This is a genomic window from Streptomyces sp. S3(2020) (assembly GCF_013044505.1).
Lineage (GTDB): Bacteria > Actinomycetota > Actinomycetes > Streptomycetales > Streptomycetaceae > Streptomyces.
Genome location: NZ_JABERD010000010.1, coordinates 55,663 through 102,758 on the forward strand (window position 1 = coordinate 55,663; position 47,096 = coordinate 102,758).

The following is a 47,096-nucleotide window of genomic DNA, read 5'->3' on the forward strand; positions in this document are numbered from 1 at the left end:
TCCTCCAGGTCCACCACCCCGGACGGCGGCCCGGCCGGGGTGAAGACGACGACCCCCGCCTGCATCCGGGCGCAGTCGAGCGCCGTGCCGTCGGCCCGCAGCTCGGCCGCGTCGAAGGTCACCTGGTCGGTGATCTGCGTGCCCCGCAGACTGACCGTCCCCTCGGCCGTGAACCCCTCGGACAGAGCCATGCTGCTCACCACCGCATGGTCGGCGAGAAGTGCCACACCCCCGGGGTTGAGCAGCCGCGTCCGCTCCATGTGCAGGCCACCGAGAAGCTGGGCGCCCACGAGGCGTACGCCGCCGTGGACGGTGGCGGAACGGCAGAACAGCCCGCCTTCCATGACGACCCCGCCGGCGAACAGGGCCCAGCCGTCGGGCTGCGAGAGCACCGCGTGGCTGAGTGCCAGCTCACCGGTCAGACGCGCGTTCAACAGCTTCACGGAGCCGCTGACCACCGTGTGGCGCAGCGCGACCCTGCCCTCCACCCTGGCCATGCTGAGGTCGATGCCCGGCAGCCTGCTGCCCTTGATCTCTATCGTCCGGGTGATGGCGCCGTACAGCCCGGCGCCCTGCTCGAACCAGCACCCCTCGAACCGCATGACATGCCCGATCTCGGCCCCGCCGAGCTCCAGGACACCGCTGATCCGCGCGCCCGCGATCCGCAGCGCGGGCACCGCTCCCGGCCGGGCCGGATTCGCGCCGAGGAGCAGAGCGGCCACCACACCGGCCCGCACGGTCCGCTCGTCGCCCCAGTCGCCCCCGCCGTCGGGATCGTCCTCCGCCTCACCCGTACGGAAGTCCACCAAGCGGCCCGTGGGATACGCGTCCCACAACTGCCGCTCCGCCGACGTGAGTTCCTCGTACGCATACACGCGGGAAGAGTAACGGGCAGAAGCCGTCGGTGATCGTGGGCCCGCCTCCTGTCAGGTGAGGTTGAGTCCGCCGTCGAGGACGATGACCTCGCCGGTGAGATAGGTGCTGGCGATGACCGAGGCCACCAGGCCGGCGACGTCGGAGGGCTGGGCGGGGCGGCCCATGGGCGCGCGGTCGCGCCACACCTCGTGGGCGTGCGTCCAGTCCTTGGTCATGGGGGTGTCGACCAGGCCCGGCGCGATCGCGTTGACGCGCACGTCGGGTGCGAGGGCGGCCGCGAGGAGCCGGGTGACGTGGTTGAGCGCGGCCTTGCTCGCCGCGTAGGGCACCGACGAGCCCTTGGGGCGCACCCCGGCATGGCTGGTGATGTTGACGACGCAGCCACCGGTGGGGGACCGGCGCAGCGCGGGGAGGGCGGCCGTGCAGAGCACCCAGGGGGCGATCAGGTTGACCTCCAGCAGCTGCCGCCAGTCCGCCGGTGTCGCGGCCGCGAGGTCGTGGTGGGGGATGGGCCGGCTGATGCCCGCGTTGTTGACCAGGACGTCCAGCCGGCCGTGGTGGCCGAGTGTCTCCTCCACCAGGGCACGTGCCTCGTCCTCGACCGCCAGGTCGGCCCGCAGATACGTGCCGTCGAGCTCCGCCGCCAGCGCCCTGCCCGCTTCCGCGCTGTGTCGCGAGTGCACGACGACCCGCATGCCGTCCGCCGCCAGCCTGCGGGCGACGGTCTCCCCGATCCCCGAGGTGGAGCCGGTGACCAGGGCGACGGGGCGATCCGTTTGTTCGATGCTGCTCATGCTTGCGGATCTTGCCACGGCCCTGTCGCCTCGGAGGTGGGTCCCTGGGCTGCATCCGATCAGTTTCGGAGAAGCAGCCGCGCCGGATGGTTCCTAACCTGGTGTCATGCCACCAGGGCCCGGTCGAGAGGAATCCGCCATGAAGAGCTCGCAGACGTCGGACAACAGCGGCGGCACGGCAGGCGAGAAGACGGCAGGCGAGAAGTACGACGGCTTCACGGACGAGGAGCGGGGCGCGATGAAGGAGCGCGCCCAGGAGCTGAAGGCGTCCGCGCGGCGGGGCCGTGGGACGGCCAAGGCGGACCCGGAGGCCGACGTACTGGCGAAGATCGCCGAGATGCCGGAGGCGGACCGTGTCCTGGCCGAGCGGCTGCACGCGATCGTCGGGGAGAGCGCGCCGGAACTCGCGCCCAAGCTCTGGTACGGCATGCCGGCGTATGCCAGGGGCGGCAAGGTCGTCTGCTTCTTCCAGGGCGCGCAGAAGTTCAAGACGCGGTACGCCACGCTCGGCTTCAGCGATCTGGCGAACCTCGACGACGGCCCCCTGTTCCCGACCGCCTACGCGCTGACGGACCTGACCGGCGACACCGGGGAGCGGATCGCCGCACTGATCAAGAAGGCCGTGAGCTGAGGCGCTGACGCGGTCGGAGCCGGCCGGCAGCGGGAATCAGGGTGGCCGCTCGTCACGTTGCCCCCACAGCCGCTCTCCCGCCCCAGCTTCGTCCAGGAGGCCCTCCCCCATGCCAGAGCCGGAGATCGACGCCGTCGTGTTCGACGTGCTCGGCACTCTCGTCGACGAACCCGCCGGTCTGCGCGCCGGTATCCGTGAACTCGCCCCGAACCTCGACGACTCCGGGACCGAGGAGCTCCTGGCGCTGTGGCAGCGGCACATCGAGACCGAGCAGCGTCGCATCCTCGACGGCGCCCGGCCCTACGCCCCCACCGACGTACTGGACCTGGAGGCCGCCCGCCTGGTCGCCGACGCCGCCGGAGTCGACGACCCCACGGCGGTGACGGCACTGTCCCTGTCGGGGCGCCGGCTCCCGCCGTGGCCCGACACCGTCGCGGGGCTCGCCCGGCTCGCCGAACGCTTCCCGCTGATCGGACTCTCCAACGCGAGCCGGACGGCGCTCCTGGGCATCAACGCGCACGCCGGACTGCGCTGGCATCAGGCACTGTCCGCCGAGGACGCCCGGACCTACAAGCCGGACCCGGCCGTCTACCGACTCGCCGTCACCGTCTCGGGCCGGCCGCCGGAGCGACTGCTGATGGTCGCCGCCCACGCCTGGGACCTGCGCGGAGCGCGGAGCCTCGGCCTGCGTACCGCCTATGTGGCCCGCCCGGTCGGCGACCCGCCCACTCCCGCGGACCGATTCGACCTGCACGCCACCGACTTGCTCGACCTCGCCGACCGGCTCCGGCCATGAAAAGGGGAATGCCCGGGGGGTTCAGCACCCCCGGGCATTCCCGGTCGTGGGACTACAGCCCGTCACCCACCATGGCGGCGACGATCTGCACTTGACGGTCGGCCGCCGTACGGAACATCAGGCCGGGTGCTCACTTTCTACGGTCGCCGATGGTGACCAGTCCGGTGATCTTCGAGCCGGTGACGTTGTCGTAGACGACATCACCACCGGACTTCTTCCAGATCCTGACGTGGAAGCTGTCCGGGGTGTCCGTGGCGGTGACCCGGAAGCCGTATCCGCCGGCCCCGTTGACCGTTCCGGAGCCCTGGTAGACGGCCTGGGAGCCGGTGACCACGAGCCAGTCGGAGCCGGTGGAACGGAACTTGAGCTTGGCCGGGGCGAAGTCCAGGGACAGCTGCCCGAGGGGAACGGAGAACTGCTTCGCGTAGAAGGCGGTGAAGACGAAGCCGGCCTTTCCGGTCAGCGTCGGCTTGGCGGGGAAGGCCCCGGCCGGCGAGGTGAAGACGCCGGTGCCGAACGCGGGTCCGGCGGCGCGGTTGTAGACGATCAGCTCGGGGAGCGTCCTGCTGTCCGAGGCGCCCTCGTCGTCGGTGACGGTGATCACCGGCTTGCGGATACCGGCCTTGCGGTAGGTGTGCTCCGCCCGGCAGCCGGACGCGGTGACCGTGCCGGCCGTCGGCTCGGTGCCGTCCTTCCAGTCGACCTTGCAGGTGTGGGTGTCACGGGTGCCCGGGTCGGTGAACTCGGCCGTGACAACCGCCCGCTTGCCCACCGACACCGGGGACTTCGGTCCCGTGGCGGAGGTGAGGGCCGGTGCCGCGTTGGCGACCTCGACGGTCGCCGTGTCGCTGCTGCGGCCGCCGGTCAGCGTCACCGTGAACGTGCCGTCGTCGGTGCAGGTGACCGTCGTGCTCGCGGCCCCGGCGTCGGCGAAGACGCAGGGCGCCCCCTCCTCGGCCGTCCACTTGGCGCTCCCCGCGCCGGAGAGCGTGCCGTCCAGCTTGATCGCCGTGCCCTCGGTGCCCTTGGTGTCGGGACCGGCGTGCACGATGGTGACCGGGTCGATGCCGGTCAGTGTCGGGACGACCTTCTTGATCAGACCGTCCGCGTCGAACTCCATCTTGTCGATGGTGGTTTCGCGGTGCATGCCGTCACCGCCGGGGATGGCGAAGCGGTGGTAGACGATGTACCAGTCGTCGGTGTTCGGGACGTGGACCACCGAGTGGTGGCCGGGGCCCTTGATACCGAGCGAGAGGTCCTTCTCCAGGATCACGCCCCGCTTGGTCCAGGGACCGGTGGGCGAGGGGCCGGTGGCGTAGGCGACCTGGTAGTTCTCGTCACGTGTGTCGTTCTCCGACCACATGAAGTAGTAGGTGCCCTTGCGCTTGATGACGAAGGAGCCCTCGTTGTAGTTGCTCGGCGTGATGTTGGTGACCTTCGAGGCGTCGAAGGAGACCATGTCGTCGTTGAGCGGGACCACGTAGGCGCGGCCGTTGCCCCAGTAGAGGTAGGACGTGCCGTCGTCGTCGGTGAAGACCGCCGGGTCGATCATCTGGCCCGTGTAGTCACCGGCCTTCAGCAGCGGCTTGCCCAGGGCGTCCTTGAAGGGGCCGGTCGGCGAGTCCGACACCGCCACACCGATGTTCGCGTCGGCGCAGAAGTAGAAGTAGTACTTGCCGTCCCGTTCCTCCATCGCCGGCGCCCAGGCGCGGCTGTCGGCCCAGCTGACGTCGGGACCGAGGTCCAGGATGACGCCGTGGTCGGTCCAGTGGACCAGGTCCTTGGAGGAGTACGCCTTGAACTGCGTACCGCTCCAGCCCTCGAAGCCGTCGGTGGTCGGGTAGATGTAGAAGGTGTCGCCGAACCTGACGATGTTCGGGTCCGCGTTCAGGCCCGGCAGCAGCGGGCTCTTCATCTCCACGGCCGACACCGTCCAGGTGCGCTTCTTCCCGTCCGAGCCCGTGACCTCGTACGTCACCGGCTCGGTGAAGTCGCGCAGGGTGCCGGAGGCGGGGCTGATGCTCGCGCCGTGGGCGAGGGTGAACTCCGGTGCCAGGGCGGTGACATCACTGCCCGGGGTGAGCGGCAGGACGATCTTGCTGCTCTTGTCGGTGATGATCGCGTCGGTCTTCAGCGCCGGGTGGGTCGCCCCCGCGATCCCGGTGGTGTTGCCGCTGAGCTCCAGGACCTCGGCGGGCGTCAGGGCCCGGTTGTAGATCCGGAAGTCGTCGACCTCGCCGCCGAAGTACGGGTCCGGGGAGTACAGCGACTTGCCGATGTAGCCGGAGTAGTCCTTCGCCGAGTCGTACAGCTCGGACGGCTTGACGGTGACACCGTTGACCCGGGCCGCCTCGGCGCCGTCGATGTAGAGGATCGCCGTCTCGGTCGCGCCGTCCAGCGTGACGGTGATGTGCTTCCACTCGCCGGCGGTGAGCTGGGAGCCGCCGATCATCTGCTTCTCACCGGACCAGGTCGCCTTGGTGATCGCGGAGAAGAGCTTCCCGCCGCCGTTGGAGGGCGTGGCGAACAGGTACTTGTTGCTGTCCGGGCCGAGGCCGAACAGCCACTGGAAGTTGTCGCCGCCCTTCCACTTCACGTACGTGGAGACGGTGACGCTGGTCGTGTCCTTGAGGACCCCGTTCGGGATCTTGACGTACGGCGAGCTGGAACTGCTGTTGCCGCCGGACATCTTGAACGAGCCGCCCTCGACACCGGTCCCGAAGTCCGGCGTACGGACGTAGGTGCCGTGGTAGCCGTGGCCGCTGGAGTCGCGGGCGATGCTGCCGCCGCTCTCGTCGAAGTCGTAGTGCAGGAGCAGGTCGGCCGGGACGTCCGGGCCTTCGGCGGAGACCGTGACCTCGGCGCTGACGTCGATCGCGGAGTCGCCCGCGAGGTCGCCCTTCACCGTGAAGGTACCGGCCTGCGCGTACTGCGACGCGTCCACGGCCTCCCAGGTGACGGCGACGGGCCGCTTCACGCCGTCCGCGGACTCGGCGATGACGGTGGCGGGCAGGACCGGGGCCTGGCCGATGCGCGTCTCGACCTTGACGTCCTCGGCGCTCGTGATGATCTGGTCCGGCTGGTACGTCTTGAGGAGCCGGTCGTACTCGGCCTGGGTGACCGGGAGCACCGTGCCGTGCCGGGGCTTGGACGGCAGGTCGTAGTCGGTGGCGGGGGTCCAGACTCCGGAGGCCAGGTCCGTCGTCTCGAAGGGGATGTAGCCGCGTCCGCCGAACTCGTCGAGGAACGCGTACCACTTCTCCTCGGTGTTCGACTTGAACACCAACGGGCCCTCGGCCGCGCTCATCTCGCCCTTGCCGATGCCCTCGGCGACGGCGGTCCAGGAGAGGTTGCGGAGCGTGTCGCTCTTCTCCTCGAAGATGAACTTGCTGTTGGGCGTGGAGGAGGAGTTGTTCCGCTCGTCCTTGGAGAGGCGGAAGTACTCGCCGTCGTGCTGGATGACCGTGGAGTCGATGACCGAGTAGCCGCGGTCGACCCAGACCTTGGGCTCGCTGAAGGTGTAGAAGTCACGGGTCGTCGCGTACATCATGCGGTTGTACGTGTCGCCGGAGTGGTCGGCGGTGGTGTACAGCTTCGACGCCCAGAAGACCACGTACTCGCCGAGCTTCTCGTCGTAGTACGCCTCGGGGGCCCAGGTGTTGCCGGCCGAGTCCGGGGAGACCTTTACCAGGCGCTGGTTGGTCCAGTTCACCAGGTCGGTGGACTCCCAGACCATGATGGACTTGCTGCCGGTGCGCTGGGAGGCGTCCCAGTCGCCGTTGCCGTAGATCCTGAGGTCGGTGGCGATCTGGTAGAACTTGTCGCCCTCGGGGGAGCGGATGATGAACGGGTCGCGCAGGCCCTTCTCGCCGAGCGTGGAGGTCAGGACGGGCTTGCCGTCGTTCAACTCCCGCCAGTTCAGCGGGTCGTTGCCCTTGCTGAGCGCGGCGTAGAGCTGCTCGCCGTCCGAGGTGCCCTCGCCGGTGAAGTAGCTGAACATGTAGCCCTTGAGGGCTTCCTTCTCGGGCAGTTCCGGCACCTTCGCCGTGAAGGCGCGGGTCGCCTTCGCGTCGCCCTTGGTGACGGTGGCGGTCAGCTCGGCGGTCGTGGCGCCGTCGCCGTGCGCGGGACGGTGGACCACGCCCTCGGCGGAGACGACGTCCGTGTTCGCGGAGGACCAGGAGACCTCGGTGCCGAAGGTGCCGGTGGCCGGGAGTGTGAGGTTGCCGCGGGCGTCGTCGACGTTGTGCACGGTCAGCGCCTCGGCGGCCAGCTCGACGGCGGTCGCGTCGTCGACGGCGGGCAGGACCGTGACCTCGAAGGTCTTGGTGGCGCTCACCGAACCCTTCTTCAGGGTCGCCGTGAGCGTGGCGTGGCCGTCCGGCTCACCGGCGGCGGGGCGGGTCACCGCGCCGGAGTCGGAGACGACGCCGGTGTTGTCGCTCTCCCAGGTGATGGTGGAGCCGCCGGCCGTGCCCGTTTTGGGCAGGGTCAGATCGGCGGTCACCGCGCTGGTGTCGCCCAGGGTCAGGGCGGCCTGGTCGGCCGCGACACCCTCCTCGGCGATGGGGAGCGAGAGCTGCTCGACCTCGGAGCCGGCGAGTGCGCGGTCGTAGACCCGGAAGTCACGGATCTTGCCCTTGAAGAGCTTGTCGCTGGTGTAGACCGACTTGCCTATGTAGTTGGCGGTCGTGGTGCCCGAGCCGATCGACCCCGGGGTGATGCTGACCGAGGTGTTGCGGCCGACCTCCGTGCCGTCCTCGTACAGCACGGCGGTGTTGCCGGTCTGGGTGTAGGTGAGCTGCTTCCACACCGCGCGGGTCAGGTTGTGCGAGTCGCTGGGCCGGGTGTTCTGCTCGGTCGACCAGTTGCCGGAAGCGATGGCGGTGCGCAGCGAGTTGCCGGTGGCGAAGAGATAGCCGTTGCCGGCGCCGCTGGTGGTGTTGCCGAAGCCGTAGATGAAGTACGGGGTGGTCTGCGACTCGTCCATCAGCACGTCCATGGAGACGCTGATCGAGTCCATGCCCTTCATGACGTCGTTCGGCACCTTGATGTAGGTGTCCGAACCGTTGAAGGCGAGGCCCTGGCCGGTGCCCGTCCAGCCGGCGGTGCCGTTGACCGTGCCGTCCCGGCCGTTGCCGGAGGCGTCGGTGACGGTGGTGCCGGAGGAGGCGTCGAGCTTGTACCAGAGGGCCAGTCCGTCGGTGACATCCGCGGTGTCCGCCGCCTGCGCGGGGACGAGGGGTGCGGTGAGGCCCAGGAACAGCGAGGCGACGGTCAGGCCGGCGAATCGGCCCGCCCGGCGTCTCGCGCGGGTGCGCGGACGTGCGAAGTGCGTCATGTGGGGTTTCCCTGCTGAGGCATGGCTGACGGGGGAGGGAAAAGGCATGGCGGAGCGAGCCGTTGACGGGAGTGACCTCGGCCGTGGACACCCTGGCGTTTCGGCTGTGTGACGTCGTGTTGCGAGAGTGTCAAACGGGGTGTGGTGCAGCGTCAAGAGGTTTCGAACAATGTCCGACAGGTCGAACAGTGCTGTCATGGGTCCATCGGCCGGAGTGCGGCGCCCTGTTGGGGAGGCGGCGTCGCACTCCGGACCTGCCGACTTCCTACCGGGGAACGTCCTCGTGCTCGCCATGCCCCATCAGACGGCGACGCTCCTCACGATGCAGGTAGCGGCTCATCGCATCCGTCCCCGACTGGTCCGGCGCCCCGTGGACCCCCTGGCCGTCATGGGAGAAGGACTCCACGATGCCCCCGCCGGGAACCGCGAAGTGCGGTGCGCTCTCCAGGGGATGGGGGAAGTCGACGGGCGCCCCGGCGGGCACCTCGGGCGCCGCCGTGTAGGTGATCGTGTGCGGCAGCATGATCAGCGACGTCGTGCCCGTCTGCTGCCGGGAAGGCCGCAGCTGGACGCGGATACCGTGCCGGTCGGCGAGCCGGCCCACCACGAACAGGCCCATCTGCCGGGAGATGTTGGCGTCGACGGTCGGCGGATGGGCGAGCTTGTGGTTGATCGCGGCGAAGTCCTCGGCCGTCAGACCGATGCCGCTGTCATGGATCTCCACCATGACCCGCCCGTCGGGAAGCCGGCCCGCGGTGACGTACACCTTCGTCTGCGGTGAGGAGAACGTGGTGGCGTTCTCCAGGAGTTCGGCCAGCAGATGCACGAGGTCGCTGACGGCACGGCCGTGGATCTCGGCCTCGGGGATCCCACTGAGCTCGACACGCTCGTACTGCTCCACCTCCGAGGAGGCGGCGCGCACCACGTCGATCAGGGCGAGCTGGGGCACCCCGTGGTGGTTGGACTCCTCGCCCGCGAGCACCAGGAGGTTCTCGCCGTTGCGGCGCATACGGGTCGCCAGGTGGTCCAGGCGGAAGAGGTCCTCCAGCTGGTCCGGATCGGCCTCGTTGTTCTCCAGGTCGGTGATCAGGGCCAGTTGACCCTCGATGAGTGACTGGCTGCGGCGCGACAGGTTGGTGAAGATGGCGTTGATGTTGCCGCGCAGCACCGCCTGCTCGGCGGCCAGCCGGACCGCCTCACGGTGCACCTGGTCGAAGGCGCGGGCGACCTCGCCGATCTCGTCGGTCGAGGTGATCGGGATCGGCGCGACCTGGGTGTCGACACGGCCGGGAGTGGCGCGGTTGAGCTGCGAGAGCAGGGCCGGCAGCCGCTGCTCGGCGATCTGGAACGCCGAGCCGCGCAGGACATTCATCCGGCTGCTCATCGAGCGGGCGACCCCGGCGGCGATCAGGAACGCGGCCAGCACGGCGCCGAGAACCACGGCCGACAGGACGATGGCGTCCCGGCGCGCACTGTCGGCGATGTCCTCGGCATTGGCGAGCGCGGTGTCGCTGAGATAGACCTCGACCTGGCGGTACGCGTCGAAGGAGAGCGTGGACGCGGCGAAGAAGGAGTCGGTGGTGATGCCCTGTTCCGCGAGATCCGCCGCCGACTTCCCCGACGCGATCTCACTGATCATCGTCGTCATGGCCGGCGGGACGACGTAGTCCTCCCCGGCCGCCTTGGCCTGCGCGGCGGCCCGGGTGACCTGCTGCTCGCCCTTGGTCTTCGCGGCCGCCAGCGCCTTCTTCAGCCGTGCCGTGTCCTGGCTCGTGGCGGCGCCGTCGAACTCCACCAGCGCGACCTGCTGGAGATAGGCGTAGGAGCGGAACGAGGCGAGCTGCGTGGCGAGTTCACCCTCCTGGAGCTTGCCGCGGTCCTCGGCCAGGATGTGGGTGCCGATGGCCCGGGTCAGGGACTCGGCCGCCTGGGTGAGCGAAATGGCGTACAGGGCGCGGCCGAAGCTGGCCTGGTTGCTGCTGCCGAAGCCGAGTTCGTTGGAGAGTTCCATCAGCGGGTGCTGGATCAGGTGGTACTTCTCCTCGGTCTGCACCCCGGGCAGCGCGGACGTGAACGCCGCCTTGCGGATGCCGGCGAGCTGCTCGCCACCGCTCTGGACCACCTCGACCCTCCTGAGCAGACGCTCGGTCTGGGGCATCCGCTCCACCGTCCTGTCGAAGGCGGCCCTGTCCTGATCGGTGATCTTGCGGGCCTTGGCGACGACGTCGGAGTCGGTGTCGCCCGCCAGCAACGGGACGACCGACAGATCGCGCTCGTTGATCGCGTCGCTGGCGTACTTGTTCGCCGCCTGCACCAACTCCGCGACCCGGACCGCGTCGTCGGCGTTCTGCCAGGTGTCCACGGCACGTGTCACCCGGAATCCGCCGAGTACGAGCGTGACCAGGACCGGGATCAGGAGGATGGCCCGCAGCCGCCGCGCCACCCGCCAGTTGCGGGTGAAGGAGATGCCCGTGCCGCGCCCCGTCGCCTTCGGCCGCTCGGGCGGTCGAGGCGGTGGAGTCGGCTCGGACGTCGGGGCCGGGGGGTGCGCCAGGCGAGGCGTACCCGACGCGGGGGCTCCCGCAGCTGCCTTGCCGGGCGCTGCTCGCCTTGCTTTCCTCACTGGACTACCGACCTCTCGACGGCGGGTGACCCGCGATCGCGCCCGGCTGAACGTGTCGGCCCATTCCTGGCTGTATGCGTGCGGGACCCGATCACGGCTCCTTTGAGACGTTACGGATCCGAAGTGCTCCGTGTTCAGACTGACGGACAACCAGGCGGCGCACACCGATTAGGTTGAGGGCATGACAGACCTTCACCACCCGCGCCTGTCCGGTCTCGGCCGGAACCCGGCAGCCCCCGAGGACGTCCTGGTCCGGCTCGCGGCCCACAAGGCCGGCCGGCACGGGATGTCGAGGCGGCGGGGGCCGGTGACGGATGCGGTGGTCGAGGCACTGCTGGAGCATGACAACGGAGACGTCATCACCACCCTCCGCGCGGAGCAGATCTCCCCAGCCATGCGCGGCAGGATAGCCACGCATCCGAACCCCGCGATCCGCGACGCCCGCGCGGACTTCATCCACCGTCTCGTGGAGTACGCGGCGCCGGTCGTCCCCGTAGACCTGGAAGAGGTCTACGGTCAGCCCCTGGCCTCGCTGGCCGAGGCGCCCGATCCCAAGCTGCGCGCCGCGGTCGCGGAATCCTGGTACCGTCGGCCGGCCTCCGTGCAGGCGGCGTTCCTCGCGGACCCGGATCCAGGCGTGCGTGCCGCGGCCACGCGACAGAGGCAACCGGGCGTGCCGGCCGAGTGGTGGGACCGGTGCCTCGCCGACCCGGCCGTGCGAGCCAACGTGGCGCGGTACATACCGCTCACCTGGGACCAGTTCGCCCGACTCATGGAAACCGGCGACGAGGACATCCAGCGGGCCGTGGCCGGCAATCCCCACCTCACCGCCGCCATGGTGGCCCGACTCCTGGACCTCGACGACCCGTTGGTGCGGGTCGCGGTGGCACAGAGCCGCCATGTCGACGACGCCACGCGTGACCGGCTGTACGCGCTCGTGGAAGCCCAGCGCGTGGACGGCGACATCGACGCGGAAGTGGCGATGACCTGGAACTTCACCGAACCGGCCTGGATGTATGACGCGCCCCTGGACGAGCGTCTGAGCTATCTGGACGGCCCGCACGCGATATTCCGGCGCGTACTCGCCCGCAGCCGCGATCTGCCCGAGGAGGCATGGCGTCGGCTGGACGACGACCCGGACCTGGCGGTCCGCCGCGCCGCCGCCCGTCGGCCGGACACACCACCGGAAGTCCTGGAACGACTGGTACGCGCCCACGGCGACGTGCACCACCATCGACCGCTGCTCGTCGAGCACCCCAACTTCCCCCGCCACACACTGCGCACGTTCGTCGACGAACCGGCCTCGAACGTACGCTCCCTTGCCCTCAAGGATCCGGACCTTCCGCTGCCGGCTCTCCAACAGCTCGCCGCAGACCCGGAACCCTTCCTGCGTCGCGGAGTCGCCCGCCACCCCAACATCACGGACGCCCTGCTGGAACGACTGCTGGCGGACCCCGACCCGAACGTGGCCGACGACGCCGCGGCCAACCCGGTACTGCGGCCCACCGTCATGGACCGCATTCTCACGGAGGCAGACCTGTGACCCCGGACGACGCCACGGCGGTGCAGTGCTCGATGTTCCAGGCCACGACCGGCCCACTGGTCTCCATGGCCCTGCTCTCCCTGGACCTCGACGAGGTGGCTCACCGACTGAGCCTGACGATCGAGGAGTCATGGGACGCACACGGTGCCGTGCGCGCCGCGTTCTTCGTCCTCGACGGAACGGACTTCGTCGTCACCCATCACGAAGGCGACCCGCCGGGAACGTACGTCTGGGTCAGGAGGTCGGGCCCCGTCGACCCGGCCGCCCGCACGGCCGTTCTCCTGGGGGCGCTCGGCGTGGGCACGGAGGTGGTGTCGTACTCCACCTGGGGCATCGGCACGGACCTCGCCGAGATCCCGCCTGCCTGGCGCCGGTTCCGACACCGCCCGGTCGACTCGCACCAGCGGTTCTGGGAGAGCTTCAGGGATCGGACGGGGATGTACGTCGGCCGCGTCACCTACGACGGGGTGGTGGCGTACCTCAACGGCTACGACCATGCCAGTGGCGGGGTGCTGCTGAACGGTCTTCGTGCATGGCTCGCGGCCACGTACGGGGTGGGCGAGAACCTCACCTGGATGGCACAGGTCGTCCTCGTCGTGTTCCCCGAGGGCCGGCCGGACTCGCCATGGACGGATGACCAGCACACCCGTGCCGCCGAAGGCCTCGTCGCCCTGCTGGAGGAGTTCTTCCAGCACCTCCAGGCCCCCGCACCGTTTGCGGCCCGCGCGCGGCACGATCACCATGAGGAGCAGGTGCCCCATGGATCCCGTGACCTCGCGCAGATGGCTGCGCGTCCTCGCCTTCGCCGCGGCAGCGCTGTGCACGATGGTCGTCACCATGACGGCCACGGCACGTGACACGGTCGTCTCCGCGGCGTTCTACCAGTCCGTCCTGGACGAGGAGTCGGCGTACGACCGGCTCTACGACCAGGTCCTGGTCGACCCGAAGGTGTCCGCCGTGACCCGGGACCTCCTCGCCGGGCTGCCGGTCCCGGAAGCCGTGCTCACCTCCAACGTCAAGCTGGTCCTGCCTCCGGAGACGGTCCGGGAACTCACCCACGAGCAGATCGACGCCGTGGTCGGCTACCTCAACGGCGACCGCGACAGCCTCGTCCTGAACGTCGACCTGCGCCCGGTACTGACCAACATCAACGACCTGGCGCAGATCTACTTCGGGGACCTGGTCGCCTCGGTGCAGAACCGCGCCGAACCGGACTTCGACGCCTTCTCGACCGACCTGTCCGCCGCGCTGAGGGACGTCGTCGCCGGACGCGCCCCCGCCACACTGCCCGCGCTGCCGCTCTCCGAGGAACAGGCGGCCACGGCGGCCGAGCGTGTCCTGAGCACCCTGCCCGAGCAGGACCGGGCGGCGCTGCGCGACGACATCGAAGTAGCCCTCGCGGACGGGGACATCGCCACCGTCCTCGCCACGGTGGCACCCGTCGCGGTGTCGGAACGCACCACCGACGCGACCGCCCGACTGCGGACGCTCGCCGGTGGCAACGGCTGGAACCTGGAGAAGACGCTGGAGGCGTCCGGCAACGACCTGACGGCCCTCCACCGGGCACGCGCCTACACGGCGCTCGGACTCGGGATCGTGGAAATCGTCGCCGCCGCCCTGCTGGTCGCCGCCCTGGTGGTGCTGTGGCTGACCACGTCCGCCGCGCCGGGCCGCAGGCCGATGCTGCTGGGCTGGGCCCTGGCCGCCGGCGGTCTCCTCACCGCGCTCGTCGCCGTTCTCGTACGGGTGGTGAGCGGTGGCCGGGTGATCAGCCCACCGGGGAGCTGGCCGCCCAGCCTGACCCGCCTGGTCGACGACCTCCAGCGCACGGCCGTCGACGACATGGTGGCCGCGGCCCTCTACACGGCCCTGGTCCCCCTGATCGCCGGAGCACTGCTCGCCGGATTCGGCTGGGCCCTCCAGGTACGGCCCAGCCTGCGGACCGCGGCACCGTACGCGCGCGTGGTGGCGGTCGGCACGTGCGCGGTGACCCTGGCCGGTGTCGTACTGGTGCCGCTCGTCGCGAGCCCCTCGGCGGCCCGCCGGTGCCAGGGCAGCGTGCGGCTGTGCGACCGGCCCTACGACGAGGTGGCCTACCTGACCTCGCACAACGCCATGTCGACCACCGTCGACCGGTTCATCGGGCCGCTCCAGGACCCGGCCATCACCACACAGCTCGACGACGGCGTGCGCGCCCTACAGCTCGACACCTACCGCTGGGAGAAGCCCGACGAGATCACCGCACGGCTCACCGAGTCCGACTTCAGCGCCGATCAGCGGACACTGATCGCCGGGGCCGTCAACAAGGTCAACCCGCCCCGCGAGGGGCTGTGGCTGTGCCATGCCGTGTGCCGTGCGGGGGCGATCCAACTGGTGCCGGAGCTGCGGGAGATCGGGGACTGGATGCGCGACCATCCGACCGACGTCCTGACCCTGATCGTCCAGGACGCGATCACCGCCGAGGACACCGCGAAGGCCTTCACGCAAGCCGGACTGTCCGACCTGGTGTACACACCGGACCCGGACCCCGCGGAGCCCTGGCCCACGCTGGGCGACATGATCGACAGCGGCCGTAGGCTCGTCGTCTTCGCCGAACAGGCGGACGGCCCGGAGGCCTGGTACCGCAACTTCTACCGCTACGGCATGGAGACACCGTTCGCGTTCCGCAGCCCCGACGAGATGAGCTGCGTGCCCCACCGGGGCGGCACGGGCAAGCGTCTGTTCCTCCTCAACCACTTCATCACCGCCGACGGCGGCAGCCGACTGGACGCCGGCGAGGTCAACACCCGCGAATACGTCCTGGACCGTGTCGACCGCTGCGAACGGGAGCGGGGCAGGCCCGTGAACTTCATCGCGATCGACTACACGACGATCGGCGACGCCGGCGCCGCGGTGGACGCCCTGAACGCCCGCCGTGGCTGACAGTTGAGGTGGATCCGCCGGGCGGGCGGAGGCGGAATACATCCGCCGGTTCCGCTCTTGACCATGCCGTGGGAGAGGAGCGGTGCCCGTGAGTGAGTGGGACCTGGCCGAGACGTTCCGCAGCACGTCGGGGGAGGTGCGCTGGGGCAGCCTCGGGCCACCCGGCCGGGACCCGGTGGTGCTGCTGCACGGCACGCCCTTCTCGTCGTACGTCTGGCGCTCCGTGGCCCGCGCGCTGGCCCGCGACCGGCAGGTGTTCGTGTGGGACATGCCCGGCTACGGCGCGTCGGAGAAGTCCAGCGGTCAGGACGTCTCCCTGGCCGCCCAGGGCCGGGTCTTCACCGAGCTCCTCGCGCACTGGAGCCTCGACGAACCCCTCGTGGTCGCCCACGACTTCGGCGGTGCCGTCAGTCTGCGCGCGCATCTGCTGCACGGGGCCCGCTACCGTGCGCTCGCTCTGGTCGATCCGGTCGCACTGGCCCCGTGGGGTTCGCCGTTCTTCCGACTCGTCGGCGAACACGCGGCGGTCTTCGAACAACTGCCGCCCGCACTGCACCGGGCCCTGGTACGTGAATACGTCGGCTCGGCCAGCAGCCCCGGCCTGCACCCGGCCGTTCTCGACCGACTGGTCCAGTCCTGGCTCGGCGACCCCGGCCAGGCGGCCTTCTACCGGCAGATCGCCCAGGCGACCCAGCGCCACACCGACGAGATCCAGGACCGGTACGCCGACATCACGATCCCCACCCTGATCTGCTGGGGCCAGGACGACACCTGGATCCCCCCGGAGAAGGGACGCGAGCTCGCCGCCCGCATCCCCGGCGCACATCTGGAGCCGATCGCGGGAGCGGGCCACCTGGTCCAGGAAGACACACCTGCCGAACTCACCGCGGCTCTCGCGGCCTTCCTCCGACAATCCGGCGGACACCACCCTGCGGTCGCGCGACGCCGACGATGAACTCCCCCTGCCGCTCGACGTCGGCAGAACACTCCGACGTGCCTTGTCGGCCAGGCGAGTTCGGCCGCGACCACCGACTCGCGCAGATCCTCACGCAGGTGTCGAGGACGGCGCCCACAGGCCCGTGCCGTCGGTTCAGGCGGTGGAGGCGGGCACCGGGAAGAGCATGCAGCTGCTGGTGGCGTGAGCCAACAGGCGATCCTGGGCGTCGATCAGCCTGGCCTCGGCGAGCGCGGTCTGGCGGCCTCGGCTGACGACCGTTCCGACGGCCCGGACCCGGCCCGTGTCGGAGGTGATCCGCTTCAGGAACTTCACGGTCAGATCGAGCGAGGTGTACCCCATGCCGGGCGGGAGCGTGGACTGCACGGCGCACCCTGCCGCCGAGTCGAGCAGGGTGGCGTAGACGCCGCCGTGCACGCTGCCGATCGGGTTGTAGTGCTCCTCGCCCGGGGTGATCGAGAACTGGGCCCTGCCCTCGTCCACCTCGTCGAGGGTGAAGTCGAGGGTCGCCGCGATGGGAGGCGCGGGCAGGTGGCCGGCCTGCACCGCACGCAGGAACTCCAGACCTGAGGCGCGTCCCACGGCGGCGGCGGTGATCGAGGGGTCGTCCCATTCGTAGGTGCGTACGCGTCCCATGTTCCGGCGTCCTCCCAGCTGACTTCGTTGATTGAAGCTAGCCCGGCCCGTCCCTGACTGTCAAAGGTGAAGCCAGCGCCTAGCATGGGGGCATGGAGTGGCTTGAGGTCAGCACGGAGAACTGTCCTGTGCAGCGCACACTCGACCTGGTCGGAGAGAAGTGGACGCTGCTGATCGTGCGGGACGTCGCTTGCGGCGTGCGCCGGTTCGACGACTTCCGGCGGCACATCGGCCTGTCGGAGGCGGTTCTGAGCGACCGGCTGCGGAAGCTGACCGCGGCCGGCGTCCTGACCACCGTCGCCTACCAGGAGCCGGGCAGCCGCTCCCGCAACGAGTACCGGCTGACCCGCAAGGGCTGGGACCTGTGGCCCGTACTCGTCGCCCTTCGCCAGTGGGGTGACGAGTACGCCGGGGAACCCGACGGACCGGTCATGGACATGCGCCACGCCGAGTGCGGGGCACCGGTCCGGGCCGTCGTCGCGTGCGGCGAGGAGCATGTCGCCCTGACCCCCAAAGAGGTCTCCGCCCGGCCGGGCCCCGGGGCGCGCCGCCGGGCGTGACCCCTCGGCCGGTGCCGCAGTTGGCCGGTGCGGAGTCAAGACCCTTCGTCCGGCGGTCGGCCTCTCATCCGCGTTCGCGCAGGTACGCCTCCAGCTCGGCCGCCCCGGCCAGCATCGCCCGTCCGCGGGCGGACAGCCGGGCGTGCCAGTCCCGCAGGGTGGCCTCCAGGGGCTCCGGCCCGCCAGCCGCCCGTACCTGGGCGATCAGCGGGGCGATCCGCTCCAGCGGATAACCGCCGCGCCGGAGTTGATGGGCCAGCCGCACGTCCCGTACGTCGGCCTCGTCGTAGACGCGGTACCCGGTCCGCGGATCGCGGCGCGGATGTACCAGCCCGGCGCGCTCCCAGGTGCGCAGCGTCGCGGGCCGGATGCCGAGCCGGCCCGCCAGCGGCCCGATGAACCCCCCTGCGGACCGGGCCGCTTCGGAGGGCTCGGGCAGGGGCTCCAGGTCGCGCAGGGCGCGCTCCACGGCCTGGAGGGTGCGCCGGTCGTCGAGAAGCTGGGCGTGGCTCTCGTCGATCAGCCGCAGCGCCTCCTGGGTCGCGTCCTGGTTCACGGCCCGCATGACCGACGCCGCCGTCCGGTGGCCGTGACCGGGCACCAGGGCGAGGAACGCCCGCAGCGCCCGCGCGTGCAGCGGGGTGTAGGTGCGGTAGCCGTGCGGAGTGCGACCGGCGGGCGGAAGGATGCCCGCCTCCTCGTAGTTCCTGACCGCCTGCGTGGACAGACCGTGCCCACGGGCCAGATCGACCGGCCTGAGTCGCTCACTGGTTTGAAGGTTTTTCCCCATGCTCCTGCTGATATCGCGAGAAAGTCTCAACCGAAAGTTCAACGATAGCGTTTAAGGCATGGCTACTGACTTCAAAGGCGCCGTTCACGCCGTCGATGCCGCCGCCGTCATGGGGCTGCTCCCGGCCCGGCCGCGGCTGCTCGCCCTGGGGGAGCCCACCCACGGCGAGGACGTCCTGCTCGACCTGCGCAACGACCTCTTCCGGCAACTCGTCGAAGAGGAGGGCTACCGGACGATCACGATCGAGAGCGACTGCCTGAAGGGCCTGGTCGTGGACGCGTACGTCACCACGGGCGCGGGCACCCTCGACGAGGCCATGGAGCACGGATTCAGCCACGGCTTCGGCGCCTCCGCGGCCAACCGCGAACTCGTGCGCTGGATGCGCGCCCACAACGAGGGCCGCCCCGTGTCCGAACGGCTGCGCTTCGCCGGATTCGACGGCCCCCTGGAGATCACCGGCGCCGAAAGCCCCCGGCAGGCCCTCACCGCACTCCACGGCTGTCTGTCGGCCGGGGTCGACGCGGACCAGCTCCCGTGCACCGCGGAGACACTCGACCGTCTGCTCGGCACCGACGACCGGTGGACCGACCCCGCCGTGATGATGGACCCCACCCGGTCCGTGGGGCAGTCGGCCGAGGCCGGTCGGCTGCGACTGCTCGCCGACGACCTCGTCGCCCTGCTCGACGCCCACACCCCGCACCTGATCGAGGCGACCTCGCGATACGACTGGGACCGCGCGCGCCTGTACGGACGTACCGCCGTCGGCCTGCTGCGCTACCACTTCTGGATGGCCGACACCTCACCGGGCCGGATGACCCGGCTGCTGGGCCTGCGGGATTCGATGATGGCCGACAACCTGCTCGCCCTCGCCGAACGCACCCCGGTGCTGGTCTTCGCCCACAACGCCCATCTCCAGCGGGAGAAGAGCTCGATGCGCATGTGGGACCACCCGCTGCTGGAGTGGTGGAGTGCCGGTGCGATCGTGAGCGCCCGCCTGGGCGAGGAGTACGCCTTCCTGGCTACGGCCCTCGGCACGATCCGGCACCACGGCGTGGACACCCCGCCCCCGGACACCGTCGAAGGACTCCTGTACGCGCTCCCGGAGGACCGCTGTGTCATCGACCCCGCCCGGCTGGCCGCCACCCTCGCCGACGCATGGCCCGCTCCCCGGGTGTCCCCCTACTACGGCTACGCCTCCCTCGACCCGGCGCACCTGGCCGTGACCGACGGGATCGTCTTCATCAAGGACGTTCCCCGGACCTAGCGCCCGCGTCACGCCCCCGATGCCCTGCCGGGCCTCGATGTCACTCCGTGCGCGCGCGAAGGCGCCGCAGCATGCGGGGGTCGGTGAAGCCGACCGAGCGGGCTGCCGCGTCGACGGTGGCGCCGTGGCTGATGAGGTGCTGGGCGCGTTCGAGACGGAGGGTCTGCTGGTAGCGGAGGGGGGTGAGGCCGGTGGCACGGGTGAAGAGGCGGGTGAGGGTGCGTTCGCTGACGCCGACGGCCGTGGCCAGGGCGGGCAGGGGCAGTGGCCGGTCGAAGCGGGTGTCGATGAGGTCCTGGGCGTGGTGCACGGTGTCGTCGAGATGCGAGCGGTGCCGGAACATCGCGCTGGACTGCGGCTCGTGCCCGTTGCGGCGGGCGTAGACGACCATGTCCCGGGCCACCTGCGCGGCGAGGGCGGGGCCGTGCCGGCCGGCGACCAGATGCAGGGCCAGGTCGATGCCGCTGGCGATGCCGGCCGAGGTGATCACACGGTCGTCGGAGGTGAACAGGACGTCGCGGACGACGAGCGCGCCGGGGTGGCGCGCGGCCAGCTCGTCCTGCACGTCGTGATGGGTGGTGCAGCGCCGGCCCTTGAGCAGCCCGGCCCGCCCGAGCGCCTCCGCGCCGGCGCAGACGCTGGCCACCGTTCCGCCCGCGGCGTGGTGGTCGCGGAGGACCTGGAGGGTGGCGGCGCCGATGGCGGGCGAGGCGGCGAGGGTGGCGGCACGCCAGCCGGGCACCACGATCAGGTCCTGGGGTCCGAGTTCGGGCCAGTCGAGGCCGGTCACCACGGGCAGTCCCTGGGCGGTGGGGACCTCGGGCCGCTCGGCGACGTAGGTGAGGGTGTACGGGTGCCCGAAGTCGGCGGCCGTGGAGAAGACCTGCGCGGGACCGGCCAGGTCCAGCAGATGGACTCCGGGCACCAGGAAGAAGACGACGTGGCTCACGATTCGGTCATCATGCCGGAAGACCGGCCGCGGCTTCCAGCTCGTCGACCGTGGCGATGGTGGCGAAGCGTCCGGCGAGCGCGTACTCGGTACGGCGGACGACCTCCTCGGCGGGCAGGGTGCGGGGGTCGGCGAGCAGTGCGGCGACGCTCTGGTCCTCGGGGGCGTCGCGGTGCGCGATGGGGTTGGTGGCGGTCGCGTCGACGACGAAGGTGACCTGGTATCCGAGGTCGCTCCCGACGCGGGCGGTGGTCTCCACGCACTGCTCGGTGCGGATGCCGCAGACGGTGAGCTCGCGGATGCCGCGCTCGGTGAGGAGCAGTTGCAGGTTGGTGGTGGTGAAGGCGTTGTGCGAGGTCTTGTGGATCAGGGGTTCGTCGTCCGTCGGCGGCTCGACCTCCGCCAGCAGCCGCACCTGGCCCAGGGCCGGGTCGAAGACACCGCCGGTGCCGGGCTCGGAGTGCAGTACCCACACCACCTGGTCGCCGGCCTGCCGGGCGAGCCGGACCAGACGGTTCACCTTGTCGGCGATCTTCGGGTCGGAAATGGTCTCCCACAGCGGCCGGGCGCGGAAGGACTCCTGGACGTCGATGACGATCAGTGCTCGGGTCATGTGCCAAGACTGGCCCGCGCGGGTGCGCCGAGGACAGGCCGCATCGGGTCCGGCAGCGGACCGATCCGGTCAGGGGTGACGCCTTCGGTCCTCCGACGGGACGGGCACGGCCGCGCTCTCCTCCTCCCTCACGCGCCCGGCGAGTTTCGCGATGCGCGCCTTCTTCGTGGTGATGGCGCGGGTGAGCAGACGCAGGTGCGTGGCGGATTCGGGCACGGTGGCCTCCAGTTCCGCGAGCCGGCGCTGCTCCCTGGCGAGCCGGGTCCTGAGGCGTGCGGCCGGGTCCGGGGGTGGGGGCGGGGTCGGCGCGTTGAAGACGACGTTGTGCCGGGGGTGTTCCGCGCGGACGGCCTGGCGCTCGGCTGCCTCCGGGTCGTCGGGATAGTCGATCCGCACGGCGATGACGAGCGATCTCCAGGGCTGTTCGCGCAGATGCGTGCGTATCCGGGTGAGCGGGCAGATCGTGATCCCGACGTAGAGCAGGCCCTCGGGGCCGTACAGCCGATACAGCGCGGTGCGCCCCGCGGTGTGCAGACTGCCTTCCTCGTCGAACAGGCCGCGCAGGAACTGCGCGTCGACATCGGCCATGACGTGCCCCCGACTTCACTCGCCTGTCTCCACGGTGGCACGCGGGTCTGACAACGAGACGCTCCCGCGGCCGGAGCCCCCGATACATCGGATGAGTGAGGTTCGTATCGGAGCAGCTCGGGCGTACCTCGGGACCCATCTCCCTCTGTCTGTTTCAGTTATGGCCGGATTCCATCACTGTAAGGGTTCTTGACAGTTGCATGACGCATGCCTACGTTCCCCGATACACCCGATGTATCGATGATCCCTTCAGATCAGGAGGACGACGATGACCTCGCAGTCGGGGAAGACCTCACCCATGCCCCGCCGAGCCGTATTAGGCACCGCGCTGGGGGGCGCGGCAGCAGCGGCCCTGCCCGGGACGGCCCACGCCGAATCGCCCGAACGGCTCGCACCGACAGGGCGGTCCGGCGGCGAAGGCCGCCCCTGGAGACTCCGCGACACCATGACCACCGACCGTGCCTGGGAAGACTTCCTGCGCGGTCAGGACCTGCTCTGGAGCAGGCTGCCCACCCTCTGGTACGAGGGCCCGTTCCTCGGTGACGGCCTGCTCGGCACCATGGTCTACCAGGAGCCCGGCGCCCAGCAGATCCGCTTCACCGTCCAGCACGCCCGCGTCCAGGACCACCGGCCCGAGTTCGGCAGCGGCTGGGGCACCGCCCGCCTCCCCGTCGGCCACCTCACCCTCGAACCCGTCGGCACCATCACCGCCGTCGACTGGCGACTGAGCCTGTGGAACGCCGAACTCACCGGCACGCTCACCACCACCGCGGGCACCCTCACCCTCTCCGCCCTCATCCACGACGAGGTCCTCGCCGTCCGCGTGACGGCCGACGGCGACGAAGCCCCCACCTGGACCTTCCACCCCGAGGAAGCCATCAGCCCCCGGAAGATCCAGGAGGCGCCGCCCGCCGGCTACACCCCCAACCCGCCCTGGACCCTCCGCACCACCACCGACGGCACCGAACAGACGCTCCAGCCCCTCACCGGCGGCGGGCAGACCGCGACCTCCTACCGTCGTACCGGAGACGACCTCCTGCTCAGCGTCGGCCACAGCTTCCCCTCCGCCACTGCGGCCGAGGCCGACTCGCTGCGCAACCTCCGACGCGCCCCGTCGTACGACGTCCTCAGACGACGGCACATCCGGTGGTGGCACGCGTTCTACCGGAAGAGCTTCATCTCGTTCCCCGATCAGCGGATCCAGAGCTTCCACTGGATCCAGCTGTACAAGGTCGCCTGCGCCAGCCGTGCGGGCGGCCCCGTCATGGCCACCTCCGGTCCCTGGCTGGAGCCGACACCATGGCCCGCGGTCTGGTGGAACCTCAACGTCCAGCTGGAGTACTGGCTCATCCACGGCTCCAACCACCTGGAACTCGACGCACTCGCCACCACCCTGCGCCAGAACCAGGAACAGCTGATCGCCAACGTGCCCGCCGCCTACCGCTCCGACAGCTCCGGCGTCGGCCGCAGCTCCGACATGTTCGCCAACCGCACCGTGGGCAGGCCCGGCACCGGCGCCGAGACCGGCGATCTGACCTGGGCGCTGCACAACGTCTGGCTGTCGTACCGGCACACCATGGACACGTCGCTGCTGCGCGACACGATCTACCCGGTACTGCGCCGGGCCATCAACTACTACCTGCACTTCCTCACCCCGGGCAGCGACGGCAGACTCCACCTGCCGAGCACGCTCTCGCCCGAATACCCGGTGGTGCCGCCACAGGACACCAACTACGACCTGGCGCTGGTCCGCTGGGGCTGCCGGACACTCATCGACTCCGCCGAACTGCTCGGCATCGACGACGAGTCGGCCCCGCGCTGGCACGAGACGCTGGCCCGGCTCACGCCGTACCCGGTCGACGGCAACGGCTTCATGATCGGCGCCGACACCCCGTACGCCCAGTCCCACCGCCACTACTCGCACCTGCTGATGGTGTACCCGCTGTACCTCGTCAACTGGGACCAGCCCGAACACCGGGACCTCATCACACGGTCCGTGGTCCACTGGCACGCGCTGGCCGGAGCCCACCGCGGCTACAGCTACACCGGTGCCGCGTCGATCTACGCGATGACCGGCGACGGCGACACCGCGCTCGGCTACCTGCGGAAGTTCTTCGACACCGGCACCCGCTTCCCCTGCCGGCCCAACACCCACTACACCGAGGCCGGTCCGGTGATCGAGACACCGCTGTCCGCCTCGCAGTCCCTGCACGACATGTTCTGCCAGAGCTGGGGCGGCGTCATCCGCGTCTTCCCGGCCGTCCCGTCCGCCTGGGCGGACCTCACCCTGCACGACTTCCGCACCCAAGGCGCCTTTCTGGTCAGCGCGGTCCGCAAGGCCGGGACCACTCGGTTCATCCGGGTCAAGAGCCTGGCGGGCGAGCCGCTCAAGCTCCGCCACGGCATCGGCGGAACCCTCACCGTGCTCCTCGACGACGGCACCCCGGCGCACACCGAGGACCTGGGCGACGGCACCCTCGCCATCGACCTGCCCGAGGGCCGCGAGGTGCTCGTCCACCCCGGCCGCCGCCCCGACCTGGTCATCGCGCCCGTCGCCATCAGCGAACCGGGCCCGGCTTGGGGCCTGCCGTAGCCGGTCGACACGGCGTTCACCCGATCTCACCTCGTCAACAGGGAGGATTCCCATGGCGGTTCCGATCAGGACCGCGGCTGCCGCACTGTGCGCCGGGCTGGTGGCCACCCTTCTCACGACGGTCCCCGCGCGGGCCGGACAGAGCGAGCACACCTGGACCGTGTCCGGCCCCGGGCGGGCCGAGACACACGCACCTCACGCGCGGATATCCCTGGACGACTCGAACGGCACGGTCAGCCTCTCCGTGACCCGCGACGGCCGTACGGTCGTCGAGCCGTCGCCCGTCGGTATCGTCACCGAACAGGCCGACCTCTCCCAGGACCTGCGCTTCCTGCACCGCAAGGACCGCCTCGTGGACGAGCGGTACCGGACCAGGTCCGGGAAGCGACTGGACCGCCGGGCCCTCATGAACGAAACGCGACTGTCGTTCGCCACGGCCTCGGGTGCCCGGCTCGACCTCGTCGTCCGCGCCTCCGCCGACGGCGTCGCCTACCGGTACGTCCTGCCCGCCGGCCTCGGTGACGTCCTCACCGAGACCTCCGCGTTCCGCCTTCCGCCGGACGCGACCGCGTGGCTCAGCACCTACCGGGTCGACAACGAAGGCCAGTTCGCCCAGTACACCGCGGCGACGGCCCCCACCGCCGACTACTCGCCCCAGGCCCTGTTCGCCACGGACGGCGGCTACACCCTCCTCGCCGAGTCCGACCTCACCGGCACCTACTCGGGCGCCCGCCTCGCCCACGACCGAGGCACCGGAACCTACCGGATCAAGCTCGCCGACGACCGCGTACAGACCACCGGCGCCCTCGCCACCCCCTGGCGCGCCATGGTCACCGGCGACCTCGCCACCGTCACCCGCTCCACCTTCACCGACGACCTGGCGCCGGCTTCCAAGGTCACCGACACCAGCTGGATTCGACCCGGCACCGTCCTGTGGACCTGGCTCGCCGGCGGCCGCACCGCCGGCCAGAGCCTCACCGCGCAGAAGGCCTACGTCGACTACGCCGCCGAACGCGGCTGGCCCTACGAGGCGGTGGACGCGGGCTGGTACTTCAAGTCCGACGAGTGGGACACCACCGACCCGAACTGGCAGACCGACAGCTGGCTCCCCGAACTCGTCGAGTACGCGCGGGCCAAGGGCGTCGGCATCATCGTCTGGATCCACCAACGCGACCTCGACACCCCCGAGGAACGCGCCCAGTGGCTGCCCACACTCGAACGCTGGGGCGTCAAGGGAGTCAAGATCGACTTCATGAACTCCGAGGCCCAGTCCATGCTCCAGTGGTACGACGCCATCCTCAGGGAGACGGCCGCCCACCACCTCATGGTCGACTTCCACGGCTCCACCGTCCCCAAGGGCATGCAACGCACCTGGCCCCAGGTCATGACCCTGGAGGGCGTCGCAGACGAGGAGAAGCGCACCAACACCGCCGCCCACCTCACCACCCTGCCCTTCACCCGCAACGTCATCGGCTCCATGGACTTCACCCCCGGCGCCTTCCAGCGCGTCGGCCTGCGCCCCAACTCCGACGCGGCCGAGACCGGACTCGCCGTCGTCTACGAGTCGGGCCTCCAGATGTACGCCGGCACACCGCAGTCGTACGACGACCGGCCCCTCGCCCGCGCCTTCTACGACCAGCTCCCCGCCGCCTGGGACGACACCCGGCTGCTCGCCGGCCACCCCGGCCAGGAGGCCGTTCTCGCCCGCCGTGACGGAGACCGCTGGTTCCTGGGCGGGGTGTACGCCGGTGCCGCCCGCACCGCCGAGGTGCCGCTCACGATCGGCGCCGGACGATGGCTGGTCGAGACGGTCCGCGACGGCGCCGGCGGACTCGTCGAGGACCGCCAGATCCTGCGCGGCGGCGACACGCTCGCCATCGACGTCACCGACAACGGCGGCTTCGCCGGCATCGCCTGCCGATGGCGTCCGGGAATCTCCACCTGCCACCGCTGAGCGCTCCGCTGGATGAGCGGTGATGTGCCGTCGTTCGGCTGTGGCGCCGTCGTGGCTGGTCGCGCCCGCGCGGCGGTAGCCGCACATCGATACCGCCCCGCGCCCCTTCGGGGCGCGGCCGAACCGGAGCGGACTTCGCCCGACCCGCTTGGCACCCCCAACTCCCGTCCGGAAGGACAGACATGAGCGTTTCCCGACGCAGCGTGCTGACGACAGCGGCCGGAGCCGCAGCGTCGTTCGCCACCTCGACACCACCGGCGACCGCGGCCGACAGCCGGTTACCGGCACCGACCCTGCGCGCACTGCGCTCGGCGGCCGACCACGCGGTCGAGAGACTCCGCACCGTCGCACCGAACGTGACCGCGTTCCCGGTCGGAACCAGATTCGAGAAGTGGGTCTACTCCCAGAACGGCGACTGGGTGGGCGGCTTCTGGCCCGGAACCCTGTGGATGGCATGGCTCTACAGCAAGGACGACGACTTCCGCGCCTGGGCACTGGCGTCCGCCCGGAAGCTGGCTCCTCGCCAGTACGACACCGGCACCCACGACCTCGGTTTCCTCTTCTACCCGTCCTGGGTCACCGCCTGGCGGCTGACCGGCGACGACACCTGGCGCAACGGCGCCTTGCAGGCGGCGGATTCACTGATCCAGCGGTACAACCCGCGCGGCCGTTTCATCCGCGCCTGGGGCGCGCTGACCGATCAGAGGAACGCGGGCCGGGTCATCATCGACACGATGATGAACCTGGACCTGCTGGCGTTCGCGAGCCGGCAGACCGGCGACCGGAAGTACCTGGACACGGCCGTGGACCACGCGAGGACCACGCGACGGTTCTTCCCGCGCGCGGACGGATCGACCCCGCACGTCTACGACTTCGACCCCGACACCGGCACCCCGATCGGCCCGGACACCGTGCAGGGATACAGCCCCACGTCCTGCTGGTCACGCGGACAGGCCTGGGGCATCTACGGATTCACCACGATGTACCGCCGGACCGCAGACCCCGACTTCCTCTCCACCGCCCGCGCACTCGCCGACTTCGCGCTGGCCGCGCTGACCCCGGACCACATCCCTGTCTGGGACTACCGGGCACCCCAGCAACCCCACGACATCAAGGACGCCTCGGCCGGCGCGATCATGGCCTGCGGCCTCCTCGACCTGTCCACGACCACCGGAACACCGTCCTACCGCGACGCGGCGCTCCGCCTGCTCACCGCCCTCTCGCGGACCTGCCTGACGACGAAGTCGGCACGCGCCGACGCGACCGTGGCCCGCTGCACCCGCAACAGGCCCGCCGAGGACGGCATCGAGATCTCCCTTCCCTACGCCGACTACTACCTCCTGGAGGGCATCCTGCGCGTGCTCCAGCCGCAGGACGTCGACCGGGCCATCGACCTGTCCACGCTCTGAGCGCGGCGCTAGGTTGGCGGGAGCACGGGGGAGACCTTCGCCGACGTCTGACAGAAGGGGGTCGGAGTGATGCCGAAACCGAACAAGCGCCTGCGCGCGTGGCTGTTCGTGCTCATGCTGCTCGTCGGAGGACTGGCGGCTCTGGCACCGGTGAGCAACGGTCCGTGAGCCCCGTCCGGCAAGCGCGATCGTCGACAGCGCACTGCCGGTATCCTCCCGGGCGTGATCGACGAGGGAACAGCGGGCATGGCCGAGGGCGCCCCGACGACAGCTCGGCTGAGGGCTGTGCTGAACCGTGCCGGGCACGTCGTGATCGTCGAGGGACCACCTGACGCGGTCGACCGCGCCGACCTCGCACGGACCGTGGTCAGCGGCACCGAGATCGCCGACCTGGCCCGGCTGCTGGCCATCGTGGACGGCGGCACGGGCGACCGGTGCCGGTGCACGGGCTGGCCGACGATCTTGGTGTACGACGTGCACGGTGAGCGGATCGCCCGTTGGGTGCTGCACCACCAGTCCGGTCTACGCGGGCTCGGCGACTGCGACGCCGACCTGCGGGACGGACCTGCGCTCACCGAATGGCTCGCGGAGCGAGGCCTGACCCACTCGCGGGAGGTCCAGTCGGAACTGGCCGCACAGGAGGCCGAAGCCGACCGGCGCCGAACGCGCTGGGTCCGGGCCGCGCCCGCCGGGCTGTCCGACGCCGCCGTGGACGTCGCACACCCGCCGGGGCGGGACCACATGGCCTGGTCGCGGCAACTGAAAGAGGCCAAGGAACGGCTCGCCACGCTCAGCCGGCAGCGCTACCCCGACGCGATCGAGCGGATCCGCGTCCTCCTGGCCTGGGCCGGCATTCCCTCCAGGGAGTCCACCGGCGGCCTCCAGTGGTACGACATGGCGGTGCAGGAGCAGCTCCTGGGCGAGGATCCCGCGTTCGTCCTCGCCGCGGCGGCCACGCGGCCGTCCAGCCCGGTGCGGCTCGACGGGGCGGCCGAACTCTTCGGCTCGACCCAGTGGACCGGGGCCCACGGGAGAGGCCTGCCCAAACCGCTGCGGTCGATGCTGATCGAGCACATCCAGGAAGCCGGCACCGACGCCATGAGGTTCCGGATGAGTCACGGCTACTACGGGGCCCGACGAACCGTGTGACGTCGCGTCCGTCGTGCCGGACCTCGCGGGGCGGGTGTGCCAGGGAGCGGCGGAACCCGTCGCGTCATCCCTCCTCGCGCCGCAGCCGCCGCAGGGCTTCCTGTACGGCCGGGTCGCCATCGGCATCGCTCCGTGACAGCCAGCGGGCGACGGCGTCGCGGTCGGAGGCAGGCGTCTCCGACGGCGCGGTACTCGTGGCCGTGACGCCCGCGGACGGGGAGGACGCCGCCCCGGCCGTCCGCCGCAGCCAGCCCTCGGCCTCCGCCACACGGCCGGTCTGTTTGAGCAGGGTCGCCAGGTTGAGCATGCCCGTGGGGTCGCCCGTCTCCGCGGACCTGCGGAACCACTGCTCCGCCTGCTGGACCTCCCCCCGCCCGTAGTGGCAGACGCCCACGCTCGTCATGGCCGGGCCGCTGCCGGCCGCGGCGGCCTTGCGCCAGCACTCCTCGGCCTCGACCATCCGTTCCCGCTGCCGCATCACGTTGCCGAGGTTGTTCCAGCCGTCGCCGACCTCGCCCAGTTCGATGGCCCGGCGACAGCATCGCTCGGCCTCGTCGAGCCTGCCGAGCTGCCGCAGGCTCACGCCCAGGTTCAGCCAGGCGTCGGTGTACCCGGCCTCGGCGGCCAGCCGGTAGTAGCGCTCGGCGCCTCGATGGTCGCCGCGGCTCGCGTACCAGTGGCCCAGCGCGTACTGCGCCTCCGCGCTCCCCGCGTCCGAGGCGGCCTTGAAGTGCGGTTCCGCCCGCTGCATGTCGTGGCGGTCGCGGTGGACCTCAGCCCGGTACAGCAGCGCTGTGGGATCCCCGCTCCGGGCGGCGGCGGCGAACCACTCCTCCGCCCCGGCCAGGTCCCCGGCCTGCGCGGCGAGGGCCCCCACCGCCAGCTGGTGCTCCGGTGCCATGTCGTCGTCCGGGCTGAGGACCTCCTTGAGCACGGGCCAGTTCTCGGGAGACAGCCTCAACCCGTCCTGCGTGTCTCCGAGACCGGCTTTCGCGGTCTCGGCCGCGGCGGTGAACCAGGCCTCGGCCTCGATGGCGACGGGCGCGACGACGCACAGCATCCGTGGATCGCCGTTCCGGTGCTCGCCCAGGTTCTGCCGGACCTCCTCCCACTCGGCGGGGGAGAGGCCGCCGCCGCGCTCCGCGGCATCGCCCTTCGCGGCGTCGGTGGTGGGAGTTCCGGCCGGGCGGGGCGGCCGGTCGAACGGGACGGTGCTGCGGGCCCACACCTGTAACAGCGAGATCCTGGCGTCCATCGGACCCTGGGTGGTCTCGGTCGTACGCAGCCAGCGGACGGCCTGGACAGCGTCCTGGCGGTCCCAGTGGAGCGTGGCCAGAGCGGCCGGCGCCAGCGGATCCCCGGCATCCGCCGCCTTCTCCAGCCAGTGCACCGCCTCGTCGGTCCGGCCCAGGTGACCCAGGCCGAAGCCGTAGACGGCCATGGCCCGCGGGCTGCCCGCCTCCGCGCCCTCGCGGGCGAGCTCCTCGGAGATCGCGTGGTCGTGCTCGTAGGCCATCCGGACCGCCCGGTCCAGCGATCTGGCCCCGCCGTTCCTCTTCCACATCCTCATCCGCTGCCCCTCCCCGTATCTGCGTTCACATGCCTACATGGACATGGGCGGCCCAGAACCACGGGCTGTCCCGGTACAGGTCGCGTACGGCGCGTACGGCGGTGTGGAGGGCCTGCGCCGAGCGTTCCGCCACCGGCCGGGGCGCCCCCAGAGCCGAGTACGTCCTCTCGGCCAGCTCCAGGGCGACCGCGTCGTCGGTCTCCCACAACGTGCCCACGACATGGCGGTATCCCGCGAGTTGGAGCGCGCTGGCCAGATGGAGCGCCTCGTCGGCGAGGGCGGCTCCGGTGCCCGCGGTGCCGCACGCGGACAGATAGGCCAGCTCCGCGCCGGGCAGGTCGAGCCGGGAGATGTCGGCCACCGTCAGATGCCGGTCGGCCGGATCGTGGACCACCAGACGGCTGCGGGACGGGCTGTCCGGTTCCGTCACGCCGTGCCCGCAGAAGTGCAGCCAGCCATGGTGCCCCAGTTCCTCCAGCACCCGGCCGCGGGTGGCGTCCGCGCCGTCCAGGACCCGCGCGCCGGCCAGGGTGCGCGCCAGCAGGGACGCCTCCTCGGCCGCCCGCTCCAGACTCTCGGCTCCCGGTACCTCGGCGACGGAGACGATCAGAAAGCCGTCGGGCGCGGCACGGCGGGGCAGCGGACGGATGCGACCGTCGCCCTCCCGCGACCGGCGGCGGGCGTGCTCCGCCCGGCCGCGCGTGTGCGCAAGGGCTCGTACGGTCGGGGTGTACGACGAGACGGCCCGGTCCAGGACCGTACGCGGCACCGCCCGGCCGGCCTCGCGGTGATGGCCCGCCGCGTGCAGCGGCAGGAGGGTGAGCGGTCCCGTGGGTACCCACCACAGCCGTCGTGGCGAGGAACGCGCGGACACGCCGTCGAGTCCGAGCGCGTCGAGGACCGGGCCCGCCACGGTGTCCCAGAGCCGGCGCAGGACCAGGTCGAGGACGTCCTGACGGTCGGGATCGGCCAGGAGGTCCCGCTCCGGGTCCGTGAATCCCCGCAGCGCGGTGAGGAACGCCTCGACGTCCTGCCGGACACCGTCGAGGGTCAGCCCCGGCAGCGGCACCACGCGCAGCCCGTCCCGGGTGAGGAGCAGGGCGTCGCAGCGGAAGCGGCTCACGTTGACCACCACGACCGGGCCGTCGGCGGCCTGCGCCAACAGGTCCGACACCGGGGGAGGTTGAAGGAAGTACCGGAACCCCGGCCGGGTGGTGCGGATCTCGGTGAGCAGGTCGTGCCACTCCCCGGCCAGGACGTGCCGGGTGTCCGCGGCGGTGGCGCCGTCCGTCACGCGGTCCGCGTCGGCGGGAGCAGGGGTGTCGAGCGCGGCGCGCAGCGTGAGCAGCCGTTCGGCCGTGTGCGGGTCCTGCCGGGCCAGTTCGGACATGTCGTCACGGCCCTGGAGTCCGCGCCCCAGCAACACGCCACGGCCCAACTCCAGCAGGGCCAGCGCACGTTCCGGGTCACCGGCGGCCACATGGCAGGCCGCGGCGTCGCAGGCCAGCCCGGAGAGCGCGGTCAGGGTGTGCTCGGCGTCGGTGTCGGTGAGGTTCCGCGGGGTGAGGACGGGCAGAAGCGCCACGGCGTCCTCGTAGGCCTGTGCGGCCTGGCGTACGTCGTCGGCGACCATGGCCAGGTTGGCCCAGTGCGTCAGGGCCCACAGCCGGACGCGAGGCGTCGCCGCCGGGTGGGTGGCCGCGGCGCGGTGGCACCGAAGGGCGTCGTCGAGCCCCCGGGTGGGCACACCGCCGAGCGTCGTACCGGTCCGTAAGAGGCCCGCGACCAGCAACCTGCCGCGCAGATACAGCAGTTGGGCCTGGTCGGAGTGAGCGTCCGGCACTGCGGCGAGGGCCTCGTCGAGCAGTGCCCCCGCGCGGGCGGCGACCGCCGGGGAGCCGCCCCGGACACAGATCTGCGTCAGGGCGTCGGCGAGGCTGCCGAGCAGGCGGGGCCGCGCGGGGTCCCCGGACGGCAACCCGGCCAGCGCCTGTTCATAGGCCGCGATCCGCTCCTCCCCGGTCGTGGCGTTGCCGAGGCCGAGGCGGATCATGCCGAACCCGGGATGGCCGGGCACGGAAGCCGCGGCCGCCTCCCGCCCCAGCCGCTGAGCCTCCTGGAGGTCTCCCGGCTCGCCCAGCCGCTCGTGGCGCAGGCGCAGCGCGATACCGAGATTGTGCAGGCAACCGGCCCAATTGGGGTCCTCCTCGGTCCCGTCGGGACCGGACAGGGCCGCTCGACGATCGTCGTCGGCCGCCGCCAGGGCCACTCGGCCGAACCGCACCGACTCCTCCAGGTCGCCCAGCGCGTTGGTCCGCTCGTACCGCAGCCGCAGCGCCACACCGAGGGTCGTGGCGAGCGCGCCGCGCTCGGGATGCCCGCTGCCGTGGGACACTTCGGCCTCACGAAGCACCTGGATCGCCTCGTCGAGCCGCGCCGGGTCGCCATGGGCCTCGTAACGCAGGCGCAGGATGCTGCCCAGCCGCCGCAGGGCCGAGGCGCGCTGCGGCAGCAGGGCCCGGGGGGTCGCGCTCACCGTCGCACGGGTCGCCTCCTCCGCCTGCGCCAGCAACTCCACGTCACCGTGCGAATCCACGGCCGCCTGCTCCAACAGGGCCCCGCGGCGGTCCAGTTCGGCCAGCCGAGCCACGATGTCCCCGGCGGGCTCGTCCGGACCGTCGTCCAGGGCCTCCTCGTCGTCCCCCGGACCCGCCAGACCCTGGAGGGCGTCCGCGACGGCGAGCGCCTCGGCGGCCGCCTCACCGGTGAGCAGCATGGAGCGGGCCCGGTACAGCCCGGCCACGGCCCCGACCGCCTGAGGATCGCGGGCGGGGTCGGCGACACAGGACATCAACTCCCGTGCCTGACGGGTCGCTTCGGGCGCAAGCACCGCGTCCCGGTCCATCGTGGCGGCGAACAGGCTCAACCGCGCCAGCAGCGCCCGGGTGAGTTCGTCACGCAACTGCAGCGCCATTGCCCCCGCTTCCCCTCGGCCGAGCGCGTGCAAGTACGGTACGGCCACACGCGGGGGAACGAAAGCGCTGTCGATCGAGGACGGGCCGGGTGGATGCGGGGGACTCAACGGTGATCAGCGAGCGGCAGGCCCAGCAGATCGCCTGGATCTGCGACCACGCCGACGACATGCGTGCCTTGGCGGACCGCAAAGGCGTCCGTGAGGAACTGGAGGGAATCCTGGGCGAGTTGGGGGAACCCGCCGCCGACGTGCCGACGCTGCTGAGCCGGACCGCCGAGCTGCTGCGTCGGTGCGGTGTCCCAGGCGCCCTGCGAGCGCCCATGCCTACGCTCGCGGACGCACAAGGGGGCCACCCGCTGGAGGAGTTCTACCTCTGCCCACGCCAGGAGCACCACCGCTGCACCCGCCTGGTCCACGCCTTCGGCATCCCCGACGGCACCGATGCGCCCGCGTGCGGTATTGCCGGACTGCCGTTGCGGCTACGGAGGTTCTGACCCGTGGAGGCCTTTCTCACCACCCTGGGCGGGAAGCTGGCGGACACCTGGGCGTCGGTGCTCGTCCTGCCCGGTCTGCTCTACGTGTCCGTGGCAGCCGCCGGTTCCGTCCTGGGACACCGGGACGCCTTCGACGTCGGCCTCCTGACGGACCGTCTGGACGACATGGCCACCAGCCCCGCCGCGCACTCCAACGGAACGATCGTGGTCGCCGCCGCCTTCGTCCTGGCCGCCGCGGCGGGCGCCGGCATGCTGGCCTCGTTCCTCGGCGGGGGCGTCGAACGGCTGTGGCTGGGGGAGTGGCCCGCACCCCTGGACCGCGCCGCGGGTCCGCTCACGCGTCGGCGCTCGCGCCGCTGGACCGAGGCCCAGGACCGCTATCACCGCGCTGTACGCAGTCGCGCCGCAGCAGCGGACGTCCCCGACGGACTCGGTGGATTCGACGGACTCGACCCCGACCGGACCCCGCCCGCGGACACGGACACGGTCGCCCTGAACGAGGCCCGTAACCGCATCGCCCTCGCCCCGCCCCGGCGCCCCACGTGGATGGGGGACCGGCTCACAGCCGTCGACCACCGGGTGTTCGACGCCTACCGGATCGATCTGTCCTCCGCGTGGCCGCGCCTGTGGCTGCTGCTGCCCCAGACACCCCGCACGGACCTGACGACGGCCCGGGACGCCTTCAGCTCCGCCGCGCGTCGCGCCGGCTGGGCTCTGCTGTACCTCGCCGTGGCCCCATGGTGGTGGCCCGCGGCGCTGGTCGCGGCGGTGACCTGGGCGAGCGCCTGGCGCGGCGGCCGGGAAGCGGCGCACACGTTCGCCGAACTCGTCGAATCGGCGGTCGACCTCCACGCACGCAGGCTCGCCACCGCGCTCGGCGTCAGCAACGGGACCAGCACACGGCTGACGCACGACGCCGGCCGGGAGATCACCCGCCTGCTCCGCAAGAAGACGTGAGCTCCCGCCCGTCACCGTCTGTCACATGAGCGGGCCCTGCCCGTCCATCGGTCCTGTTCGACGCACGGTGCCGAGCCGCTCGCCCTGTCCGTGCCGCTGACCTGCGCCATGTCACTGCCATCGAGGCGCCGCGCGGTGACCGGGCCCGGGGCCCACCAGAGGCACCACGGAGTCGCCTACGGACTTCCAAGGGCGCGAGGGGGTGTCCCGGGGAGCGACGTTGGGTGTGGGCAGCCCTTCGGACTGCCGACCCTCGACGCGGAGGAGCCGGTCGTGTACACACATCTGGTCGGGGCCGAACGCGGTCGGGAAGCGGTGGGTACAGCGGTCCGCCCGGCGACGGGGGAACTGGACGGGGCGATGTCGGTCTTCATCGAGGCCAGGCCCGGGCTGCTCAGGATCGCCCGGCAGATCCTCGGTGACCCGAGCGACGCCGAAGACGTCATCCAGGAGACCTGGCTGCGCTGGCTGGGGACGGACCGTGCCGTGGTCGGGAGCCCGTGGGCGCTGCTCAGGACCACGACCGTGCGGCTGGCCATCAACGTGGTGCAGTCCGCTTGGAGGCGCCGCGAGTCGTGCGGCAGCCCCTGGCTCCCGGACCTGGCCGACGGCCACGCGAGCCCGGAAGCGGTGGCCGAGCAGCACGACGCCGTGGAGCGGGCGGTCCTGCTGCTGATGGAGACCCTCACGCCCACGCAGCGTGCCGCCTACATCCTGCGCGAGGGGTTCGGTCACCCGTACGCCCAGATCTCCGGACTGCTGGGCCTCAGCGTCGCCAACGCCAGGCAGCAGGTGTCACGCGCCCAGCATCGCCTGGCCGCCGACCGCAGGCGGCAGCCGGTGGACCCGGTCGCGCACCGCAGGCTCGTCCAGGCGTTCCTCGCGGCGGCCCGCTCCGGTGAACTCGGGCTTCTGGAGGGGATTCTCGCCACGGACGCCGGTCGGCTCCCCACACGCCGCTGACACGGCGGTTCACTCCGTGGACGACAGGTGGCCCCCGTCGCCGACGGGGGCCACCTGCGGCAGCTACTTCTGCTGCGCCAGCCAGTCGGCGAAGCGGGTCTCGGCGATGGTCGCGTCAGGGCCCGGCAGCAGTGTGTCCTCCTGCAACTCGGCACCCCAGTACGTCGCCTTCGCGTCCGTGACGATCTTGCGCGGGTCGTCGTGGGCGGCGAGTCCCATGCGGATGAACTCCTCGAGCTCGAACGCCTCGGGACCGGCCACCTCGACCACTCCGCCGACCGGGGCTCCGACCGCGGTACGGCCGACGGCCGCGGCCACGTCGTCGGAGACGATCGGCTGGATCTTCGCGGCGGGCAGCCGCACGGTGTCGCCCTCGGTGACTCCGTCGGCGAGCCCCTTCGCGAACTCGAAGAACTGGGTGGCGTGGACGATGGAGTAGGCGATGCCGGACGCCTTGATCAGCTCTTCCTGGACCAGCTTCGCGCGGAAGTACCCGCTGCCCTGAAGCCGCTCGGTCCCGACCACGGACAGTGCCACGTGGTGTGCCACACCGGCCTCGGCCTCCGCCTTGAGGACGTTGGTCGTGGAGGTGCGGAAGAAGTCCATGACGGCCTGGTCCTCGAAGGAGGGCGAGTTGGACACGTCCACGACGACCGACGCACCCTTGAGGACCTCGGCCAGCCCCTCGCCCGTCAGCGTGTTGACACCGGTGTTGGGCGCCGCCGCGACGGCCTCGTGGCCGTGCTCGTCGAGCTTGGCGACCAGCTTCGAGCCGATGAGCCCGGTGCCACCGATCACTACGACCTTCATAACGGATTCCTCTCGTGGGTTCACGACGTCACATTCGGTCTGCGTCACAAGAGACCGGGCGGCACCGCCGTGTGTGACAGCTGGCTCGAAAGAATCGCGGAGATTCTCACTCGGCGAGCTTTCCCTCGGTCGAGACCTCTTCCATCAGCGAGGAGATCTCGTCCGGGATCGCCGGAATGCTCTCGTGGGTGACACCGGTCGTCGGCGACCACACGAGATTGACCCGCAGCGCGGGATCCTGGTCGGGATGGTCGCTGCGGTTGTGACAGCCGCGCGTCTCACGACGTTCCAGCGCCGATTCGAGGGTGGCCCGGGCGGCCAGGGCGGCGGACCGCAGATCGAAGGCGTGCGCGAGGTCCTGGAAACCGGCGATGTCGGGGTGCACACCGACGTCCTGCATCCGCTTCTCGATCACCGAGAGCTCCGCGAGCCCCGCGCGCAGGCCCTCCTCGTCACGGACGACACCGGCATGCTCGGTCATGGTGTTGCGGATGGCCCGCTGGAGCGCGCGGACGTTCTCCGGGCCGTCCGCCACGAGAAGGCCGTCGACCTCGGCACGCGCTTCGGCGACGGCCGACGGCGACCGCCGCTGTTCGGTGAGGCCCCGCGAGTAGGCGGCGGCCGCCCGGCCGGTGATCCGGCCGAAGACCAGCAGCTCGATGAGACTGTTCCCGCCGAGACGATTGGCACCGTGCAGCCCGCTCGACGCCTCACCGATGGCGTACAGGCCCCGCACGTCGGTGCTGTGGTCCTGCGGACGCACCCACACCCCGCCCATCGAGTAGTGCGCGGTGGGCGCGATCTCGATCGGTTCCCGGGTGATGTCCAGCATCTGGAGGTCGAGCAGCGTCTGGTAGACACGGGGCAGCCGCGTCATGATCGTCTGCCGTGGCAGGTGGGAGACATCGAGCCACACACCCCCCTTGGGGGTCCCTCGCCCCTCCTTGATCTCGGTGTACGAGGCCAGGGCCACGCGGTCGCGGGTGGACAGCTCCATGCGGTCGGCGTCGTAGCGGGCCATGAACCGTTCCCCGAGCGCGTTGCGCAGCACCCCGCCCTCACCCCGGGCGGCCTCGCTGACCAGCGTGCCGGCCGCGTTCTCCGGCTCGATGATCCCGGACGGATGGAACTGCACCAGCTCGGCGTCGCGCAGCCGGGCCCCGGCCTCCACGGCCAGCCGGAAGGAGTCACCCGTGTTCTCGTCGCGCCGCGAGGAGGTACGCCGCCAGATACGCGTGTGACCGCCCGCGGCCAGGATGACGGCGTCCGCGTGGATCAGGTAACGCCGTCCGCTCGTGAGATCGAAGCCGTAGGCGCCGAAGACCGCGCCGTCGTGCACCAGCAGCCGGGTGATGTAGACACCGTCGAGCACCGGTATCCGCAGCTGCTCCGCACGCCTGATCAGCGTGCGCTGGATCTCCAGCCCGGTGTAGTCACCGGCGAAGGCGGTGCGCCGGAACTTGTGCGCGCCGAAGAACCGCTGGGAGATCCGGCCGTCCTCCTCCCTGGCGAACGCCATGCCGTAGCGCTCCAGATCGTCGATGCCCCGGGCGGCGCCCCGAGTGACGATCTCGACCGTGCGCGGGTCGGCCAGCAGATAGCTCTCCTTGAGCGTGTCGGCGGCGTGCTGCTGCCAGCTGTCCTCGGGGTCCATGGTGGACAGGGCGGCGTTGATCCCTCCGGCGGCGAGCGCGGTGTGGGCGTCCTCCTTGGCGCGCTTGCCGACCGCGAGGACGTCGACACCGGCTTCGGCCAGTTCGATCGCCGCTCGCAGCCCGGCTCCGCCGGTGCCGATCACCAGCACCATGGTGGACAGATGTTGTTCGGTGAGAGCCACGGTCTTCTCCGATCGCCAAGGTCGTCACTCACTACGACCGGACGATCGGCGTTTCTGTGACACCGTTCCGGCGTCAGCGCAGGACGTGGTCCAGGGGCACGTCCGGGTCGGACAGCAGCGCGTCGTCGACGTCGGCCCCCGACCTGATGAGATCCCGGACCGGATCGATCACGTCCCACACGTTGACGCTCATCCCCGCCAGCACTCGGCTCCCCGCCGTCCAGAACGCGATGAACCGCCGCTTCTCCGGCTCACCGCGGAAGACGACACGGTCGTGACCACCGGGTTCGACGTACCCCGTGTACTCCATTCCGAGGTCGTACTGGTCCGTGTAGAAGTACGGCAGCCGGTCGTGGACGGCGTCCTCGCCGAGCATGCCGAGCGCCGCCACACGCGGCTGGTTGAGCGCGTTGGCCCAGTGCTCGACGCGCAGGTGCCGACCGAGCAGCGGGTGGTAGGCGTTGGCGACGTCACCCGCGGCGTAGACGTCCGCGACGGAGGTGTGCAGGTGTGCGTCGGTGACGATGCCGTCGCGCACGTCCAGGCCCGCCGCCTGGGCGAGTTCGACGTTGGGGGTGGCGCCCACCCCGACGACGACCGCGTCCGCCTCCAGGTGTCTGCCGTCGCCCAGACGGACTCCGCTCACCCGGCCGTCGGTGCCGGTGAGGGCCTCGACCCGCGCGTCGGGCAGCAGCCGTACGCCGTGCTCGACGTGGAGGGCGGCGAACACCTCCGCCGCCTCCCGGCCCAGGACCTTCAGCAGGGGCAGCTCGGAGCGCAGGAGCACCGTCACGTCGGCCCCGGCCGTGCGAGCGGCCGCGGCGGTCTCCAGACCGATCCACCCGCCACCGATCACCACGACCTTCGCCCCCGCGGTGAAGGCGGACCTGAGCCGTTCGCTGTCGCCCACCCGGCGCAGGTACAGCACGTTGTCGAGATCCGCCCCCGGGACCGACAGCCGGCGCGGCGACGAACCGGTGGCCAGCAGGAGCTTGGCGTAGGAGACCTGCCGGCCGTCGTCCAGCTCCACCTGCCGCGCCCGTACGTCGACCGCACGCGCTCTCGTCCCCAGCAGCAGCTCGACCTCGTGCTCGCGGTACCAGTCGTCCGGGTGCACGAAGATCGCATCGCGCTCCTCCTTGCCCAGCAGGTATCCCTTGGACAGCGGCGGCCGGATGTAGGGCTTCTCCCGCTCGTCGCCGATGATGACGAGCGGGCCGTCGTGGCCCCGCTCCCGCAGTGCCTCCGCCGCCTTGCCCGCGGCGAGACCGCCACCGATGATCACGAATGCGTTCACAGCGTTCCTCGTCTCGGAAGTCGCATGCTGCGAGCCGTGTCGGAAGGCACACCCTTCAGACCGCGCAGCCCCTCATCCTGTGACGACACCGGCCACGGCCCACGGAGAACACGCGGGATGTCGCCGGGCTGCCTCAGGCGTCCAGGGAGGCCACGTAGCGTGCGAGCTTCTCCGGGTTCATGACCCACATGACGCGTTCGATGCCGCGCGTCGAGGTCTCGACGGACAACAGCGCGACCGCGTTGCCGCCGGACGAGACGAGGATGGCCGGGCTGCCGTTCGCCTCGACCCGGCGCAGCTCCGTGCGAGGCCAGAACCGTGGCGCGAAGGCGGCGAGATACCGGGAGACATGGAGCCGTCCGACGACCGGGATCCGGGACGCTCCCCGCACCCCGCCACCGTCGGTGTAACTGACGACGTCCTCGGTGAGTACGTCCTCGAGGACCTTCAGATCGCCGTCCTGTGCCGCGGAGAGGAACACCTCCAGCAGCCGCTGGTGGGCGGCGGGACTCACCGGCTCCCGGCGTTCCGCCCGCAGCCGCTTGCGGGACCGGCTGACCAGCTGGCGGGTGTTGGCCTCACTCGTCTCCAGCATGTCCGCGATCTGCGGATAGGGGTATGCGAAGGCCTCCCGCAGTACGTACGCGGCCCGCTCCACCGGGTTGAGTTTCTCCAGCAGGAGCAGCACCGCCAGATCGAGCGCCTCCGCCCGCTCCGCGCCCAACTGGGGATCCGCACTGGTGTCGACCGGCTCCGGCAACCACGGTCCGATGTGCGACTCGCGGCGCTTGCGCGCGGACTGGGCGAGGTTGATCGCGAGACGGGAGGTGATCGTGGCCAGGAAGGCGCGGGAATCGAGGACGTCCGTACGGTCGGTGTTCTGCCAGCGCAGCCAGGCGTCCTGGACGATGTCCTCGGCCTCCGTGACACTCCCGAGCATCCGATAGGCGATCCCGAAGAGCCGCGGACGCACCGCCATGAAATCCCGGGTCGCCTCGTCGAGAGCGTCTGCGTCACCGGCGCGCATGGATGTCCTCCAGAAGTGGATCACCCATGCTACAAGCCGCACCATCGCGCCGGGCGGGCCGACGTGGCGGGCGGTTTCACGGTGAGCCGGGCAACGGAAGGGTGACGCCCGCCTGAGCCGATGTGGGCTCGCCGTCGGCCCACAGCGCGCGGATCTCCTTGCGGGAGGCGATCCCCAGCTTCGAGAACACCTTGCGCAGGTGCCACTCGACCGTGTGGCGGCTGATGAACAGCTGGGCGCCGATCTCGGGGTTCGTGAGGCCCTCGCCGACGAGGCGGGCGATCTGTGCTTCCTGGGGTGTCAGGGCCGTCGGTGCGGCGACGGCGGGGTTGCGGACCTTCGCCCCCGTGGCGTGCAGTTCGCCGCGTGCCCGTTCGGCGAACGCCTCGGCACCGATCCGGCTGAACGTCTCGTGCGCGGCGCTCAGTTGGGCCCGCGCGTCGACGCGGCGGTTCTCGCGGCGCAGCCACTCGCCGTAGAGAAGCTGCGCGCGGGCCAGCTCCACGCGGACGCGGGTGCGGGCGAGCCGGTCGATCGCCTCGCGGTAGAGCCGCTCCGCGGTGTCGCCGTCGCTCACGAGCGCTCGTGAGCGTGCTTCGACGCCCAGGGCCCAGTCCGTACCGCTGGCCCGAGTCGCTTCGGACAGTTGCGCGAGCGCGTCGGTCGCCGGCTCGGGTGAGCCGCTGCGTACGGCTGCCTCGATCAACTCGACCAGGCCCCACCGGGGCGAGGCGAACTCCAGCTGGTCGGCGGCGGCCTTCTGCGCCGCGGCCAGCGCGTCGGCGTAGCGGCCGAGACCGTTGCAGAGCACCGCGTGGTACCAGTGGGTGACGGTGACCGCGGCCCCCTGCCCACGGGGTCCGGCCTCGCTCAGCGTGGTGTCGATCAGCGCGCGGGCCTCGCGTTCGTGTCCGCGCCAGACGGCGAGTCCGAGCGGCTGGACGCGCGCCGGGTTGCTCCCGGTCGCCTCGCACACCGTCCGGACCTCCTCCACCAGCGACGCGGCGGCCACCAGCTCGCCGGCGATGAGGTGCATGTGCGCGCGGGAGTCGAGCGCACGGGGGAGCTCGCTGAGCGCCCCGGCCTCGCGGGTGATCGTCACATGACGGGCCGCGACCAGGTGCCACCGCTCGTCGTCCCACAGTTCGGAGGCCAGGACGGTACCCAGCCAGAGCCAGCGCAGCGCGTCCTGGGCCGGGAGCGCCTCGTCACAGCACGCTTCCAGGGCCCGCCGCATCAGCGGCACCGAAGCCGCGTACCCGTCGGTGAGGCGCGCGGCGACGGCGTCCAGCAGCAGGTCGGGGACGCGCGCCGGCCGCACCGCCGGCGCGCCGACAGCCGCCTCACCGACCTCCTTCAGCCCCGGGCCGCGCGCCAGCCGGCCGGCGAAGATCGCCGCCGCGACGGCGTCCAGGTAGGTCTCGCGGGCGAGCGCGACGTCGAGCCGCTCGAACCGGCGGGCGGCGGCGAGCAGCAGCGGAGGAGCCTCACCGCCCCGGTTCCGGGCGAACGCGATCCCGGCGTGCAGCACATCGACCCGTGCCCGCCCGAGCTCGTCCAGCGGGCCGACCTCCGCCGTGGCGAGGAGATCGGCCGCCGACTCGAAGGCCCCGGCGTGGAGCTTGGCCTGTGCGGCGTCCACGGCTCGCCGCGCACGCCGCACGGGATCTTGTGTCAACCCGGTCGCGCGCTGGAGGAACGCGGCCGCCGCCGCGATACCGCCACGGGCCTGCGCCCGACCCGCGGAACGCTCCAGTTCGGCGGCCACCGTCTCGTCGGGTCCGAAGGCCGCGTCGGCCAGGTGCCAGGCCCGACGGTCCGGATCGAGCCGCGCGTCGGTCGCCTCGGCCAGCGCCTGGTGCACCTGCCGGCGCTCGTGGGGGCCCGCCGAGCGATAGGCCGCCGAGCGCACCAGCGGATGCCGGAACCGCACCCGCGCGCCCAGGGTGATCAGCTCCGCCGCGTCGGTGTGCGACGCGGCGGCGTCCACGTCGATGCCCAGCCGCTCGGCGGCCCGCCTCAGCAGGGTCACGTCACCGATGGGCTCGGCGGCCGCGGCGAACAGGAGGCGTCGGGTCTCGGTGGGGAGGGACTGGATACGGCGGAGGTAGCCCTGCTCGATCTGGCTCGACAGGGGCCAGGCGTCCGGATGCCCGAACCCGCCGGCCAGGTCCGCCGCGGTCACCTCTCGGGGCAGTTCGATCAGCGCCAGCGGGTTCCCGCGTGACTCGGCGACTATGCGGTCGCGCACCTGCTGGTCGAGCGGTCCCGTGACGACCGAGTCCAGGAGCGTTCGGGAGTCGTGCTCGGTCAGTCCCGTGACGGGCAGCCCGGGAAGGCTGCCGAACGCCTCGCCGGTGCTGGGCTCACGGACGGCGAAGACAAGCAGGACCGATTCCGCGAGGAGTCGGCGGGCGACGAACTCCAGGGTCAGGGCCGACGCGTGATCCAGCCACTGGGCGTCGTCGATCAGACAGATCAGCGGCCGGCTCCCACCGGCGTCCGCGAGGAGGCTCAACGTGGCCAGACCCACGAGGAACCGGTCCGGCGCGGCGCCGGCACGCAGACCGAACGCCGTGCCCAGCGCGTCGCGTTGGGGCTCGGGCAGCTGATCGAGGCCCGCGAGCAGCGGAGCGCAGAGCTGGTGCAGACCGGCGTAGGAGAGCTCCATCTCGGACTGGACACCGCCGACCCGGACGGTGCGGCAACCGGTGGCACGATCGCGGAGGTACGTCAGCAGTTCGGTCTTCCCGATCCCTGCCTCACCCCGCAGCACCAGGACCCCGCTGCGCCCGGCCCTGGTCCCCGCCAGGAGACCGTCGAGGACCTGACACTCGCTCTGTCTCCCGAGGAGCCCGGCCCTTGAACCGCTCCTCGCCATGGCAGCTCCCGTGTCAGGACACCTCGACCGACATGGTAGTACGCCTGCGGATCTTCGCGCCTGCCGTCGCGGAAGCGCCGCCGACCGGCGAACGGTCGAGGGTTTCCTTGAGTACGCGTACTCATGCCGACCCGTGCCGGACCGGCGACGATGGGCCGTGTCGACGTGCGGATCAGGAGGCGGGGGATGGGCAGACTGCTGGGGGCGGTCACAGCCGTGGTGGTGGCGGCCGCGGCACTGGTCCTGGCTCACGTGGCGGGAGCGCCGCCCGCGCTGGTGTTCGCGGTCGGGGCGGGCGTACTGAGCCTCGTATGGCTGCTGCTCCTGCTGACACTGCCGTGGAACCTGTACTTCCGCGCACATACCGTGCTGGCCGAGATCGCGGTCAGCCGCGAGAAGGGCATCACGGTCCCCGCCGCCCGGGACACGGAGGCCGCGCGTATCGCCCGCACCATGCTCCGGGCGGCGGTCGCGGGACACGTCCTGACGGCCGGGGTCGTCTTCGCGGTCACCTGGGCGACGGGCGGGCTCACGGGCTACTGGTTCGCGGCGTTCTTCCTGCTGAGCACCTTCTTCCGCCCCGCCGGGGCGTACTTCGGCCAGCTCCGGCGGCGGCTGGGCACACTCCTGAAGGACGTCACGTACCCGCGCGACGACGTCGTGGAGCTACAGGCCCGGCTCAACCGAGCCGAGGCCGGGACACGCGTACTGGAGGAGAAGGCGGAGGAACAGTACCGGGCCCTGTCCGAACTGCGCCGCACCATGGACGCGTTGGCCATGAGCAGCCACGAGCGGACCGAGGGGACGGACCGCAGGATCGCCGCGCTGGGCAGGGAGTTCGAGTCCACGGTGAACCGTCTGACCGACAACCAGGAGATCATCGCGGGCGTGAAGGCCTTCCTGCGCCTGCTGCGCACCACCGACCCGACCGGGTGAGGGACGGGCTGCCGCCCTTTGCGCGGGCGTGAATATGTAGTCGACAACCGGGTCCCATAACCTCGTACAGAGGACGTGGGATGCCGTGGGTGTCGACCTTGGGGAGGCGTTGGTGTTCGGTAAGGGCGCGGGGCTGTTCGCGGGAGCGGTGATCGTGGCGTGCATGGCGCTCGTCGGCTCCGGTGCGCTGGGCGGTGCCCTCTCCGGCAGGTCGGAGCCCGCCGGAGCGGTCAAGCAGGTCGTGCCGAACCGGGTCATGACGTGGAACCTGTGCAACCCGTGCGAGGAGAGCAACGCCGACCGGGCGGCGGAGATCGCCGCGTACGCGCCGCAGGTCGTCGCCGTGCAGGAGGCGTGCGCGCCCGACGTGGAGAAGATCCGCGACTACCTGGAGAGCCTCTTCGGGCTGGTCTACCACGTCGAGTACGGATCGGTCCTCCAGAACTGGGGCCGCTGCGGGGGAGCACCGTGGAACCCCGGAGGCTACGGCCAGGCCCTTCTGTCGGCGGCACCGATGACCGACCGCGTCAACGTCGAATACCCCGACGGCGGATCCGAGGACCGCGGCTACATGGCCGTCACCACCACGGTGGACGGCCGGTCCGTCCGGGTCTTCAACACCCACCTCGCCGAACGACGGCAGGAGGACGTCCGGGTGAAGCAGGCCGGCGTACTCGCCAAGGAGATCGCCCGGCACGACCGCGCCATCGTCCTCGGCGACTTCAACGCCGTGCCGGACGCTCCCGAACTGGCCCCGATATGGGCGCTGGCCAAGGACACCGACCCGCAGTGCCGACCCTCCTCAGCCGGCGTCTGCAAGCCGACCACCGAGTGGCAGAGCAAGTTCGACTACGTCTTTCTGCGAGGCATCACCCCGCTCCGGCACAGCGTGGAACCCAGCGAGTACTCCGACCACTACGTGCTGCACACCGACCTGGACCTGCCATGACTGGACCTGCCATAAGACGTCCGGCTCAGCCGTTGTACGGGGCGGTGACGTCCAGGACCCAGGTGACGCCGAAACGGTCGGTGAGCATGCCGTACAGCGGCGCCCACGGAGCCGGTTCCAGCGGGCGCGCGATGGTCGAGCCCTCGGCGAGCCTGCCCCACAGAGCGCTGATCTCGTCGCCGTCGGCACCGCGCACGGAGACGAAGAACGGGTTGTCGCCCTGGTTCCAGGGCAGCTGCGAGGGCACGTCGTAGGCCATGACGTGGAAGCCGTTGTCGCCGACGACCTCGCCCCACATCACCCAGTCCGCCTCGCTCTCGTTCCGCACGGCGCCCGCGTCCTTGTAGGTCACCGCTACGGTGCGTCCGCCGAAGACGGACCGGTAGAAGTCCAGCGCCTCCCGCGCGGTGCCCCGGAAGTTCAGGTGCGTGGTGGTGGTGACGGACATGATCTGCTCCTTGCCTCAAGGTGACGAAGACGTATGTCACCCTGGCGGAGGTAGCGGACAGGTTGTGTCCTGTACCGCGGGCAGGATGGATCCCATGCACAAGACATCCTCCCGACTGCTCGCGCTGCTCTCCCTGCTCCAGACGCACCGTGACTGGTCCGGTGAGGATCTCGCCGGGCGTCTCGACATCACCTCGCGCACCGTGCGCCGTGACATCGACCGGCTCCGCGAACTCGGATACCGGATCACGACCGTCAAAGGACCGGCCGGTGGGTACCGCCTGGACGCCGGTACCCACATGCCGCCCATGCTGTTCGACGACGGCCAGGCCGTCGCCCTGGCCGTCGCGCTGCGGACCGCGGCGGCCGACACCACCGTCGGCGAGGACGCGACCCGGGCGCTGGCCACGCTCCGCCAGGTCATGCCACCCCGGCTGCGCCACCGCATCGACCTGCTGCGCGTCACGGCCGTCCCACCACCCTCGGCTCGCGACGCCCCGCAGGTCGACCCGCGTGTCCTGGTGGATCTGAGCCGCATCATCCACGCCCGCGAGGAACTGCGCTTCGACCACAGCCCGGGCCCCGGCACCTCAGCCGACAGGCCCCGCCGCGTGGAGCCCCACCACCTGGTCACCCGGTTCAATCGCTGGTACCTCGTGGCCTGGGACCTGGACCGTGAGGACTGGCGTACGTTCCGCGTCGACCGCGTCCGCCCCCGCACCCCCACCGGCCGGCCCCCGCCCCGCCGCACTCCCGCCTGACGCACCCCCGCCTGCCGCCGCCCACCCCCCCCCCGCCGCCCCCGCCCCCCCCGCCCCCCCCCTCCCCCCCCCCCGCCACCGCGCCCCCCCCCCCCCCCCGCCCCCCGCGGCCCCCCCCCCGCCCCCCCGCGCGCCCCCCCCCCCCCCGCCGCCGCCCCCGGGCCGCCCCTGCCCAGCCCCCTCCCCCCGCCGCGCCCCCGTCCCCAG

At 71.3% G+C, this 47,096-nt stretch carries 34 protein-coding genes and 1 pseudogene (1 of these 35 running past the window's edge); 18 read left to right on the top strand and 17 right to left on the bottom strand.

The features are described 5' to 3' along the window. Both HLK59_RS05680 and HLK59_RS05685 read right to left on the bottom strand, forming a co-directional pair. Positions 1-875, bottom strand: the 5' portion of a protein-coding gene (locus HLK59_RS05680) for an oxidoreductase (RefSeq protein ID WP_171140110.1). Its footprint begins 604 nt before the window's first position; 875 of the gene's 1,479 nt are visible here — the first part of the coding sequence; its start codon is at positions 873-875; its stop codon lies beyond the left edge, outside the window. 51 nt (positions 876-926) lie between these two features. Further along, positions 927-1,670 carry an SDR family oxidoreductase gene (locus HLK59_RS05685; RefSeq protein WP_171140111.1) on the bottom strand — a complete coding sequence of 248 codons (744 nt, stop codon included), beginning with the start codon at positions 1,668-1,670 and terminating at the stop codon, positions 927-929. A gap of 139 nt (positions 1,671-1,809) precedes the next feature. On the opposite strand from HLK59_RS05685, the gene HLK59_RS05690 reads away from it, so the two are divergent. Together HLK59_RS05690 and HLK59_RS05695 are read left to right on the top strand one after the other, a co-directional pair. After that, positions 1,810-2,301, top strand: a complete 492-nt coding sequence (locus HLK59_RS05690) for a DUF1801 domain-containing protein (RefSeq protein ID WP_171140112.1) — start codon at positions 1,810-1,812, stop codon at positions 2,299-2,301. Between the two features lie 109 nt (positions 2,302-2,410). Then, the gene (locus HLK59_RS05695) at positions 2,411-3,097 is read left to right on the top strand and encodes a haloacid dehalogenase type II (RefSeq protein ID WP_171140113.1); all 687 of its coding nucleotides are present in this window, start codon (positions 2,411-2,413) and stop codon (positions 3,095-3,097) included. Between the two features lie 130 nt (positions 3,098-3,227). Here the strand turns inward: HLK59_RS05695 and HLK59_RS05700 are convergent, their stop codons facing one another. Next, positions 3,228-8,438 carry a family 43 glycosylhydrolase gene (locus tag HLK59_RS05700; RefSeq protein ID WP_171140114.1) on the bottom strand — a complete coding sequence of 1,737 codons (5,211 nt, stop codon included), beginning with the start codon at positions 8,436-8,438 and terminating at the stop codon, positions 3,228-3,230. Between the two features lie 265 nt (positions 8,439-8,703). Next, positions 8,704-10,881 (bottom strand): nitrate- and nitrite sensing domain-containing protein, encoded by a 2,178-nt coding sequence (locus HLK59_RS05705; RefSeq protein WP_171140115.1) that lies wholly within the window; start codon positions 10,879-10,881, stop codon positions 8,704-8,706. A gap of 361 nt (positions 10,882-11,242) precedes the next feature. On the opposite strand from HLK59_RS05705, the gene HLK59_RS50415 reads away from it, so the two are divergent. The 4 genes from HLK59_RS50415 (at position 11,243) to HLK59_RS05725 (ending at position 16,481) form a co-directional block, all read left to right on the top strand. Beyond that, entirely contained in the window at positions 11,243-12,604 is a 1,362-nt protein-coding gene (locus HLK59_RS50415; protein ID WP_206326811.1) for a hypothetical protein, read from the top strand. Next, entirely contained in the window at positions 12,601-13,461 is an 861-nt protein-coding gene (locus HLK59_RS05715; RefSeq protein WP_171140116.1) for a hypothetical protein, read from the top strand. Before HLK59_RS50415 ends, HLK59_RS05715 begins: the two co-directional genes overlap by 4 nt. Continuing rightward, complete coding sequence (locus tag HLK59_RS05720; protein ID WP_171140117.1) at positions 13,364-15,526, top strand: PI-PLC domain-containing protein; 2,163 nt, start codon at positions 13,364-13,366, stop codon at positions 15,524-15,526. Before HLK59_RS05715 ends, HLK59_RS05720 begins: the two co-directional genes overlap by 98 nt. An 88-nt stretch (positions 15,527-15,614) precedes the next feature. Then, positions 15,615-16,481 carry an alpha/beta hydrolase gene (locus HLK59_RS05725; RefSeq protein ID WP_171140118.1) on the top strand — a complete coding sequence of 289 codons (867 nt, stop codon included), beginning with the start codon at positions 15,615-15,617 and terminating at the stop codon, positions 16,479-16,481. A 135-nt stretch (positions 16,482-16,616) separates the two neighbouring features. On the opposite strand, the gene HLK59_RS05730 is transcribed toward HLK59_RS05725, so the two are convergent. Then, entirely contained in the window at positions 16,617-17,117 is a 501-nt protein-coding gene (locus HLK59_RS05730; RefSeq protein WP_171140119.1) for a PaaI family thioesterase, read from the bottom strand. Positions 17,118-17,209: 92 nt separating this feature from the next. On the opposite strand from HLK59_RS05730, the gene HLK59_RS05735 reads away from it, so the two are divergent. Further along, complete coding sequence (locus tag HLK59_RS05735; protein ID WP_171140120.1) at positions 17,210-17,677, top strand: helix-turn-helix domain-containing protein; 468 nt, start codon at positions 17,210-17,212, stop codon at positions 17,675-17,677. Between the two features lie 64 nt (positions 17,678-17,741). Here HLK59_RS05735 and HLK59_RS05740 read toward each other — a convergent pair whose 3' ends face one another. Continuing rightward, positions 17,742-18,467 (bottom strand): TioE family transcriptional regulator, encoded by a 726-nt coding sequence (locus tag HLK59_RS05740; protein WP_171140121.1) that lies wholly within the window; start codon positions 18,465-18,467, stop codon positions 17,742-17,744. 58 nt (positions 18,468-18,525) lie between these two features. On the opposite strand from HLK59_RS05740, the gene HLK59_RS05745 reads away from it, so the two are divergent. After that, entirely contained in the window at positions 18,526-19,731 is a 1,206-nt protein-coding gene (locus HLK59_RS05745) for an erythromycin esterase family protein (protein WP_171140122.1), read from the top strand. A 40-nt stretch (positions 19,732-19,771) separates the two neighbouring features. Here the strand turns inward: HLK59_RS05745 and HLK59_RS05750 are convergent, their stop codons facing one another. The 3 genes from HLK59_RS05750 to HLK59_RS05760 all read right to left on the bottom strand — a co-directional run bounded on the left by HLK59_RS05750 (position 19,772) and on the right by HLK59_RS05760 (position 21,881). Continuing rightward, positions 19,772-20,680: a DJ-1/PfpI family protein gene (locus HLK59_RS05750; protein WP_171140123.1), complete on the bottom strand. Its 909-nt coding sequence runs from the start codon at positions 20,678-20,680 to the stop codon at positions 19,772-19,774. 10 nt (positions 20,681-20,690) lie between these two features. Next, positions 20,691-21,293: an isochorismatase family protein gene (locus tag HLK59_RS05755; protein ID WP_171140124.1), complete on the bottom strand. Its 603-nt coding sequence runs from the start codon at positions 21,291-21,293 to the stop codon at positions 20,691-20,693. A gap of 69 nt (positions 21,294-21,362) precedes the next feature. Continuing rightward, a complete protein-coding gene (locus HLK59_RS05760) occupies positions 21,363-21,881 on the bottom strand; it encodes a GIY-YIG nuclease family protein (RefSeq protein WP_240982230.1) in 519 nt (172 codons plus the stop codon). A gap of 268 nt (positions 21,882-22,149) precedes the next feature. On the opposite strand from HLK59_RS05760, the gene HLK59_RS05765 reads away from it, so the two are divergent. The 4 genes from HLK59_RS05765 (at position 22,150) to HLK59_RS05780 (ending at position 28,986) form a co-directional block, all read left to right on the top strand. After that, positions 22,150-24,474, top strand: a complete 2,325-nt coding sequence (locus HLK59_RS05765) for a Tat pathway signal sequence domain protein (protein ID WP_171140125.1) — start codon at positions 22,150-22,152, stop codon at positions 24,472-24,474. A 52-nt stretch (positions 24,475-24,526) separates the two neighbouring features. Next, positions 24,527-26,428, top strand: coding sequence for a glycoside hydrolase family 97 protein (locus tag HLK59_RS05770; protein ID WP_171140126.1), 1,902 nt, complete (start codon positions 24,527-24,529; stop codon positions 26,426-26,428). Between the two features lie 182 nt (positions 26,429-26,610). Beyond that, a complete protein-coding gene (locus HLK59_RS05775) occupies positions 26,611-27,837 on the top strand; it encodes a glycoside hydrolase family 88 protein (RefSeq protein WP_171140127.1) in 1,227 nt (408 codons plus the stop codon). 222 nt (positions 27,838-28,059) lie between these two features. Beyond that, positions 28,060-28,986 carry a hypothetical protein gene (locus HLK59_RS05780; protein ID WP_171140128.1) on the top strand — a complete coding sequence of 309 codons (927 nt, stop codon included), beginning with the start codon at positions 28,060-28,062 and terminating at the stop codon, positions 28,984-28,986. Between the two features lie 64 nt (positions 28,987-29,050). Here HLK59_RS05780 and HLK59_RS05785 read toward each other — a convergent pair whose 3' ends face one another. Continuing rightward, positions 29,051-30,556, bottom strand: coding sequence for a tetratricopeptide repeat protein (locus HLK59_RS05785; protein ID WP_171140129.1), 1,506 nt, complete (start codon positions 30,554-30,556; stop codon positions 29,051-29,053). A gap of 25 nt (positions 30,557-30,581) precedes the next feature. Then, complete coding sequence (locus tag HLK59_RS05790; protein WP_171140130.1) at positions 30,582-33,530, bottom strand: CHAT domain-containing protein; 2,949 nt, start codon at positions 33,528-33,530, stop codon at positions 30,582-30,584. A 110-nt stretch (positions 33,531-33,640) separates the two neighbouring features. Between HLK59_RS05790 and HLK59_RS05795 the strand changes: the two genes are divergently transcribed. The 3 genes from HLK59_RS05795 (at position 33,641) to HLK59_RS05805 (ending at position 35,944) form a co-directional block, all read left to right on the top strand. Continuing rightward, on the top strand, positions 33,641-34,024 hold the full coding sequence (locus HLK59_RS05795) for a hypothetical protein (RefSeq protein WP_171140131.1): 384 nt from the start codon (positions 33,641-33,643) through the stop codon (positions 34,022-34,024). Positions 34,025-34,027: 3 nt separating this feature from the next. Beyond that, positions 34,028-34,981, top strand: a complete 954-nt coding sequence (locus tag HLK59_RS05800; RefSeq protein ID WP_171140132.1) for a hypothetical protein — start codon at positions 34,028-34,030, stop codon at positions 34,979-34,981. A gap of 273 nt (positions 34,982-35,254) precedes the next feature. Beyond that, entirely contained in the window at positions 35,255-35,944 is a 690-nt protein-coding gene (locus tag HLK59_RS05805) for a sigma-70 family RNA polymerase sigma factor (protein WP_171140133.1), read from the top strand. A 63-nt stretch (positions 35,945-36,007) separates the two neighbouring features. Here HLK59_RS05805 and HLK59_RS05810 read toward each other — a convergent pair whose 3' ends face one another. The 5 genes from HLK59_RS05810 to HLK59_RS05830 form a co-directional block, all read right to left on the bottom strand. After that, the gene (locus HLK59_RS05810; RefSeq protein ID WP_171140134.1) at positions 36,008-36,754 is read right to left on the bottom strand and encodes an SDR family oxidoreductase; all 747 of its coding nucleotides are present in this window, start codon (positions 36,752-36,754) and stop codon (positions 36,008-36,010) included. Positions 36,755-36,860: 106 nt separating this feature from the next. Further along, positions 36,861-38,561, bottom strand: a complete 1,701-nt coding sequence (locus tag HLK59_RS05815) for an FAD-binding protein (RefSeq protein ID WP_171140148.1) — start codon at positions 38,559-38,561, stop codon at positions 36,861-36,863. A gap of 103 nt (positions 38,562-38,664) precedes the next feature. Continuing rightward, positions 38,665-39,888 (bottom strand): FAD-dependent oxidoreductase, encoded by a 1,224-nt coding sequence (locus HLK59_RS05820; protein ID WP_346779655.1) that lies wholly within the window; start codon positions 39,886-39,888, stop codon positions 38,665-38,667. A 133-nt stretch (positions 39,889-40,021) separates the two neighbouring features. Next, positions 40,022-40,915 carry an RNA polymerase sigma-70 factor gene (locus tag HLK59_RS05825; RefSeq protein ID WP_171140135.1) on the bottom strand — a complete coding sequence of 298 codons (894 nt, stop codon included), beginning with the start codon at positions 40,913-40,915 and terminating at the stop codon, positions 40,022-40,024. A 76-nt stretch (positions 40,916-40,991) separates the two neighbouring features. Next, positions 40,992-43,796: a LuxR family transcriptional regulator gene (locus HLK59_RS05830; RefSeq protein ID WP_171140136.1), complete on the bottom strand. Its 2,805-nt coding sequence runs from the start codon at positions 43,794-43,796 to the stop codon at positions 40,992-40,994. Positions 43,797-43,982: 186 nt separating this feature from the next. Between HLK59_RS05830 and HLK59_RS05835 the strand changes: the two genes are divergently transcribed. Beyond that, the gene (locus HLK59_RS05835) at positions 43,983-44,732 is read left to right on the top strand and encodes a hypothetical protein (RefSeq protein ID WP_171140137.1); all 750 of its coding nucleotides are present in this window, start codon (positions 43,983-43,985) and stop codon (positions 44,730-44,732) included. Between the two features lie 109 nt (positions 44,733-44,841). Further along, complete coding sequence (locus HLK59_RS05840; protein WP_240982238.1) at positions 44,842-45,681, top strand: endonuclease/exonuclease/phosphatase family protein; 840 nt, start codon at positions 44,842-44,844, stop codon at positions 45,679-45,681. Positions 45,682-45,706: 25 nt separating this feature from the next. Here HLK59_RS05840 and HLK59_RS05845 read toward each other — a convergent pair whose 3' ends face one another. Continuing rightward, positions 45,707-46,129, bottom strand: coding sequence for a VOC family protein (locus HLK59_RS05845; RefSeq protein WP_171140138.1), 423 nt, complete (start codon positions 46,127-46,129; stop codon positions 45,707-45,709). A 94-nt stretch (positions 46,130-46,223) separates the two neighbouring features. Here HLK59_RS05845 and HLK59_RS05850 point away from each other — a divergent pair. After that, a pseudogene (locus HLK59_RS05850) lies at positions 46,224-46,874 on the top strand (WYL domain-containing protein); the annotation flags it as partial. Positions 46,875-47,096: the final 222 nt, after the last annotated feature.

What these genes read in the sequence shown, in the direction of transcription:
- HLK59_RS05685 (WP_171140111.1), bottom strand. Translation starts at nt 1,670, where the DNA reads ATGAGCAGCATCGAACAAACGGATCGCCCCGTCGCCCTGGTCACCGGC.
- HLK59_RS05690 (WP_171140112.1), top strand. Translation starts at nt 1,810, where the DNA reads ATGAAGAGCTCGCAGACGTCGGACAACAGCGGCGGCACGGCAGGCGAG.
- HLK59_RS05695 (WP_171140113.1), top strand. Translation starts at nt 2,411, where the DNA reads ATGCCAGAGCCGGAGATCGACGCCGTCGTGTTCGACGTGCTCGGCACT.
- HLK59_RS05700 (WP_171140114.1), bottom strand. Translation starts at nt 8,438, where the DNA reads ATGACGCACTTCGCACGTCCGCGCACCCGCGCGAGACGCCGGGCGGGC.
- HLK59_RS50415 (WP_206326811.1), top strand. Translation starts at nt 11,243, where the DNA reads ATGACAGACCTTCACCACCCGCGCCTGTCCGGTCTCGGCCGGAACCCG.
- HLK59_RS05720 (WP_171140117.1), top strand. Translation starts at nt 13,364, where the DNA reads ATGGATCCCGTGACCTCGCGCAGATGGCTGCGCGTCCTCGCCTTCGCC.
- HLK59_RS05730 (WP_171140119.1), bottom strand. Translation starts at nt 17,117, where the DNA reads ATGGGACGCGTACGCACCTACGAATGGGACGACCCCTCGATCACCGCC.
- HLK59_RS05735 (WP_171140120.1), top strand. Translation starts at nt 17,210, where the DNA reads ATGGAGTGGCTTGAGGTCAGCACGGAGAACTGTCCTGTGCAGCGCACA.
- HLK59_RS05740 (WP_171140121.1), bottom strand. Translation starts at nt 18,467, where the DNA reads ATGGGGAAAAACCTTCAAACCAGTGAGCGACTCAGGCCGGTCGATCTG.
- HLK59_RS05745 (WP_171140122.1), top strand. Translation starts at nt 18,526, where the DNA reads ATGGCTACTGACTTCAAAGGCGCCGTTCACGCCGTCGATGCCGCCGCC.
- HLK59_RS05755 (WP_171140124.1), bottom strand. Translation starts at nt 21,293, where the DNA reads ATGACCCGAGCACTGATCGTCATCGACGTCCAGGAGTCCTTCCGCGCC.
- HLK59_RS05760 (WP_240982230.1), bottom strand. Translation starts at nt 21,881, where the DNA reads ATGGCCGATGTCGACGCGCAGTTCCTGCGCGGCCTGTTCGACGAGGAA.
- HLK59_RS05765 (WP_171140125.1), top strand. Translation starts at nt 22,150, where the DNA reads ATGACCTCGCAGTCGGGGAAGACCTCACCCATGCCCCGCCGAGCCGTA.
- HLK59_RS05770 (WP_171140126.1), top strand. Translation starts at nt 24,527, where the DNA reads ATGGCGGTTCCGATCAGGACCGCGGCTGCCGCACTGTGCGCCGGGCTG.
- HLK59_RS05775 (WP_171140127.1), top strand. Translation starts at nt 26,611, where the DNA reads ATGAGCGTTTCCCGACGCAGCGTGCTGACGACAGCGGCCGGAGCCGCA.
- HLK59_RS05785 (WP_171140129.1), bottom strand. Translation starts at nt 30,556, where the DNA reads ATGAGGATGTGGAAGAGGAACGGCGGGGCCAGATCGCTGGACCGGGCG.
- HLK59_RS05790 (WP_171140130.1), bottom strand. Translation starts at nt 33,530, where the DNA reads ATGGCGCTGCAGTTGCGTGACGAACTCACCCGGGCGCTGCTGGCGCGG.
- HLK59_RS05810 (WP_171140134.1), bottom strand. Translation starts at nt 36,754, where the DNA reads ATGAAGGTCGTAGTGATCGGTGGCACCGGGCTCATCGGCTCGAAGCTG.
- HLK59_RS05815 (WP_171140148.1), bottom strand. Translation starts at nt 38,561, where the DNA reads ATGGTGCTGGTGATCGGCACCGGCGGAGCCGGGCTGCGAGCGGCGATC.
- HLK59_RS05825 (WP_171140135.1), bottom strand. Translation starts at nt 40,915, where the DNA reads ATGCGCGCCGGTGACGCAGACGCTCTCGACGAGGCGACCCGGGATTTC.
- HLK59_RS05830 (WP_171140136.1), bottom strand. Translation starts at nt 43,796, where the DNA reads ATGGCGAGGAGCGGTTCAAGGGCCGGGCTCCTCGGGAGACAGAGCGAG.
- HLK59_RS05835 (WP_171140137.1), top strand. Translation starts at nt 43,983, where the DNA reads ATGGGCAGACTGCTGGGGGCGGTCACAGCCGTGGTGGTGGCGGCCGCG.
- HLK59_RS05845 (WP_171140138.1), bottom strand. Translation starts at nt 46,129, where the DNA reads ATGTCCGTCACCACCACCACGCACCTGAACTTCCGGGGCACCGCGCGG.